Origin of the sequence: Geoalkalibacter subterraneus (assembly GCF_000827125.1) — a bacterium.
GTDB classification, from domain to species: domain Bacteria; phylum Desulfobacterota; class Desulfuromonadia; order Desulfuromonadales; family Geoalkalibacteraceae; genus Geoalkalibacter_A; species Geoalkalibacter_A subterraneus.
Window position 1 is genome coordinate 115344 of the sequence record NZ_CP010312.1, and the last position, 54078, is coordinate 169421.

Sequence of the window (54078 nt, forward strand, 5' to 3'; positions counted from 1 at the left end):
CGATCCTGAAGCTTCCCCGCTACACACTTTTAGATTGCTGTAGCCAATATCGATTCCTACGACAAACATTTTTCTTCCTCCTTGTAAGACGCTAAAAGTGGGAGGGCCCAAATGGGCCCGCTAGAGGGCCCAAATGGGCCCTCGCTTTAGAGACGGAAAGGGTGCTTCTGTACCCGAGGGCCCAAATGGGCCCTCTAGAGGGCCCAAATGGGCCCTCGGGCCTTCGAACCCTATTATCCAGAAACGCGAGCACAATCTACCCTCGAAAAAGGTCATTTTGAGCCCTTTTTCGAAGGTAAAAAATGAAATAAGGACGGGTATGCTGTTTTCCGGAAGAATGAAGAGGCAAAATATTTTGAGAAAAATTAAAAAAATGGCAGGAATCAAGAAACTCTCGAATGTTTTGGGAATAATCTGTAAGAAAAACAAACAAAAAATCTTTGCAAAATATTTTGGGAGAATAAATACAGAAGAAACAAGAAACAAAATATCCTTAATATTATGGGAAGACAAATTTTAACAGAAAGGAGTTAGTCTATATTATGCAAAATATTTTGGGGAAATTGAATAAATTGGTTTTTGGTAGATATTGTCCTTAATATTATGGGAAAAAATCAAAAAATGTAAAATGGTGACTTATATTCGGACAAAATATTTTGGGAAAGAATTTACGTCAAAAACAAAATTCATTACTAGTTTAACTATTATGGGAATAAAAAAAATTTACCCAAAAATAAACTAACTGAATGCTGGGCCTAATTTTGGGAAAATTTACTTCGTTCCCAACAGATAGTCATTTGGGGAAAGGAAACAGCATGGACAGCAAAAGAGCAAGGATCAAAAAAGATATCGAAGACTGTATCGAGGACCTCTATGAAAATGCCAGGGTCAAGGTGGATAGATTCTGGAAAGAAAATATGGCTGAAGAAAACAAACAGGACAAAAATAATCGCAGCAGAATCGGTGTGAGGACCAGGTATAGAAACGGAACTCTGACGATAGACTGGTTTTTTAACTCCTTCGTTAAAGGGCTAAACGAGCAGGGAAAGGATGAATGGAAGGTTTTTAGCACGCAAATCAAAAAGCCTGCGGGAAAGACTATGTATAGCGAAGGACCTTTGAAAAAGCACTGCAGGGATTGGGAAATGGAGAGGGTTCTTGAATACGAAAAAGAGTTCGCTGTGATCAGGACAGACTTTGCAGGTTTAAGCAAGGCCAGATCAGCGTTAAAAACATCGGAGCGGCAGATGGCCAAACTACAGGCTGATAAACAAGAAACGACGGAGGGTTGAAAATGGCAGGGGAAATGGCAGGGGAAATGGCAGAGGTTTTGGTGAATGAAGTTGAAACAATTGAGACACCAGACGGGATTTTCACGGGAATCAACGGGCGTAAAATCCATGCGGCAAAAGGCTCGGAAAAGCCCTTCGTCGTCTGGCTGCCCCGAGAAATAAAGAGGTGCAAGCTGAAGAGGGAGGAGGACTTCGTTATCTATGAATCCCGCTCATCGCGTCGTCGTAGGACAATGGAATGCCTGTTTTTCACCAAGGCTGCAGCAAAGATACTGGAAAAGGAACCGCCACATGGAATGACGGAAGAGGACGAGGACGAGGATATTCCGTCACGCGAAGAGATGGGTAGGCTCTTGCCCGCCCCGGTCTCTGGAGGTGAGCAAGTCTTTGACCTTCACGACACTCCTTGTATAGATGCCAGGACTCTTTATGAAACCTTGAAAATAAAAAAGTCCTTTTCGATTTGGATTAGATCTAACTTTAAGAAAATAAATCTAGAAAAGGGTCGTGATTATAGAGAGATCGAAGTTTTGGACCTTAAGGTCCAAAACTTCGTAGGACGCCCTCGCACAGACTACCTTCTCTCACTGGATGCCGCCAAACATATCGCCATGATGTCCAAGGGACGGGTCGCCCACACCGTTCGGCAATATTTCATCGACATAGAAAAACGCTACCGAATAGAATCGGCTCTACCGGCCCCCGGCTCCCCAAACGACCCTCGGCGCCTGGGCCAAGACCTGATCAACGACATCAGAACCCGACTGAAGTCCTTGGGCAAATACTGTTGCCCCGACTATGCCGAGTCCTTGTCTGACTTTGTGGAACGAAGCTTGTTGTACCACTTCGACATCCGCAGCATCTACCAACTGCGCCAAGGTGATGTGCCCATGTTCAAGTATCAGATCAGCGAATGCCAACGCTGCTTTGAGGTCAACCAGTACGACCCGTCATGGCGCAACGATGGTCTTCTCAAGTTCGTCAATAGTCGCCACTATCATTGTGGTGTTATCCGCCACCCGAGAATGGAAGACTTTCTTCGACATCAGCGAGACATAAAACCCCGACGCCACGCTCTGCCCCAACAAAGACTCCACCTGCTTCCCCAGGAGCATGAGGTCGGCAAGACTGTGAACTTGGATACCTCCTTAGACTCCTTACTATCCAGGCTGTCCGAGTGCGACTCGATAAGCGTGGAACTCTCAAGCCAGGGTAAGCAGGGACAACTTCAGATCTCGATCCCCTTGGAAAGTATCCCTGAATTCATCAAAACCTTGAGAAGTGACTGATGAAACCTTGAAAATGTTAAGGCAAGAAGGGTGGTGTCATTGTTTGAGAAAGAAAAAAAATATAAAACGGGTGGAAATATTGACAATCAACGGGAAAAGATGTAGTCTTGACTGAGATTAATCTTTCAAAAGGACGCAAACAATGTCTCCACAGGAATCGGAAAAAAAAGCTTTAGGGCGTCTTAGCGCCTTCGGTCTTAAGAAGACATGGCAAACAGCTTTCCTGCTGCCTTCTTCCTGGGATGACATGACCTGCGTGCTGAGTGATTTTTCTCAGCCTCTGCTGGATGGAGATCCTTACCTGGTTTGCGGCAGGCTTGAATCCAAGCCGAAGGTAAAATTTGACTCGGGCCGCAATTCAAAAGTTCCGCGCCTTAATGGTTCTCTGCTTGACGGGCAGGGCAACCGCATTGGATTCTCTCAGTTTGGCGACACACGCAAGCTTGAGGAGCAGCTTAAAAAAGCAGGCAACCAGACGGTCTACCTTTACGGGACGATCAGTCTTTCAGGGTCTCGCATTTTTCTGCGCAACGCTGAACTGGTACATCCAGCCTGGGCCGGCCGGCTTCGCCCGAAGTATCCCGGCAAGGTTCGAGTCATTGGGCCGGAAACGGCAAGAAGTCGAATCCTGGCGTTGTTGAAAGAAGCACTCCCCAACGCCGCTTTCTGGTTAGAAGAAGTCCTGAAAGAGGTCGGGCCTCCTGAAGAACTTATCAGAATCGCCGGTTTTCACGACGGCACAAGCCTTGAGGACATTCTTTACAAAGCACATCTCCCAAGGAACTTCCAAGAAGGGGTTAAGGCTCAAAGAGGATTGGAGCGTCTGGCCGCACTTGGCGTCATCCTTCAGGCTAAGGCGGTAAAACCTGCAGCCAAGGCTTTCAGCCAAATTGATGCCGGCTGCTGGAGACCTCGGGCAAGCTCTATCCCCTTTCCTTTGACCGATGAACAGCAGGTTGCAGTAGAAGGCATGCTCGATGGCCTGCGATCGCATACCGCCTTGCACGGCATCCTGACCGGAGATGTCGGTACGGGGAAGACTGCCACCTACGCGCTGGCCTGTGCAGCCGTTGCCGACAGGGCAGGGCGAGCGGCGGTTCTTCTTCCCAATCAAGTCCTGGCCGAGCAGATCGCAAACGATCTTCGCAGCTGGTGGCCTGACATCTCCATCCACACCATCACCGGAGCTGATAAAGGCGAAATACCTGACGCCTCGATTCTTGTCGGCACAACCGCCTTGCTGCACAGACTGTCTGGGTCGGACTGGGTGCCGGATCTTGTTGTCGTTGATGAGCAGCAAAAGCTCAGCCGCGAGCAACGAGAGGTTATGTTGGTGGAAGGACAGACCAATCTGATTGAAGTGACCGCCACGCCCATCCCTCGCACCCAGGCACTTTTGCGTTATGGGATTATCAAGGTCTGGAAACTCACCCGACCTCACACGCCCAAACAAATTGATACGCGAATCTGGTATAGCTTCGAGAAACCCGACCTGTTTGCGCGCATCCGGCAAACCCTTACTGCCGGAGATCAGGTGCTGGTCGTCTACCCTCTGCGCGAGCAGGACGAAAAAAACAGCAGCGGGCGGCAAGACAGTGGAGCCCAAAGCGTGGAAGAGGCTTTCGTCCAGTGGAATCGTATTTTCCCGGACAAGGTAAGACACTGCCACGGACAGATGCCTCCCGATCAGAAAAATGCAGCGATAGCAGATCTTAAAGAAGACCGAGCACAGATATTGATTGCAACCAGCGTCGTGGAGGTGGGCATCAACCTGCCTCGCCTGCGTCGGATCGTCATCGTAAGGCCTGATCGATACGGGCTGACTCAGCTTCATCAGCTGCGCGGGCGCGTGGCCAGAACAGGAGGGCAGGGGTGGTGCGACCTCTACCTGCCGATCGAGGTAAAGCCTGCAACCCTTGAGAGACTAGAGGTTCTGGAGAGAACCCAGGATGGATTTGAAGTTGCCGAATGGGATCTTAAATTGCGAGGCGCGGGCGATATGGGGCGAGACTCCACAAAGCAAAGTGGCGCCGACGAAACATTTCTGTTTGGCCGCGGCGTTAAAATAGAAATCCTTGACGAGATGATCAACCTGGTGATGAAAAAAGCATCTCCTGGAGCCGAACAAAAGCCTGAACTTTTAGGTGAGGCCAAGCTGAAAAGAAACCATGAGCCCGGATACCAGACCCACACCAGCGTCGCACCGCGACAGGTGAAAAAACCAGCGGTCAATTTCTGAAGAAGACAGATGTTTCGTCTCACAACAGATCTTCCAACCACACCTGAAACCGATAACAATGTCCAGCAGGACAGAATTGAGCGAAGAGTTAGGGATGAAAACTGATAAACAATACGCAACGAGAAATACAGGCGAACAGGGTGTCTATTTTGATAGGCACAATGACGCAATGACAAGAGAAGCACTACATGGAAAACATCGCATTGCGGCTGAACTGGCCCATAGAGATATAATCATTGAGCGACTCCGCGCCGAACTCGCAGCTGAGCGCATGACTGAAGAGAAAAGGGAACTTAAAGAGGCCAGGGATCTGATTAAGTGGGTGACTCACTGTGCCAGTATTAAAGGGCCAGCAGGGACTACTGCCTATATCGTCAGCGATAGCCACATGCAGAAAATGCGCAAATTCGTGGAAAAGGAGTGAGGCGATGTTTGTATGACTGCTGGGTTGAGTGCTGAGAACGAACGACTCAAAAATCAATCGTGGCAACGCTAAAGATAACCGCGCTGGCGTAGCCGTTCCGGTTAATTGACTTGATTATGTGACGGAGATGAAAAGTGGAAGTGAAACTGAAATTATCTGACGAAAAAGACGCAACTGCTGGGTGGATCTTTGACCCGTCTTGCCTTGAAAAAATCAGGGACGAATACCGGGAAAGAAACGGCGACCTGCAAACGGCGGATATCGAGTTTATCGACGACATTCTGTCGATTGTCTGGGAAGCCGGATTACTGGATGTGGACGAATGAGCATGGAATATATCAGGAATTTTTACGGAGTCCCCGCCAAGCGTGGCGGAAAGGTGAAAATAATTTTGCAAAAAATAAAGGGTCTCTGGAATCTACTGTTGAAAGTCCCTTCCTGAAAAAACTATCATTCCATCAAAAAATGGAATTGACTGTTGAATCACCCGTGTTATCATCGGCTACGACATTGGAATCTGGCGTTGAATTTCCCGCGCCGGAAGAAGCCAATATTGGCTGAATGTCCTGTTAATACGCGGCGTCCGAGTAGGACAAGGACGCCCGTAACCTTGTGAGGGGTCCATGAATCAACAAGCCTTATCTTCTTTCATTTGGTCGGTCGCCGATCTGCTCCGGGGCGACTACAAGCAGTCCGAATACGGCAAGGTGGTTCTGCCGTTCACCGTGCTTCGCCGCTTGGACTGCGTTCTGGAAAAGACCAAGGACGACGTTCTCAGGGAATATGAGGACAAGAAAAAGGCCGGGATCAATCCCGAGCCGTTCATCCTGCGTAAGACCGGCCAGGCTTTCTACAACGTCTCCCCCTTCGACATGAAGAAGCTCATGGGGGATCAGGATCACATCAAGGAAAACCTCTTCGCCTACATCCAGGCATTCTCTCCGGCGGTTCGGGACATTTTCGAGCGGTTCGATTTCTATACCCAGATCGAACGGTTATCCAAAGCCGGTCTGCTTTATCTCATCACCGAAAAATTCCTTACCATCAACCTGCACCCGGATAGCGTCAGCAACGCCCAAATGGGGCTGGTTTTCGAGGAGCTGATCCGGCGTTTTTCGGAGATCTCCAACGAGACGGCCGGGGAGCATTTCACGCCCCGCGAAGTTATCCGGCTCATGGTCAACCTGATCTTCGTCGAGGACGACGACGTGTTGTCCAAACCGGGGGTCGTGCGGACCATCTATGATCCGACGGCGGGAACGGCCGGGATGCTCTCGGAGGCCGGGGAGTACCTGGCGGAATTGAACCCGAAAGCCCGTCTGACCATGCACGGCCAGGAACTCAACGACGAATCCTACGCCATCGCCAAGGCCGACCTGCTGATTAAGGGGCAGGACATCAGCAACATGGTGGCCGGCAACACCCTCTCCGACGACGGTTTCCCTCATACCCGCTTCGACTATATGCTCTCCAATCCGCCTTTCGGGGTGGAGTGGAAGAAGGTGCAGAAGGTTGTTACCGACGAACATGAGAAGAAGGGCTTCAACGGGCGCTTCGGCCCCGGCCTGCCCCGGGTCTCCGACGGCTCGATGCTCTTTTTGCTGCATCTGGTCAGTAAGATGCGCCCGGCCAAGGACGGCGGCAGCCGGTTCGGCATCGTTCTCAACGGTTCGCCCCTGTTTACCGGCGGGGCCGGTTCCGGCGAGAGCGAAATACGCCGCTACATGCTGGAAAACGATCTGGTCGAGGCTATCGTCGCCCTGCCCACGGATATGTTCTACAACACCGGCATTTCCACCTACGTCTGGATTTGTTCCAACCGCAAGCCCGACCACCGCAAGGGGCTGGTGCAACTGATCGACGCTTCGAGTTTTTGGCAGAAGATGCGAAAAAGCCTGGGCAGTAAGCGCAAGGAGATGAACCAGGAGCAGATCGACGAGGTCACCCGGATTTTTGGCGAGTTCACCGAGGCCCGACTGGCGACTGTTTTGGATGCCGACGGCAAGGAAGCGGCCCGTCAGGTGCTTTATCCCGGCGAGAAGGAACCGCAGGCCCCCGAAGGCGGCAAGGTCAAGGTCGTGCCGATTTCCAGGATTTTCAAGAGCCGGGATTTCGGCTACCACACCATTACCGTCGAGCGACCCTTGCGCGACGAGAAAGGCCATGTCGTCCTCGGACAACGGGGTAAGACCAAAGGACAGCGGCAGCCTGATTCGAGTCTGCGCGATACCGAGAACGTGCCTCTGGCCGAAGACGTGGAGGCATACTTCAAGCGCGAAGTCCTGCCGCACGCGCCGGACGCCTGGATTGACCACGACAAGACCAAGGTCGGCTACGAGATCCCCTTCAACCGGCACTTCTATGTGTTCGAGCCGCCGCGCTCCCTGTCCGAAATCGACACAGAGCTGAAGGTTGTCACGGACAATATCGTCCGCATGATCGGGGAGTTGTCGGCATGAGCTTCCCGCGTTACGAGAAATACAAGGATTCCGGGGTGGAGTGGCTGGGCGAGGTGCCGGCGCATTGGACTGAACACGCGATCAAGAGGTGTGTCAATGGTTGCGTAAACGGCATTTGGGGAGACGAACCCGATGGCGAAAATGACATTATTGTTCTGCGTGTAGCCGACTTCGATAGGACAAAGCTCTGTATTAGCGACGAAAAGCTCACCTATAGAGCTATTTCTGAAAAAGATAGCCAACCTCGATTGTTAAAAGTTGGCGACCTTCTGATGGAAAAATCAGGTGGCGGTGAAAAAACACTTGTGGGTTGTGTTGTCCTTTTCGACAAGGACTACAGCGCCGTAACATCTAATTTCCTGGCCAAGATGACTCCCAAGGAAAATTGGGACAGTAAATTCTTACTTTACGTGTTCAGCCACCTCTATGCCGGTCGTGTAAACTTTCCATCAATAAAGCAAACAACGGGGATACAGAACATTGATTCCCAGTCATACCTTATGGAGCAGTTCACATTCCCTACTCTCCCCGAACAACGCACCATCGCCGCCTTCCTCGACCACGAAACCGGCAAGATCGACGCTTTGGTGGCCGAGCAGGAAAAGCTCATAGGGCTGCTCAAGGAAAAGCGCCAGGCGGTAATCTCCCATGCCGTCACCAAGGGGCTTGATCCCAATGCGAGGATGAAGGATTCCGGGGTGGAGTGGCTGGGCGAGGTGCCGGAAGGGTGGAAAGTTGTTTCCATCAAGTTCTTGTCTCCTGTCCAGCGAGGCGCATCACCCCGTCCGATAGATGACCCTAAATACTTTGATGATGATGGAGAATACGCCTGGGTTCGCATAGCAGATGTTACAGCTTCAAATGGATTGCTTACTGATACCACTCAACGGTTATCTGAATTGGGCAGTTCTCTGAGTGTCAAACTTGACAAGGGAAGTCTTTTTCTCAGTATTGCTGGGTCGGTCGGAAAACCTTGTATAACAGGAATGAAGGCTTGTATCCATGACGGATTCGTTTATTTTCCTCGTCTGGAGATTGACCAACAGTGGCTTTATAGAATATTTGAGGCGAGTATTTGTTACGGTGGCCTCGGGAAAATGGGGACTCAACTCAACCTCAATACAGACACTGTTGGATCGATCCGGATTGCCGTACCACCACCTCAAGAACTTGACGCAATACTCGTCTTCCTCGATTGCGAAACCACCAAAATCGACGCTCTGATCGAGGAAGCCCAACACGCCATCGAGTTGATGAAAGAGCGCCGCACGGCCATGATCTCGGCGGCGGTGACGGGGAAGATTGATGTGAGAGGGTATTGCCCGGCATGAGAAGAACTTTGAGCGAAAGGATAGTATCTTTCCTGGCGAACTTGGCCCATTTTCAGCACAAGAAAATTGACGGTACGTTCGCTGCGGAAAGAATTACAGACGGGACCTTGTTTCTCCCTTACATAGATCCAGATGGAGATGATGATCTCAGTCTCATCCGGGTTCGTTGGCAGGGAAACCCATCAAACGAGTCCGAGGTTTCGGGCCTCCAGATCGCCGAACATGAAATTATCGTCGCGGTACAACATTGGGTCGCTGTTGGCGACATGGACGATGAACAATCTTCTATTGAACACTTGTTCCGCCATTTTGGTTTCAAAACCGGGGCCAGATTGCGGTTCGAGAAGGAAAACAGGGAATTTTCCAATACCCTTGAGAAGCTGATGAAAGACCTCGGCTGGTCTGCCTTCAAAAAGTTTCTCGGGTTATAAGCGAGGGGATAATGACAACTGTTTTGCCTGTCAATACTCTTCATAAAGAATTCAAATTCGTTGACGAAATCTGCGAGCACTTAGGCAGCCACGGCTGGCTGTATGCGCCCGGGGATGCCCAAGACTATGACCGCGCCCGCGCTCTGTTCCCGGCGGATGTGGTGGCCTGGGTGCAGGCGACCCAGCCGAAAGCCTGGGATGCCTTGAGCAAAAACCACGGGCCTTCGGCTGAAACCGTCCTTCTGGATCGCCTGCGGAAGTCGCTGGATGATCGCGGTACGCTCGATGTCCTGAGAAACGGTGTCGAGATGATCGGCTTGCGCCAGCCGTTGCTGTTCGCGCAATTCAAGCCGGCCCTGGCGATCAACCCGGAGACGATGGAGAAATATGAGGCCAATCGGCTGCGGGTTGTTCGTGAGGTTTATCTTTCTCACGGCCCGGAACGCCTCGATCTGGTCTTCTTCCTCAATGGCATCCCAGTCAGCACCGCCGAACTCAAGACCGACTTCACCCAGTCCGTTCACGACGCCATCGACCAGTACCGCTTCGACCGCAACCCGAAGGTCAAGGGCAAAGGGATAGAGCCGCTCCTTTCCTTCCCCTGCGGGGCGCTGGTTCACTTCGCCGTCAGCAATATGGAAGTCCACATGACGACCAAGCTGGCTGGCCCGAAAACATCCTTTCTACCTTTCAACAAAGGGGACAACGGAGCCGCCGGCAACCCGGTCAACCCCCAGGGCGGACACCGCAGCGCCTACCTCTGGGAAGAGGTGCTGGAGCGGGAAAGCTGGCTGGAGATCATCGGCCGCTACCTCATCACCAAGCGGGACAACAAGAAGAAGGTCGTGGGGATCATCTTTCCCCGCTACCACCAACTCGCCGCCACGCGCAAGCTGGTCCAGGCGATTCTCGCGGAAGGGCCGGGAGGCAAATACCTCTTCCAGCACTCCGCCGGTTCCGGCAAGACCAACTCCATCGCCTGGTCGGCCCACTTTCTCGCCGACCTTCACGATGAAAACCACCAGAAGCTCTTCGATACGGTCCTGGTCGTCTCCGACCGCACGGTACTCGATGCCCAGCTTCGGGATGCCATCTTCGACTTCGAGCGCACCGCCGGCGTCGTCGCCACCATCAGCGGCGAGCAGGGTTCCAAAAGCGGAGAACTGGCCAAGGCCCTGGCCGACGGCAAAAAGATTGTGGTTTGCACAATCCAAACCTTCCCCTTTGCCTTGCGCGCCGTGCAGGAATTGGCGGCAACCGAAGGCAAACGCTTCGCGGTCATCGCCGACGAGGCCCATTCCTCCCAGACCGGCGAAGCCGCCGCCAAGCTCAAGGCGGTCTTGAGCGCCGAGGAGTTGATGGAACTGGAAGACGGCGGCGAGATCAGCACCGAGGATCTGCTGGTGGCGCAAATGACCGCCCGGGCCGCCGACTCGGGTATTACCTATCTGGCCTTCACCGCCACGCCGAAAGCCAAAACCCTCGAACTCTTCGGCACCCGTCCCGATCCGACCCGGAAGGCCGCCCATGACAACCTGCCCGCGCCCTTCCATGTCTACACCATGCGCCAGGCTATCGAAGAGGGTTTCATCCTCGATGTCCTGAAGAACTACACCCCGTACAGCCTGGCTTTCAAGCTGGCCCAGGACGGCAAGGAGCTCGACAGCACCCAGGTCGAGAAAAGCGCCGCCCTCAAGGGGATCATGCGCTGGGTACGGCTCCATGCCTACAATATCTCTCAGCGCGTTCAGATCGTCGTCGAGCATTTCCGAGAGAACGTCGCCGGCCTCCTTGACGGTCAGGCCAAGGCGATGGTGGTGGTCGCCAGTCGCAAGGAAGCCGTTCGCTGGCAAGTGGCCATCGACAAATACATCAAGGCCCAGAAGTATCCCATCGGCACCCTGGTCGCCTTCTCCGGCGAGGTCAAAGACCCGGAGACCGGCGCCGACCCCTTCACCGAGAAAAGCACGATCCTCAACCCCAACCTGCGCGGGCGCGACATCCGCGATGCCTTCGACACCGGGGAATACCAGATCCTCCTGGTCGCCAACAAATTCCAGACCGGCTTCGATCAGCCTCTGCTCTGCGGCATGTACGTCGACAAGCGCCTTTCCGGCATCCAGGCGGTGCAGACCCTCTCCCGCCTCAACCGATCCCATCCGGGCAAGGAGAACGTCTTCATCGTCGATTTCGTCAACTCCCCTCAAGACATTCTCGATGCCTTCAAGCCTTACTACGGGAACGCCGAACTGGAGAATGTGACCGACCCGGACATGATCTTCAACCTGCGAAGCAAGCTGGACGCCGCCGGGTTCTACGACGACTTTGAAATCGACCGGGTTATCGAGGTCTACCTGAATCCCGCCTCGAAGCAAAAGGATCTGACCGCCGCCATCGAGCCGGTCACCTCGCGGCTGCTGCAACAGTACAAGGAAGCCCGGGCCGCCCGAATCGCGGCCGAGAAGAAAAAGGACAAGGCGGCCGCCGAACAGGCCAAGAACGCCCTGGATGCGCTGGTGCTGTTCAAGTCCGACATGCAGAGCTTTGTCCGGGCCTATACCTTCCTTTCCCAGATTTTCGACTACGGCAACACCGCCATCGAGAAACGGGCCATCTTTTTCCGGCTGCTGATTCCCCTGCTGGAGTACGGGCGAGAGCGTAACGAGATCGATCTGTCCAAGGTGATCCTGACCCATCACAACCTCAAAAAGCACGAACAGCAATCCCTGACCCTGGAAGGCGGGGAAAAGCTCAAGCCGATGACGGAGGTGGGGGCAGGGTCGGTGCAGGACAAGGAAAAGGCGCTGCTGCGGGAAATCATCGCCCAGGTAAACGAACTGTTCGAGGGGAATCTGACCGAGGACGACAAGCTGGTTTATGTCAACAACGTCCTCAAGGGCAAGCTGATGGAGTCGGAAGTCCTGGCCCAGCAAGCGGCCAGCAACACCAAGGAGCAATTCGCCAACTCGCCGGATCTCGCCCACGAAATCCTCGCCGCCATCATGGATGCCCTGACCGCCCACACCAGCATGAGCACCCAGGCCCTGAACAGCGAAAAGGTGCGGCAGGGGTTGCAGGATGTCCTGCTGGGACCGGGGAATCTCTATGAGGCGTTGCGGGAGAAGGCGACGGCGGAGCCTACACTTTAACCATAAAGGTCCGATCTCATCATGACCGACCTCTTAAATCTGCCCTGTTTGCGCGTGACGGACTATGAAGACTGTGGGGACCATTATTTTGTTGCCGCCCACGGACATCTTGAGCCGAGGCCTTGCAGCGGTTGCGGCCATGATGATTACTATCGTCACGGGGCGCAGAAGCAGATCATCATGGACACGCCGATCCACGGTAAGCGGACCATGATCGAGGTTCACCGTCGGCGGTTTCGCTGTAAAATTTGCGGCAAGACCGCCTTTGAGCCTCTGCCCGACATCGACCCGAAGCGCCAGGCGACAAAGCGGCTGGTCGATTACATCGAGCATCGATGTCTTACCGAGACTTTCATGTCCCTGGCCCGGGAAGTGGGCGTTGACAACAAGACGGTTCGCAACATCTTCGACGATATGTTGGCCCGGAAGGAGAGTCAGCATAAATATCAGACGCCGGAAGTTCTTGGCATCGACGAACTGAAGATCATCGGTGATTACCGGGCCATGCTCACCAACATCAAGGAATTGGCCCTGTTCGACATGCTCCCGTCACGCAAGAAGGCCAATCTCCTCGATTACTTCAGAAACCTGCCGGACAAGGGAAGGGTCACGACCTTGGTCATGGATATGTGGAATCCGTACCGGCAGCTCGGCGTTCAGGAGCTCCCCGGACGGCTTATCGTCGTGGATAAGTTTCATGTCTTACGGATGGCCAACGAGGGGCTGGAGAGGGTTCGCAAGAGGATCAGGAAGGGGCTCGATCAAAAGACCAGGCTGAAATTGAAGAACGAAAGGTTCGTGCTGCTGAAGAGAAAACACGCCCTGTCGGATGAGGAAAAGAAGGACGCCCGCAAATGGTTCTCGCTTTTCCCTGAACTGGGCTGCGCTTACGACGCCAAGGAACGCTTTTTCGAGATTTACGATCAGCCTACCCGATCCGCCGCCGAAATCGTCGCCAGCCGTTGGACAAACACTCTTCCCACGGATGTTGCAAAGGATTTTCGTGATCTCCAAGTCGCCCTGGGGAACTGGAACAAGGAAATCTTCAACTACTACGAAAATCCCGTTACCAACGCTTACACGGAGTCGCTGAACGCCATCGCCCGGCAAATCAACCGAATGGGTCGTGGTTACAGCTTCGAGGTTCTGCGGGCAAGGCTCCTCTTCGAGAAGCAGGCTATCAAGAAATCGCCCTCTCTGCGGAAGAAGCCTCGGCAACGCCCCGTGTCGGGGTACGAATTTATCCAGGAATTTAAGCGCGGGCTGGAAGGCCCTGCCGAGGAGCCGGTAGTGGAGTACGGGGTGGATCTTCTCAAGCTGATTCAACTTTTCGAGGACGGGTATTTCTCCTGATTTTCAACAAGAGGGAATCCCTGGTGAAACCCTGAAGCTAGATGTTTTCAACAGTAGATTCCAAATACCCAAAATAAAAAGGTATTTGGGATTCAGTGTTGATCGGCAAATCGTCTTGATGAAGTACCAATGTGGAATTTTAAGAGAAGTACCCCTCTTCCAGCAACCGAGCCAGTGTGTCAAGGTCTCCTACGGGATTGTTTTGCACAAAACACATTAGCGCTTAGGTTGACCTTTAAATTGATCTCCCCGGAGTTTTTACTTGTCCGAACAAGACATTACCTCGAACATAATGGCGAATACAGGATGGTATAGGCTTAATAAAATAATATAAAAAAGATTGACAAAAAACAAAAAAAAAGATACAAAAAACAAAAAGGCTATCGTGATCCCCGGATGAATAAAACCCGTCCCCGCTGATGCGATTGGATCTGCAGGGACCGGCAAATAACAAAGCGAGAACGGAGACGTTTATGAGCGACTGGAAAAAATTTACCGGGAAAGAACCCCTCTCTGGCGTGTTCTGGGTGCGCGGTTTGCGCCAGGAGGTCGACTGTGATGTTGACGACTACGGACGGCCGGTGTGGCACTTCACCGACGAACAATCTTCTTTTCTTGCTCTCGTAGAGATCTCCTTCGACCCCGCGGAAGATTTGGACGTCTGTCCAGTAAACCAATACCTGACCGGAGACTTCGATGAGCAAACCGACAGCATCACGCATTACAAAGAGTTTGCGATGCCAGAGGGGCCGGCGGTTTAGCGGACCAGAGACAGCGGTTACGAAGCGATCCATCTGTACGCCATAGACAAAAACTTTCAGGAGTCACAGTCAACGACCCGCCACCAAACCTAACGGTTATGGTGGGGGCTTGTGAAAGCAAGTCCGCAAGTTGACCAGGCACAGCCACTAGCGAGAGACCGCTGATGGGGCTACGTTAGCGGCGAATACATAGGCACCTTGGAATGCCCACCCAGTTCCAAGCTCTGCGATCTGCGATTAAACAGGTGTACCGGGTTAAGCCAGTGTCGCAGATATAGAAAACCGCCGATTAACATTGCCGAGGGTAACATGACCGCCGCAAGGCGAGAACCACCGGGGTAGCCCGGTAACTTAACAAGGGACAACGATGCAGCGTGTGTTCGTGCTGGACAACAACAAACAACCCCTTTCCCCATGCTCACCGGCACGGGCCAGAATGCTGTTGCGTGGTGGCAAGGCAGCGGTGATTCGCCGCTACCCGTTCACCATTATTCTCAAAGACCGCACTGGCGGAAGCACGCAGCCAGTGGAGCTGAAACTCGACCCGGGCAGCAAAACTACCGGCGTTGCCCTGGTTCAGCAGAAGGACAACGGCGCAGCGGTTATCTTCGCAGCTGAGCTGCAACATCGAGGCGCATCCATCAAGAAAGCACTCAGCACCCGCCGTGCCCTGCGTAGATCCAGAAGAAGCCGCAAGACCCGCTACCGTGCGCCGCGCTTCAACAACCGCACAAGAAGCAAGGGGTGGCTGCCGCCATCTTTGCAATCCAGAGTGGATAACGTACACAGTTGGGCAAAGCGCCTGCAACGCCTCTGCCCCATTGCCAACATTGCCGTGGAGACTGTGCGCTTCGACACGCAGAAGGTCGACAACCCGGAGATCCGTGGCGTCGAATACCAGCAGGGAACGCTCGCCGGGTACGAACTGCGGGAATATCTGTTGGAGAAGTGGCAGCGCCGTTGTGCGTACTGTGGAGCCGAAAACGTCCCGCTCGAAGTCGAGCATGTGGTTCCGAGAAGTCGGGGCGGCTCCGACCGGGCCAGTAACCTGACGCTTTCGTGCCGACCCTGCAACGAGAAGAAAGGCAGCCGCGCGGTGCAGGAGTTTCTGGCGGATCGGCCGGAGGTGTTGCGAAAGATCCTTGTCGGTTTGAAGCGACCGCTCAAGGATGCGGCGGCGGTCAATGCCACCCGCTACGCCATTGGCAAGGCCCTCAAGACGCTGGAGCTGCCCATATCCTTCTGGTCGGGCGGGCGCACCAAGTTTAATCGCACCGGTCAGCGCTACCCGAAAGCCCACTGGATTGACGCGGCCTGTGTGGGTGAGTCTGGTGCGTCGGTACGGCTCCAGCCCGGTCAGGTAGCGCTGTCCATCAAGGCCACCGGGCGGGGCAGTCGCCAGATGTGCCGGATGGACAAGTACGGCTTTCCCCGAACGGGTGCCAAGAAGGTGTCTTCTGAGAGCGGGTTTTGCACAGGGGATATCGTTGCGGCGCGTGTCCCAAAAGGTAAATTCGCCGGGCGGCACACAGGAAGGATTGCTGTCAGAGGCAGACCGTCCTATCGGCTCACGACACAGGATCAGATATTTGATGTCCATCCGAAATATTTAACAGCGATCCATCGAGCAGACGGCTATGCGTATTAAAGCTGTCCGTCTGGCAACGGATCGCAATTCCCCTCCACCCAAGCGGCTACGCCCCCTCTGGAGGGAGTACCCTTGCGAGGTTCTGATGGAGACCCGGTGGTGCATGAAAGCGGGTGCGATCGCGCACTGGTATTTGCAAAAGCGTATGCCGCTCTCGCCAAATACCTCAGTGAAAAACGCGGCGGATATTAATTGCCTAACGCGATATTAACCGGCTTATCCGGTTGAACGCTTTGTTGTGCGATTTTTGAGGGCAATATGATACGCGCACGATTTAAGGCAAACCCAGCAGACGACTATCGTCCGGCAAATCCTCCCCTGGATGAAACCAGAGGCTTCCTTGCGAGGTATTTACGAAATGAACCCCTCCAAAAACCGAAACGATTTCAGAATTGACCGCAACCACCCGGACTATCCGCAAAGTGCGGTCCTGATAGACCATGATGGAAACACACTGTACCGGTTCGACAAGGATTGGACGGACGACCATATTTTCGAGGCGCTGGACTTCGCCATCAAATCCTACTTCATCGGAGTGAGGCTTGGTCGGGAAAAGATGGCGAAAGAAATTCGTCAGATCCTTGATGCCAGACAATAAAAACTCATTTGTAAGCAAATCGAGTCAAACGCAGTGCCTTGTTCGGCGGCACGATCTGACCGGAGAAAGACATGGCAGAAGAAACCGAAATTGCATGGACCGATAGCACATTCAACCCGTGGTGGGGCTGTTCCAAGGTTGGCGCCGGCTGCGATCACTGCTACGCCGAGAGCCTGGACAAGCGCACTGGGGGAGACCATTGGGGGCCGGACAAAACGCCGCGCACCATGAGCGGCGATAACTGGCGCAAGCCGCGCCGCTGGCAGAAGCAAGCCGAAGCCAACGGCGAGCGCCGCCGCGTGTTCTGCGGCTCCATGTGCGACTGGGCAGACACAAACGCACCTGACGGAGAACGTGACAGGCTGTGGAACTTGATTCGGGAGACGCCTAGCCTTGACTGGCAGCTTCTGACGAAGCGCGCGTCGAGGATTTCCGACTGCCTGCCGGAAGACTGGGGGGCCGGATACCCAAACGTGTGGATTGGCGTGACAGTTGAGAACCGCAAGCACGGCCTGCCGCGTATTGAGCGCTTGCGAGGTGTTCAGGCGCGAGTACGCTTCCTGAGTGTCGAGCCGCTACTGGAAGATCTGGGGCCGCTGAACCTTGGCGGAATCCATTGGGTGATCGTAGGTGGTGAATCCGGGCCGCTTGCGAGACCGATGCGACCTGAATGGGTGGCGAACATCAGGGCGCAGTGCGAAGCTCAGGGCGTTCCGTTCTTCTTCAAGCAGTGGGGAGGCCGCCGCGACAAAGGTGGATGCGTCGTATTCGGTGACGAAATTAAACAGTGGCCGCGAATCACGTAGCGCCTCCGAAGCGCAGGTTGGGGCAAGATTGGCCCAACTAAAAACCTCCCGTTTCACCTTGTTCTGGAAAACAGGTCGACTTAGAAACTAAAATAGTATCGCCTTTAGCCTATAAGGATAAAAACCACTCTCGAACCTGCAAACTCTCACATCCAAGCCGAAAGGTTTTCTATGTCCGAGCGCGACACCGAAAAATACTGTCTCGAATTCATCGTTTCCCAGGATGGGTCGGAAGGGCAGTTCGTAGAACCTCACACTGATCAAAGGATAAAACTGGAAGAAGAGTTCGATGACCTCTGGGGCTCGTTTGGGCGTTCAGGGGATAAAGAGAATACCTCTCGCGCATTGCGAAAAATGATCAAAGAACACCCGGATTTTGTCGATGCCTACGCTCACCTGGCTCTTCTTTCCATGCCGCCATATTCACATGATGAGTTTTCGAAAGCTGCCCGTTGGTATCGCCAAGGATACAAGGTTGCCGCAAGCTTGATTCCTGAAAACTTCAATGGACAAATTGATGGTAGGTCCTTCTCCAATCGTCCATTCTTTAGGATTCATCAAGGGTTGATTCTTTGCGCCCTCTGGCAGAAAAGATTTAAATCAGCTCTGCCCATGATGGAGAGACACCTCGCCTGGGATCCTGACGACCGACAGGGTATCCGTTTTCTTCTCGGTGACATCTACCTTCTGCACTTTAAGTGTCAGGAAGCGAGAGAACTTCTGGAAGAAACATCGCAGGTGGATCCTTACTGTTGGTATTCTCTGGGCTTACTGGAATTTTTCGAAGGCAATTTTGTGAAAGCCCTGACATGCCTTCGAAAAGGATTTGCCAGAAACCCTTATATTGCAGAAGGGCTGACCGGGAGAAATATTACGCCACATAGTTTCTGGCACCCTACGACATTCGGCAACGTAGATCAGGCTCAAGGATATCTCGATCTACTTGGCTACCATCTATGGGAGACTATGCCCTGGGGGAAAGATTTTATTGACTGGGCTTTTTATTGCTCCAGATCTCTTCAGGAAAGAGCCAGCTTTACACAAATCAACGAAGCACTCGGCAGCGCCCATGATTTCGAAACAAGACGGCAGGTTCTTGAAGATGAGAAAGCGTTGCTGAGCCAAATCGATGATGAGTCTTCAGCAACATGGATTGAGAAAATCCGCACCGAAAACGGCAATCTCGTTTGGCCCTGGGATAAAAAACAGCAGGAGCGGGTACGTCGGGCCGAAAAGATCATGAAAAGGATAAATAACCTGTAAAGGGAGTCAATAGGCCTAAAATAAAGGTTTATTTAAGGGATTCAAAAGAGGATGTCTGACATAGACTCGGTAAAAACATCTACCGGAAAAGAAAGGATACTCTATGTCCCACTCAGCTTTGCGCTACGCCGGTTTCTGGGCCCGGGTCCAGGCCACCATGATCGATTCACTTCTCTTCGCCCTGATTTTAATGTCAACAGCCTTCCTTGTTTACGGCAAACAAGGCTTTCTCCACCTGGTTATGCAGGGACATGCTGGGTGGTCGGGCTTTTTTCTCAACTGGGTAATCCCCGCAGCCCTGACCCTTGTTTTCTGGAGCACGCTACAGGCCACCCCTGGTAAAATGATGTTCAAAATGAAGATTGTTGACGCTCAAACCGGCTGCGTCCCAAGCTTTTCGCAGCTGCTGATTCGCTACCTGGGATACATTGTGGCCACAATCCCGCTAGGACTTGGACTTCTATGGGTCGGCTTTGATTCCCGCAAGCAGGGGTGGCACGACAAGCTGGCAAAAACCGTTGTCGTACAACCCCAACACCCTTCAGCTATCTTTGAGGAAAACATCTTCGATCCTCCCTTGAATCAACCACCCTCCCTGTCTGAGTTTGACAACAAAAATACACAAAGGAAACGTATGCCTAATATTTAAAGCCTTAAAGAATGGAAGTTAAATAAAAAGGGTTGCAAAATAAAATAAAATAGGCGATAGTTTGGACACAAAAAAAGAAACCGCCCATTTTTTAGGCAAAGAGCTAGATAGCTTGAGATTAAAAGAAAAGCGGCCGTGTTTGGGCTGCCGATAAACCGGGTTTTACACAAAAGCTGTGGATAATTTTTGCGAGGAGGGGGCTTACCGTGGAAGAGTGGATCGAAAAAATAAACCAAGAGAATTCGAGGTGATAATGAAAGGGATTATTTGCAAAGCCTGCGGGAGTCACCCGTACAGCCTTACTTGCATCGCCAGCAGCAATCCCAATTCTACGGATTATTCACAAGCAGCTGAACGGATTGCCGCCCGACTTCAAAACGAAATGGCCGAGATAGACCATACATCGTGGAAGGCAGGGGCCTGCGCTCAAGACGAAAGAACTGCCGAGGCGCAGTGGAGACAGTGCGTGGCAGACATTGTGCGCCATGAACTCAGCCGGTGAACAAAAGAAGTGCCAACGTGCAGTTCTCTACTATATTTTGAAAAGGCATATAGGTTAAATAAAAAACCTTGTTTATTTATTTAGAATGTGATACGATGACTTCACTTTCGTTAAGGAGGTCGTCGTGAACAATTCCATCTCTGCCGCCCCTATTGGTTTTCAGATTTCAAAAGTTTCCCGTGATAAGCGCGGCACCGCCCGGTTGTGGTTCGAGGGCAGACGCCTGCTGCGTGCAGCCTTTGCCGTTGGCGCCAAAGTGAAAAAGAGCTTCGATGCCGACAAGCACACCCTCACCCTTGAAATCGCCGAAAACGGCGACACCACGATTTCGCGCAAATCGCGCAACGGGGAAGATCTGCCCGTCCTTGACATCGCCAACAAGAGCGTGGATGAAATCTTCGGTCGCGTTGAGCGCATCAAGGCAACCTTCTACCCGGGAAAGATCATTATCGAGATCCACCCGGACGAAGCCGCCAAGGCCCGTCGCGAATCACGCCTTCTGGGGAAACTCAAGCGCAATCTCTGCCTCTCTACTGCCTCCCTGTCTCACGGTGGCGGCATAATGGATGCCGCAGCGCATAAAGGCCTCAAAATCTCAGGCGTCGAAACAAGACTCGGTTTTGCCTGCGAGATCGAACCTGAGTATCTGGAGACATCGTTGCGCAACAACCGTGTCTGGGCCGACAAGGACTCCAAGTTTTACTGCGGGCCCATGCAGGATATTCGCCCGGCAGATATTGGCAAGGAAGCAGACATCCTGATCGCAGGGCTGCCCTGCGTGGATGCCTCCAGCGCCGGACGTTCCAAGAAAAAGCTAAAGAACGCCGAGGCCGGCAAGGTCGGACACCTCTTCCACTCGTTTCTCAATGTCGTCAAGTGGGCCAACCCCTCTATTGTCCAGCTTGAAAACGTGCCGGAATACCAAAACACAACCTCGATGGCCGTCATCCGCGCCTGCCTGCAGGAGTGGGGTTATACCCTCCACGAGCAGGTTCTGAACGGCAACGACTACGGTGCACTGGAAAACCGGGACCGCTTCTTTCTTGTGGCTGTCTCATCCGGACTGCCAAATCTGCTGGAAGGGCTTTCCCCCATCAGCCCCAAACCCGCAACACTGGGCGAGATCCTCGAGACTGTCCCTGAAGATGCCCCCAACTGGCGCACCTTTGATTACCTGCACAAAAAGGAGCAGCGCGACAAGGCGGCCGGCAAAGGATTCATGATGCAGATTTTTGCCGCAGACAGCCCCCGCATCGCCACCCTTCGCGCAGGCTACCATAAAGGTGGCTCAACAGATCCTCTGCTGGCACACCCCAACAACCCACGCCTCAAAAGGCTTCTGACTCCGCGTGAGCATGCTGCGGTCAAGGGAATCAACCCCAAGCTGGTCGAAGGATGTTCAAACACACTGGCTCACCAAATTCTCGGGCAGTCGGTCATTTCAAAGGTCGTTGAGGCTCTTTACGCAACCATAGGGCTCAATCTCAAAAAGCTTGTCGGGCACGAAACCAAAAAGTTCAACTATCCTCTTCAGAAAGAATGTGAGAAAAAAGATTCAGCAGCCAGCGTCCATCGCCAGAAAAAGAGCCCACAGACGACACTGCATTCGCAGATGGATCTGTTTGCAACACAATAAAGTGACGACAAAAAGGATGAAAAGCCAATGACAAAAACGCAGAACAGTGAAGATAAATCCTCCCGTGTGTCAGCGCCGGGCGTCGAAGGAATCGTCTCTTACGATGTGCAAGTCATGTGTCCTCACTGCAAAAAGCGCCTGCACCTGAATCAATATCCGTACAATGACAATCAAACGCAATATTGCTTGGCCGAAGACGACCTTGGTCTGGCTCTATTCGGAACCCCCAACGAGCCTGCAAAATGGACGGGGATTTCAGTTGAATACACTTGCTGCGAATGTCAGGGAAAATTCAGACTCGAATCCCTTGAGGTGTAGTCCGTCTGTCGTAGACGGACTCTCTTATCAATCAACCCGAAAAGAAAAGAGGCAAAGATGGGATATCAGGAAAGTTATGTCACAACCGTTGATCCGCAAAAATTCGATTCACTCGTTGAGGACATTCTTGCTCGCGGTCAGGATTTTTGGCGAGATGAGCGGTTTCTCAACGCTGTGGAAATTATCGAAATCCAAAAAACCGTGACTGCTGGTGGCCACACGTTTCCGCCCGGCAGCCGCTTTGTCTATGTCGTAGGCGAACGCCAGTACCAGCGCAGCACGGACACCTTTGAAAGCGAGCGCTCAGGCGATGTTGTAATCTACTGGACTGAGATGTTCCCCTCGGAAGAGATCTTCGAGGAAAACAGTGAATTTGCCCGCCATGAACCTTTTCCTTGGGACACTCCTGAAGAAGACCTTCCGGAAGGATAACAGGAGACGCCAATGCCCGAACTAAATGCCCCTTGTGAGCGCACCCATAATGCCCAATGGCAAGTCGGCACTCCTCGGTATTTCAGGGAAAGATTCCCCTTGCCTGCCGCGCCATCTCCGGATGCTTCACCTCTTTATTTCGTAGAGGTCTGGGAAAACAACGCAGGAGCCTGTCTGACCCTGACTTTCACCCCGGCTTTCTGGTTCCTCAGTGATGACGGGCTGTGTACGCTAAATCCCCCACGGCTGGAATTAGAGCGTTCGGAAACTTTTCACCCGGCTGCACGCAAACCTTCAGGTTATTTCCATTTTGTAGCGGAAAAAACTTTTGAGGTGAGCAGCCATCTTCTTGTCAGGGACAGTTTTACCCGCACTCTCGATGAGTATTTTGTCGCGCGTTTTTGGGACGGAGAAAGAAACTGCGTCGAGGGAATCAACGATCTTCCGGGAATCGGCGCAACAATCCAGCGGCGCCATTTTTCCAAAGCACCGCATGAGATTCTTGGCAAGACCGTCTTTTACGCCTGAGAAAGAAAGGACGCCCAGTATGCTGACCATTGTCGCCGACATGCGCGAGCAGCGCTGCGGAATCTGCCGCGATCTCGCCTCTCGAGAAGATGTTTCTCTGTCCTACCGAGACCTTGAAGCAGCCGACTTCATCGTCGGCGAAGGCGTTGGCGTCGAGCGCAAGGAAGCGGTTGATTTCGTCAACAGTCTCATTCGCGACAAGCGCCTGTTTGAACAAGTGCGCTACCTCAAGTCTTCCTTCGACCGGGCGATCATCATGATTGAGGGTGACATCTTTGCTACCCGCTCCAAAATTCACCCCAATGCCCTGGTAGGGGCTTTAAGCTACCTGGTTGCGCTTGAGAATATCCAGATTATCCCCGTGCCCTCAGTTCGCCACAGCGCGCAAATGATCTACACCCTGGCCAAGCATCTTCAGACAGGCCTTGGTTATGAAATCCCTTTGCGTGGCGCAAAACCCAAGGCCCCAGATACTGCCTGCCAGTTCCTGCTTGAAGGCCTTCCCGGGGTCGGGCCATTGGCCGCGGCACGTCTGCTTGAGCACTTCGGGTCTCCCCGAGAGGTTTTCGCCGCAACACAGAAGGATCTGACAGAAGTCTCAGGCCTTGGCAAAAAAACAGCCGAGCGCATCTCTCTTGTTTTGGATCATAAAAAAGAGAGCTAAAGAAAGGAACTAATCTATGCCAAAAACCCAGACCTGGCACATCGCCTGGATGTTTCCCACCGACGTTGGAGGCGTGGGATATGCGGACAAAACCCTCACTGTCCAGGGCGGACTAACTGCTCTGGCAATTACCGACCTTCGCGAAAAACTGGCCGAAGAAAGCGGACGATCATCCGATCAAATCAACATCATCAACCTGACCAGAATTGAAAATGTCCCCTGCGGGCTCGTACCTGCCGATGACTGCAGATCCGATCAGTGTCTGCGATGCGACCTGGCTTATAAGCAGTAGTACAAGGCAAGCTCTGCACAGCCTATCAAGATTTAAGGCGCAGCCGGCCATTCTTTGCAAGACGGGCCGGCTGCGCCACCCCCAAGCTCCACAGCTCAGACCACCACAGAGCCCCATCCTTTAAAGTCCGGCGGGGTTTACAGTCTGTATCTGACTCAGAACCATCCAACCACCAAACCCAACAGATATCCGCCGCCACACGCCCCAGACAACAGCCCCGGGAGATAAAGAACCTCCCAGCAGTCAGGGAACCGTCTCATCAAGACATCCTGATAAACATCCAGTCCTTTACATACAACCTGAAATAAATTCTGCATCTTTTCTCTCCTTTGTTATTGAAAGGGACCCATTCCCCGCTTCTAAATAAACATTCTCCGGGGTGTGAACATTTTCAGAAAATATTTTTGAAAAAATGAAAAGGGTAGAAGGTTAAATAAAAAAGGTTGACTTTTTATATTATTTATTGCATAGTGACCCTTGTAAACAAAGGAGGCAGTTATGATCTATCCAGTACCGAATACCGTTATCGAGGGAGATGGGTTCTACATCAGCTACAACAACCATGACCACGCCATTTACGGCTGTGACACGACTGCGTTGGTTTTCGGGCAGATGCAGGCCTTCTACATCCTCAACGGCGACCATCGCGCCGGTTATGCCGCTGTGATGAGTGATGGATACGACGCCTGCCTGTCGTATTTTTTGGCCCGGCCCGAGAAAATAAACAAGTTTAGCGACAAGGTTCCTGAAGCCGCGCTGCCTAAGTAAAGGAAAAAGAGTCCCTATGCCGAGCATATCTCGCAAACTCGCACCCCCAATCGCCGCGCGCTTTCGCGTCATCGACCCCAACGGGCAAGAGCGCTCCTGCCGGGTCACCGGCTACTACAAGCAAACCCGGAGGCCGACCGATATGGACTGGGTGACGCCAGCTTTTATGGGGGCCGAAGATCACGGCCAGGATCATGTGTTGCTGATCCACTGCTGCCGCAAGGAGGCTGAGTTCGTCTCGGGTTCAGACACAGCCTCGGTCGTAAAAGTATAGAAATCTCAACAACCCTTAACCCCCGAAAGAAAGGAGCGCGCGCATGAGTCGACCCATAATCGTTTGCAGCAAAACCCTCAAACAAAGTCTGTTGTCGCACCTCGACACTCTTGATGGCGAAACGATCGCAAAAATCTACAACGAAATCTCCCCGCACCAGGCGACCTACCGGGGCGATGATCTGTGGGAGGTAACTCCCGCAACTTCGTGTTGAAATGGCTGTTGGAGTTTTCAATTCGACTTTGCTGGGAGGCTACACACCTGTTTGCTCAGAATGTGGAGTCCATCTTTGCTGGGATATCAGCTGGGATGAATATCGCGAAGCTCAAAAGTTTTGGGATAACTGGCGCTGCCGAGACTGCAATCCTGATTACGAAGGAGCGCTCAAGCTTTTTATGAAAGAAAAAGGAGAAAAAGATTGATTCATAGCATAGGTAAGGCGATTGGTATGGTGGTGATGATTGGTTGCGCTCTGGCCTTGATTTTCGTCATGTTTGGAGTGTTCTTTCCCGGCGACCAAGAACCCTTCTTCTCCAGGGAGTACGATGCTTCGGAAGTATGGTCTACAGATTCATCCGGCCTAAACAAATACCGCGAGGAAACGGTTTGTCTGGATAGAACTCAATATCTTTTCATCGGAAGTGGTTACCAGATGGGGATAACCCCGGATTACCTGACCAATAAAAAGGTAAGAAGCTGCGAAGAAAAAAAGTGGCCCCAAGGTGTTAAAGCTATGAATTTTTCCCGGATTTGCAGGGACGCAATTCTTTACTACCAGTTTTCAAAAAGCCGGGGCCTGGCCCTGACAGTCGCTGTCGATCAAAATGGGGTTCCTCGTAGCTGTAATGAAAACTGATGTTCCCTTATCGCAAAAAGACGGTTATAGATCACATTTATTTGCCTTTTAAGTTGCTTCTTGACCATTTAAAAATGTTACTTAACGCGAATTGGTAGAATTCGCGTTGGATCATGTACGCTGTTTTGGTGCAAACCCTTTAGAATTTGGGTGTCCAAAATCCATGATTGATTCCCTTTATGTGTCCCCGAACTTAAAAACGGAACAAGTGATTGAAATAGGCTATTCTTCGAGCTAAAACAGGAGCACAATATGAATATAACCTTCGGTTTGAACACCGCCCCGCCGACCCAAGCCGCCATTGACCAGGAACGCGAACACCTCACCGATACCACCTCCAAGATGAAGCTGTGGGCGCGGCTGTTCTCCGTGATCGTCATCGTTCTCAGCGCCCTGATTCTCTTGTGGCTCTACAGCAGCAGCTTGCTGACGGGAGAACAGGTCGCAGTCGCAATCGCAGTCGCAATCGTAGGCGTAGTCGCAATCGCAGTCGCAATCGCAGTCGTAGGCGCAGTCACAGGCACAGCCGCAGTCGCAATCGTAGGCGTAGTCGCAGCCGCAGTCGCAGCCGTAGCCGCAGTCGCAGTCGCAGCCGTAGGCGCAGCCGCAGTCGCAGGCGCAGTCGCAGCCGCAGTCGCAGTCGCAGTCGCAGTCGCAGTTGCCGCCGCCTGGTTTGGTGATCGCCTGACGAAAATTCAGAGGGACCTCCGGCAACTCATCCCCCTCGATGCCCCGGAAAACAAGCACCGCTGCGTGGCCGCCTTCGCCGCCTGCGAGCAGGACAGTCTGTGCCGAGATTACGCTGCGGCCGTTGCGCGGCAAGGCCGGCCCCTGGTCCTGGCCGAAGCTGACCTGATCGAGACCTGGATAGCGAACACTAGCGTTCGGGCCAGCGAGGAAGAGAAGGCCCGATTGCAGGAGGTCGCCTGCGTCAAGCTTCGGAAAATGCACGAACTGGAGGGCGAAGGGTGAGTTGCGCCGGTCATCAAGGCTGGACCAACACTCATTGAAAAAATCGAAGCAGGAGATTTTTAGCCTATTTCAATCACAGAATCCGGATAGCCTAGAATTTAAGAATTCATCTGACAAAGAGATATCGCTCGGACAGTGCTGACTTCTTGAGCAAAGGTTTGACATCCAGGCAGAACATCTAGGCAGAAGGATCATGAGTCTTTGTTTGAAACCTCTTGTCTGATCAGGAGTTTATGTCTTGAGCTTTTTTATTCTTCTCTATCTTTTTTCTGGATTCACAACGGCAATGCTTGTGATGGGAAAAATTTGGCAACACGGCCGAATCGGGGATCTTCTCGCCCAGCATTCAAGGGAACTGGCTTCGCTTAAAGAGGAATATCCTGAGAAATTTAACGCTGTTGTTGAGTTTTTTGTAGCTCTGATCTTGATTTTTCTTTGGCCGTTTATGGTGGCAGAACTTTTATCCCGAAAATAACACTTTGGCCCAAAAAGGACCTCGATACGACGCCCCAGATGCGCACGGTTCCGGTATGTAGACAATATCCCTTCTCGTCTTTGAAAAATTGTAATCTCTGACTTCAAATCTATAAAAATCCCTCCCGGGAACCTCCTTTAAATAAAGCAGAAAAACCGCCCTTTTTAAACGGTAGCCCCGGACCAATACACGATATCCTTGCCTCAAAATATCCACTCTCACAGCGACCAGAAAGGAAGTAGTGCCTATGTTCAAGTATGAAGCGGTTCTTCTCGACCGTGCCGGCCAGCAGATCTCCACGATGCCCGCACCCACTTTACGCAAAGCAACCACGGTGGCCCAATACCTGATCAGTCCCCGCTATGCAGAAGAGCACCAAACCTGCCACACCGAATTAGGCACTCATAAGGTCGAAGTAAGACAGACAAAGAACCAGAAGTGCGTATGGGAAAAGACTCTGCACTGATGTCTAAGTGGGACTCAGTATTTACGGTGGTTTTGTATAGAATTGTTATTTAGAAAAATTGCCTTTTTATATAGCGTGATGTAAAATAGCCCTGCATCTCAAACAAAGGAGTGGGGCATGAAAAAAACAAGGCAGGACGTGATTGATTTTCTGCGAACATTTTGGCTGGGGCACAGATCCAGCTCGTTTCGGCGGGGCAACTATCTCTTTGCTCTTTGCGAAAACGGGCAGGGCCATTTTCTGGTCTGGGGCGACAGGCCGGGGGCTTCGGTGCTGACCCGTGAGGTTTTCGGGGAGATCGTCCGAGAAGCGAGAGCGCTGGGCGTTGCACGCCCATACCATATCTACGCCTCACGCCGCCTGTATTTTGGCCCGGGAATCAAGTTTCATCACATTCCTCACGCTGTTTTGCGCAAGGTCGCATAAGGGAAGGAAAAGGCATGGTCAAGCTCGATTGTCCGTATTGCGGCAAACAGTCACACCTGACCTCATCCAGAGAGGTTTACGGCGGCAGGGACTATGGTCCGATCTACCTTTGCCGACCCTGCGATGCGTATGTGGGGTGTCACCCGGGAACCACCGACCCGCTTGGGCGCCTGGCAGACAAAGATCTGCGCAAGTGGAAGAAAAAGGCCCACGACGCCTTCGACCCCCTCTGGAAAGAGAAAGCCCGGCGAGAAGAGTGCGGCAATGGCCGCGCCAGGCGCGCTGGATACAGATGGCTTGCAGACCAACTGGGCATTGCTTTCGATGAATGCCATATCGGCATGTTCGATATTGAGACCTGTCAGCGTGTGACGAAGATCTGCTCGGAATCCACCTCCATTTAAGCGTGAAGAAACACGGAACCAATCACCTGAGAAAGGATTTAGACATGAAACACACCGAATGTATCTGCCACAACTGCTGCAACGTCAAGCTCGCTTCGGCCGGGATGATGTATGGCTGCGGCTGTGAGACGGCCGGCCCGGTCTACGATGCCGAGGCCTGTGGCGAATGTCCCCAGAAGTCGGGGTGTGACGTGCCGAAAAACCCTGAACTCTACCAATTCACACCGTAAAGCCCCGTCACTTCAGGGCCGGGAGGATGTCAACAGAAATGACCCACGCAGAACTTATCCAGATAGCCGAGCGGTGGCTTTTGGGCTCAAAAGGCTGCTCATTCGCCTTCACGGAACTTAAAGCCATCACCCATAGTGGCGAAATTCCCGATGCCATCGGGTGGAAGAGCGACTACACGATCCTGGTCGAATGCAAGGCCACGCGGGCGGATTTTTTGTCGGACAAAAACAAGAAATTCCGAAAGAATCCACATCTCGGAATGGGAACTTTTCGCTTCTACCTTTGCCCGCAAGGCGTGATTGAGCCGCAAGATCTGCCGGAAAAATGGGGGCTGGTTATTGTCGGCAAAAAAGGCAAGCCGCGTCAGGTCGTTGGGCCGAATGGAAATTGCTGGTCAAGAAATTCCGCCTTCTGCCATCAACAAAAAAACCTCCGAAGCGAAACCCAGATGATGGCCTCCGCATTGCGCAGGCTTCATCTTCGTGGCGTGCTGCCCCTGATCTATGACAACCCTTTTGACTCAACCGAAGAGAGAAGCGCTGCATCCAGATAATTTCCCGGTCGAAACAAGACAAAGAAAATACGCCGCAATCACAAAAAAGGAGGAAACCACCATGAAGGCCAACAAAAACGCCGCAGACGATGCTGCCAACCCAAATCCTTCTCCCAGGCGCACCCAAGGCCCCAGTATAGCAATTCCGGACTGGCAGGTCGTAGAAAAGATCTCTGAAGACTGCTTCTACGAGGTCGACCAACATACCGGCAGAAAACGCAAGATCGAAAAAAGCCGCTGCTGCTGCGGACAGCCGGTCCTAATTGAAAGGGAGGGCAACCTCGGGCGAGGCGACGGAAAACGTGTGTTCTACCCAGATGAACCCGATCTCGGCTGGGATGCTTTTCGTTGCAAATCATGCCATGCCCCCGTATCGGAGTCAGTGCCGGGAGCCGAATACGAAAAATAAATTCCTAAATCGTTTTAAAAAAGATTGACTTTTTATTTAAAAAAGAGTATTGTATTCTTATGAGCATTAAGGAAGATATCGGCTTCTGCTGGCAAACCAAAACCAGAGACACGCTTGAGCAGGAGTATCAAATCTACCGCGAGCAGGCAGACAACGGACAGGGGCTCGACATTGCCACCGGAGAGCCGCTGCTAAGTTTTGATGAGTGGCTTGCTCGATAACGTTCAAAGAAAAGCTAAAGGTTTATTCGCAGCGTTTTCAAAAAAACAGGAGGCCAAACATCTTGACACAAACAATCACTCCAGCAAATCTCCGCAGGGCATACGATCTGAGCACCGGCAATATTACGGAAAAAGATGATAGCTGCCTTCGTTTTGCTTCAACCTGTCTTAACGGGCTTCCTTTTCGCGTTGAAGCCTATGAATACGGCTATTATCTGACGCACCGTAAAACCCGGTCAGTTCACGGCCGGGATATAAGGTGCCGGGCCGTCAGGCCCGTTGGTTCTCGATGTATTGACGGATAACACCCAGGGGCGCGCCGCCGCAGGACGCCGCGAAATAGGACGGCGACCAGAGCCCGCCCTTCCAGTAGTGCTGTTCGATCTCCGGGTGCCGCTTCCGCAGCAACCGCGAGGAGACCCCCTTCAGGCTGTTCACCAGTTTCGAGACGGGGACCGTGGGCGGATAGTTCACCAGCAGATGAACGTGATCCTTCTCCCCGTCCGTTTCGATCAGCTCCGCGCCGAAGTCGGCGCAGACGTTGGAGAAGACCTCCCGCATGGTGTCGTAATGAGACGGCGAGAAGATGCCGCGCCGGTATCTCGTGACAAAGACCAAATGCACATGAAGCTGAAAAACACAGCTTCTTCCATGTCGTAACTCGGTTGATGTATTCATAGACCAATGATATAATGATGTCCATGGCACGTCAAGCGTTCAAATATAAGCTCTATCACGCCGACCGGAACCGGCGTCTGGATCGGCAGCGGCGTATCGCCGGGCAGATATGGAACCACTGTATCGCCCTGCACAAACGGTATTACCGCCGCTACCGGAAGCATTTGAACCAGAAACGGCTCAAGTCCAGGATCGCCTATCTCCGCAATCACCTCCGCCCGGAATGGAAGAATCTGGGTTCCCAGGCGGTTCAGGACGTGATCGAACGGATCGAGCGGGGCTACGAACTGTTCTTCAAGGCGTACCGGCTGCGGAAAGAAAAGAAGTCGAAACGGGTGGTGCGGCCGCCGTCTTTCCGCAAAAGCGTCAAGTACCGCTCCTTCACGTTGAAGCAGGCCGGGTGGAAGCTGATCTCTCCCGGCAAGGTGAAAGTTGGTGGATGCGTCTATCGCTTTCACCAATCCCGCGCTATCGAGGGTAAGGTCAAGACCGTGACCATTGGCCGAGACAGCGTGGGTGATTTCTGGATCACCTTTTCCGTCGAGACGGAAGATGCCGCTCCGATCAAAGCCGCGACAGGTCGAACTGCGGGCTTCGATTTCGGGCTGAAGAGGTTTCTTACCGGCTCCGACGAAACGACGGTCGAGATGCCCGAGCCGCTGAAATCGGAACTCAAGCGGGTTAAAAAAGCAAACCAGCGGCTATCCCGGAAACTGAAAAAGAGCGGCGGACGCAAAAAAGCCCGACTGTCCCTGGCGCGACTGCATCGGCAAATCGCCGACCGGCGGCGGGAATTTCACCATCAAACCGCCCGCGCCCTGTCCCGGAAATACGATGTGATCTGCATCGAGGATCTGAACCTGACCGGCATGAAATCCCTTTGGGGCCGGAAGGCCTCAGATCTGGGTTTTGCCCAGTTCGTCGACATTCTCGCCCATCATTGCCGGAAAAACGGCAGTCGGTTGGTCAAGATCGACCGTTTCTTCCCGAGCAGCAAGACCTGTTCAGTCTGCGGGCATGTCCACCGGGAGCTGTCGCTTCGGGACCGGACCTGGGAATGCCCGTCGTGCGGATCGCATCACGACCGGGACAAAAACGCTGCTATCAACATCGAGCGGGAAGGCCTGCGCCTGATCGCTCACCAGGCGGGGCATCGCCTGGAAGGGGAGGCCGCGTAAGACCAGCCTCGCAAGAGGCCGGCGGCAGCCGTTGATCCTTGGAATCCCGGTCTGTTCACGGCCGGGAGGATGTCAAGTGACCCTGATTCAGGATTTCGATGAGTTTCTGGCCTCAGACAAAAAGCAAATCAAACAGGAAGGATTCTCGCAGGAATTTATCGCAATTCTTGAAAAAGCCGCCTACAACAAGATCAGCCTGATTATCCTGGATCGCGACGGCAACCTCGACCCGGACCTTCCGAGCTTTTGCTGGTAGGAGTTTCCCAAGATGCCTGAAGCAGACAAAAAACCCCGGGAATGCACAGACGGCGATTGGCCGTGCGAAATGTCAGGCCACCTCTGTCACCTTGAGGCCGAAAACTACCGGTTGAAAAGCCTGCTGGCCGACTTGCGAGAGTGGGACGAGAAGCAGTGGACCGAACACAGGCGCCGCGGCATCCCGCCAGAAATAAGAAAAAGAATCCACCAGCTCTTGTAAAGACAGGGAGAACCTTTTGGAGACCCCCAAAAAAATCAAAACAAACGATCATGTCCCACTTTCGGTTATCAAGGCGTTCGCCGCGCAAAAAGGACTGACCCTGATTGTCTCTCCCGAAGACTCGGGCTTTCCTGACCCTTACGCCTTTCTGACTTCCCGGGACGGCAAAACAGAAATCAAATTGGTCCGAGAAACCGATGACGCAGATCCTGTGTATCGGCGTTCTCCTTTTTTCCATAAGAATGATAAATACGCTCGGCTTGCCGCAGAATTTAACCGCTGCGGCTGCGAGAATCCACACGCCAACACGCTCGAGGCTAAAGTCATTGACGTTGATTTTCAAAGGGCTGAGTATGAATGGCACACATCGAGAATGATCTATTACCTCTCGCCCTGCTCGAAGTGCAATAAAGACGTGCTTCACGCAACCACTTTTTGCGACTATCGCACCAAAGGGGTCACTCTCGCACAAAAAGCCGCCGCCTCGCTTCGAGTGTTCCGAAAAGATCCTTCGGGCCGTGTTGATGGTTTTGAAAAAATTCTCGATCTCTATTGTCGCTACACTGGAGTCCAACTTGGACTCGATATCTTTGAAAACACCACGAGTAAGCCAAAACCTTCGACTCCAAGAACCACTTTTACCGTCAACAACCCCTTTGGGGTCTGGTTCTGACCAGCGACTTTCTGCGGAGGTAAGATGGGACTTGATGAACGAATGAAGGCAGCCGGGATGATGCCGGTCTCCGAAATGCTGGAGAAAGACCCCCTGGGCAAATTCGCCGCCCATGCAGGTGTGACAGACCTCGAATCGTTCGAGCAATGGATCCAGCAGCGCCGAGCTGAGTTTTTGCGAATGCAGGCACAGATGACGCTCGATGGAGAAGAAAAAGACGAAATGTTTGAATGGGTGGTGGCTCACAACGCCGTACTGGCAGAGGTGATCGCGAACTTCCGGCAAGCAACGGGTCGAACCCCTTAGCTCTTAATTCTACAGGAAAGATTATGAAAGTTACTCAAAAAAATGGACAAGTCGTGTTGACCACTCCGGAGCGCGATGAGTTCGGAAAATCCTATTTTTGTGACCGGACCCTGGAGCTTAACACCGCGCGCCGGATCAGGGATGAACTTAACGCAGCAATCAAGGTTTGTGAATCAATGGCTGGGTTTGAAAATGGGGTGCATGTCGGAACTGATTAAGCCGGCCAAGGTGAAAATGAATAACTGCGCTATGCGGCCACAACCTGTTGTTATGCACGGAGGTTTCCAATGAACGGAGTTGTTGTCTTTCTAGCTTTCTTCCTTCTATTCAGTATTGCAGATGGCTATTGGTACAGGCAGGCGGTAAAGAAATTTGGATCACAATGGAAACTATGGCCGGGAAGTGGGTACTTTCTCCGGTGGAAATATCGCCGCTACTGGAAAAGTGCACAACGATGGAAATAACCGGCTGGCGCAGTTTGCCAGTCCGCGTTGATTGATGGGTTAGACTCTAAATCGGAGATGGGCCGTTAGGCCCATAGGGGGCAAATGTATACAGAAGAGGTAGCTGAGATTTTCGCAAGAGGATATATGGCCGGTTGCAAAGATAGTAACGCCAAAGAAAAAGCGATTGAACTGGCAATCGTGTATGCGAAACCGCGCAATGATGGTGAGGAAGTTGTTATTCGTATGCAGCTGGAGAAGATCCTATAAGACATTACCACGGCACGCCAATAGGCCGGAACTAAAAGGAAGATTGGCTTAGAAAATATGACAGAGACCTGGAAACCGCTTCGCGGCAAATGGGGACAGCGCTACGAGATTTCGGAGAGTGGACAAATCCGTAACATCGATACCGGACGCCGCTTGAAACTCTATCGGCAACGCCTAAAGGGTGCAGAGAAGGACGCTGTACGGGTCATTGTCACGCTCGCGCTTAACAACGAGCGAAAGACGTTCCATGTCTCGCGCCTGGTGTACGAAACTTTCAAGGATGTGGACCTGAAGCCTTTACAGACGGTTGGCTTTCTCGATGGAGACAGCACCAATCTGCATTGGTCGAATCTGTTTATCGAAAAACAAAGAGAGCCCGAGCCGGAACAAGCTGTGGCGGTCGGAAAGATTTCTGCCGAGTACGAGCAAGCGGCCCGCAAAGGCGTGAGCATCACGGACTTCGCTCGGCAGCATGGATTGTCGGATCAAGCCATGCTGCGGCTGATCGGAGCTTTGGCCTGGAATGCGCTGCGGGAAGAAAAAGGGTTGGAGCCAGAAAGCATTCCTGCCCCTCGTGTGCGGCCTAACCGACGAAAATAAAAAGGACAGTGTTTTGCACAAAACAATTCATGCCCTGACATTCACCCTGTTTCTTTTCCTCTTTTTGACCTCAAGCCTTTATGCCTTCACCGCACAGGTGGTCAAGGTCTCAGACGGTGACACCATCACCGTTTTGACCGAAGACAAAAAAGAGGCTCGGATCCGCTTTTACGGAGTTGATACACCTGAGAGGGGACAGGCATTTGGGCGTGTTGCCACAGAGCACTTAAAAACCCTTCTGACTCCCACGGTCGAAATAGAGGTCCTTGACCAGGATCGCTATGGGCGCCTCGTCGGGCTGGTTTATAATTCTGCCGGCACAAATCTCAATCAGCAGATGGTCGCCGACGGCTACGCCTGGGTCTACACCCGCTATTGCTCAAAAAGCTTTTGTTCCGATTGGAAACAATTGCAAAATGAAGCAAGATCCGCGGCAAGCGGTCTCTGGAGGGACCGAGACCCGGTGCCGCCGTGGCAATGGCGTCAAGGCAAAAGATCTTCGTCGCATCCAGACAAGGAATTGTCGGCCCCCTTTAGCGGCAATACAGAAAGCCAGGTTGCTCATCGCGAAAGTTGCCGCCACTACGACTGCAAGCACTGCTCTGTGGAATTTCAAACCGCGGCGGAAGCAAAAAACGCGGGATTTCGGTTGTGTCGGATGTGCAATTAACGTCAGTTATCAAAGCGCACCGTAAAACCCCGTCACTTCAGGACGGGGATATAAGGTGCTGACCGGGGACCGGGCATGAACGTCTCTTGCTTTTTAGGCGAACCGTGAGAACATCGAGCCATGCTGATACGAAAAGCCTACAAATTTGCACTGAACGTCTCTGCCGGACAGCAACACCAGATGTTGCGTTTTGCCGGGACGTGCCGCTACGTCTGGAATCGGATGCTGGCGTTGCAAAAACAGAGGCTTGATAGCGGAGAACCATACTGCGCTACAGCAAGGCGGCCTCTCTATTGCCTCAGTGGAAAAAGGAGCATCCTTGGCTTAAGACGCAAGCCCACTCCCAGGCATTGCAGCAAACCCTCAAATCGCTGGATCGTGCTTTGATGGACGCTTTCGACCGAAGCAATCCAAAGCAGTTCCCGCGCTTCAAGAAGAAAGGTGTTCATAACGCCTTCCGCTTTCCGCAGGGGATCAAGCTCGACCAGGGTAACAGCCGGATATTCCTGCCCAAGCTCGGCTGGCTGCGCTATCGCAACAGCCGGGAGATTCTGGGAGATGTAAAGAACGTCACCGTCTTACAGAGAGCCGGAAAGTGGTTCGTCAGTATTCAGACAGAACGAGAGGTTGCCGCTCCTATTCATCCGTCCGGCTCCACGGTCGGAATCGACATGGGAGTGGCCCGGTTCGCAACCCTGTCCGACGGCACAGCGATATCTGCGCAGAACAGCTTTCAAAAACACCAACGAGCGCTGCGTCTTGCGCAGCAGTCGCTTTCACGCAAAGTTAAACGCTCGAACAACTGGAAAAAGCAGAAACACAAAATTGCAAAAATCCACGCCCGGATCGCCGATGCGCGTAACGACTTTCTTCACAAAACCAGTACCGCAATCAGCAAAAACCACGCAGTTGTTGTACTGGAGGATCTGGCCGTGAAGAATATGTCCGCAGCAGCGAAAGGCACCGTGGAAAACCCCGGTCGGAACGTCCGGCAAAAAACCGGACTTAACCGATCAATTCTCGACCAGGGGTGGTACGAGCTTCGCCGGCAGCTCGAATACAAGCTGGCATGGGCAGGTGGAATGGTCATCGCCATACCGCCCCGCAACACAAGTCGCACATGTCCGCAATGCGGTCACGTTTGCGCCGACAACCGTAAGTCGCAAGCCGTTTTTCTCTGCGTCCGATGTGGACACGCAGGACATGCCGACTTGGTTGCGGCAATCAACATCAAAAGGGCAGGACATGCCCGGCTCGCCTGTGAAGTGAGTGGTGCAACAATGCCGCCAGCAGCAGGAACCCTCCGAAGCGACTCAGTGGCAGCTCAATGCTGTGCCTGAGCGCCGTAGGAATCCCGGTCTCTTTAGGGCCGGGAGGATGTCAACTGGAGGACGATATGACCCTGGATCATATCGCTGAAAAAGCGATTTCCATCAGACAACCCTGGGCGTGGCTGATCTTGAATGGCGGCAAGGACATTGAGAACCGCACATGGCCAACAAGATTTCGCGGGAAGGTGCTAATACATGCCGCAAAGGGAGTAACAAGGGATGAGTGGCGGGACGCCTGGAGCTGGGTGCGGCACGTTTGCCCAGAAGCATGGGAAAAAGGATGCCGAGAGATTAATGCGGGGACCATTGAGCGCGGAGGGATTATCGGAGTTGCCGAGGTCGTGGACAGCGTGACCCACTCGGATTCCAGATGGTTCGTCGGCCCGCACGGTTTCGTGCTACGCAATGTCGAACCTCTACCATTTTACCCGTGCAAGGGGGCGCTCGGCTTTTTCAAGCCAAAGCCTTAACATCCTCCCGGCCCTGAAGTGAGCGGAATTCCAAGGATCGACGGCGGCGGCCTGCCGATGGAGAGATGAACAGGGCCGAGCCCTTTACGGCGAAAGCTGGGATCCTGCCACGGATCGCTTTCTCCCCAAAAAACCGAAATCTTGCCTCCAATACCGGGTACACAGGCATCTCCATCGTCCAAACGCGACGCGGGCCCTGCGCCATCACTCAGTGGCGCACAGGCAAGCCGGGGCAGCGCCGCACCCGAAAGGCCTCTGCCTCCATCGCCAAACACGCGGAGAAAGAGGCTATCGAGAGAGTCTTGCGAGCCAGAGACGAAGCGATCATGCAGGACCAGCAGCCGCCCTGTCGCAAAGATGTCGCGCAGGCGGGTAAAAATTTGCCGGCCCTCGAAAAAACCGAGCAGGTCTGGTCATTCTGGGCTGGGTCCAAGCGCTACGATTTTTGCGAAGAAGACTACCAAAGTCTCGATGGGCAGCCGGCGCTTTTCTGGGCCTGGCTCGATACTGCAGGCAGCTTGGCTGAACTTGACATAGAAAATGGCGCGATTGCCACGTTCAACACCCTCATTTTTAAAAACCTCACCCTTGCACGGCAAATTTTTAAACTTGCCCTCAAATCACCGAGTCTCACCTAGACAGGGTGCAACCGCAAAATATCCTCCCGACTCACACCGCCCAATTTCCCCTGAATATTCTCCCGCGAAAACTTCATTAGGCTGTTAAATTAACTTCTTTTTCTGTAAAAAAAATTGACTTTTTATATAATTTATAGTAGATTGAATCAAACAAAGGGGGAGCCAGTGCAGATTGAAAACACAGAAAAGATCGACCTTTCACGTTACGTTAAACCGGGGTGCAGCTATCAACTCCCCGGCGATCCTCGAAAAGATCTCTATGTGGTGCCGGTTTCGGGCGGATTCAGCCAGCATGTCAATTTTGCTGAAAACCCTGTTCCCCCAAGTCGATTTCACCTATGTCTTTACAGACACCGAGGCCGAAGATCCGGAACTTTATGAATCACTAGAGCGTCTTGAAGATTTTTTAGGACAAAAAATCCACCGGGTCGTCTCAGAAAAGGGCGGCTTTTACGATCTGCTGGACCATTTCGGCAACTTTCTGCCATCAGGTCGTGCGCGCTGGTGTACCAAGGAACTTAAGCTCATTCCTTTTAAAAAATGGCTTAAAAAAATCCGTCCGCAGTCAAGCACTCAAAGTATTTACAGCTTCGTTGGCATCCGCGCTGACGAGCCGGCCCGCGAAGGCTTTGCCGCAAGCCAGGACTTTATTCACACCGAATTTCCTTTCCGGGCGCTGGGCATGGAGCGAGAGCAGGTCTTTGCCCTTTTGTCCGACACGATCGGCGTGCCACGCCTTTATCGCCACCGCACCCGCTCCGGTTGCTCCTTTTGTCCGTTTATGCGCCGCTCGGAACTTCTGGGCCTCTACCGCTGGAACCCCAAATCGTTTGCCAAGGGAGCTTCTTATGAGAAGCTCTGTGACGCCGACCGCAAGCGCTACCAGGACAGCTCCACGCCTGTCTGGAAAGAAATAGGTTGGGGTTTGAACTGGACCACTCTCCCGGTGCCAGAGCGAGTCGACGCCCGTTTTGCCGACAGCAGCCCCTCGATGCGTTGGGCAAGAAGAATCAATCAAACCGCGCTTAATGGCGAGATGAAGCGCCACATGCCGCCCCAGCCCGAAGAGGAAATGGTTGAAGTCTGGTTTGGCGCGGAGTTTTTTGTTGATGAGATGATGAGTGCAATGGATCCAAGCTCTCCCGGGATCTGGTGGCAGGAACCTATTACATTTTCCTCCTCACGCTCAGGACTGACCCGCCAGCTCAAGCTTCACTACGAGCACCGCCTGCGCACGCCAGAGGCCCACATGATGAGCCTGGAAGAAATGCGGCGCAATTTGCGCCTTGCCGTCTACCGCGTCGAGATTCCAGCCCGCCTGGTCGACCTGGACACGCCGAGCAGGGCAGGGGAGAAGGACCAGGATTCAAGCTACACATGGAACAGCAACTTTGCCTTCTCCCAAATCAAGCAGGTTTACAACTGGGTACTTCGCACACTGCATGTCGCAGGGCTTTGCCAGCAGCTGCGCGAATTCTGGAACGCCCCTGAAGAAGGGTGGGAGGCTCAGAGGCGACAGAATCTGATTGAAGCGCTGGAGAAAATCACTGATCCGGTAGGAACGCTCACGGGGATGGATCTCTTTGACCCGCCTGTGGCTTGCGAGTCGCAACCGGACACGATTGATGCTTCCGTTTATCCGGAACAACAGCAGATGTCTTTGACTATCTGAAAGGATCGCTTTTTATGTCCGAGCTCAATGCAAATATCTTCTACACCGATTTTGAAGCTGCTCCAGAAGTGGGGGCACTGGTCAACACAAAGGCGCTTGCCGTCTATGCCCATAAAAACGGTCTGGAGCAAGTCTGTTTTGAGGCAAATTCAGAACAGATGCAAATGCCCCATATCCTGCTTGAAGCTGCGGGAGTCAAGCAATACTACCGATTTGCCCCCAAAGCTTCGACTGAGAAGCAGTCAGTCTATGTTCGGCTCGATGAAATCGAGGGGCTTAAGCTTAAAACAGCTCGCATGATGTGGAAACACAATCAATGCAAGTGCAAGGATGCGCCCATAAGCCTTGAGGAAGAAATTCTGCTCGATGCCGATTTTGAACACCCGGAGATAGACACCCATCGCTATCTCTGGCTGGGCTACCCTTGCGAGGCCTGCGGCAAGAAAAAGGTGCATGCCGCCTTGTTTTGCCCCGCCGGCGCCTGCCTCGGACTCGAAGACCTGATAGAAAGAGCCCTTTTTCATCAAAAGGCCAGTCGGCAAGAAGTCAAAATGAAGCTTCGTGACCTTTTGGCCTGGCACACCTCCTGGCAGCCTCCGGAGAAGATTTTGTCTTCGATCGTTTTGCCCCAAAGCCCCTTTGTGTGGTTTTAATTTTTACACGAAAGCGAGAAATTCGATGGGTAAAAAAGAACGCCAGCGCTGGCAACAAAACGACCAGGCGGTTGAGTTGTTGAAAAAAGACGGTCCGCTAAGCGAGGCGGAAAAAGAACTGATTCGCCGCTGCTACAGCGGCTACGGAGGACTTTATGAAACCTTCGGGCAGTTTTTCACACCTCCTGAAGTCGTCTCCTTCGTCCATCAACTTCTTGGTCTCGATACGACAACAACACCTCTTGACGTTCTCGAACCCTCGGCCGGCGCAGGGGCTTTTCTCGAAGGCCTTTCGTCTTCATGCAGGGTAACCGCTTATGAGATGATGGCCGAAGCAGCCCGCGTGGCTCAAATTCTGCATCCGCAAGCGACCGTGCATCGAACCGATACGCTGGAGCACCTGGCCGATATCGAGGGAAATTTCGATGTTGTGATTGGCAACCCGCCATTTTGCAAACTTCACGACCCCTTGCGGTATGAAGGATTTACAATTTCAAAGGATAAAGCCAGAAAGGCTGCAGAACACTACTTTGTTGAGTTGGCCGTGCGCGCACTGCGCCCCGGCGGGATGCTGGCTATGGTTTTGCCGGAAGGAATTTTATCCAACAGCGCCACTTCTGCACTGCGTGCCTGGGTTCTCGATCACTGTTGGCTGCGCGCTGTCGTGAGCCTTCCTCCAGAGACCTTTGTTAAAAGCGGCACAACCGTAAAGACCTCGGTTGTCGTTTTTCAAAAGAAAGTCGAAGGAGTTGACCCCGGCGACTATCAGATTTTTATGGCAATAGCAGAGAGCCTTGGATGGGACTCCAGGGGACGCGAGAATAAAGCCAACGACCTCGAGGAGATTCTTCAAACCTACCGGCTTCACCATGCCGACCAAAGTCCTTTGAACCTGTTGGGCGCAGGCACGCCGCCCTGCACGTCTCAGCAAGACCATCAAGCTATCCCTGGAGAGCAACTGCTTTTAGCAATCTAGTAAAATAACGACTCAAAGCGGAGGTTAAAAATGCGTTGGCAAACCCTATCTATCAAAACGCCGGAAGATACCTTGCGGCCCGATCAGGCCCGAAAGATTCTTGCGGCCCAGACCGGCACCGATCTGCCCCCGCAGATTCTTCACTACAAAAAAGACCTGCACCCTGCCTCTGGCCTCTCCCCCTTTCGCTTCGGCGCGCGGCGCGGCACAGTCTTGCTGCATGCCGTGGGCAATCAGGCGTGCGCGCAGCTAAGACCAAGCAGCGAGATGATCATCGCCGCTTTTGAATCCCACTACGGCCGCGCCATCGACAGCCAGATCACAAACGGGGTCTTCAACAAAAACCGGGGGCATCTGAAAAAATTCTGCATCCCCTACCTGATCCTGCAGCAGCACCCCAATGTCTACAAGCGCATCAAAGATGACCTGCAAACCCCTGAGTGTCCCAAGGCGACAGCGTTGGCCGAGCAGAAAATCCGCGAGGGCATTGTGCGCCAGTACGAGGACATGGGGATGTATCTTGAAGATCACGAATATGCACTCTACGAGGTCAAAATCCGCGGCAACGATCACGGCCGATTTGTTCCTATCGCTATCAAACCGGGCGTATTCGGGCTTGCGGCGCGCAACGTGGAGTTTTTCTCGGATCTCAGCTTTACCGGCCCCTGGCATGTGGGTCACCTGGTAAGTCGCGGCTATGGTCTGATCCTGCCAGCCAAAGGAGGCAAGCGTGCTGTTTAATCCAACTGAGTTTGCCTGCAAGGCCCTGGGCCTGGAACCGCAGGGCGAGCCCTGGGGTAAAAATCACCCGGTCAGCTGCACCTACTGTGGCAGAACCATTGAATTTGGAGATTTAAGCCTTAAAAAGGTGATCGGAAGCAATTTTCTTGACGCCCATGAATTAACGGCCCCCGGGACCAATGTCTGCTGCGGCTGGTGTGCCCCCTGTAAATCCAAATCGTTTCTGGCCCGCTTGGGTGCAGCAGTCATTACCGAAGAGGGCGCCTATAGCATTCTTTCTGATGCCAACCGCACCTGGTTTCTGCTCACACCGCCCAAGCCGCCTTTCATGGTCTTTGCCCGCTCCATCGAGAATGCTCAACATCTGGTGTGGCGCACTCCCATGACCTATGATATCGAAGCCATTCAGCTTCGCTTCGGGCCGCACCTCTTTGTCATCCGGCATAGTGTTTTGCTCAAAAGCATCAAGGTCTGTGAGCGCATGGGCAAAAAAATCACTGCGTATAAACAGGACAAGGCTGGAGCCAAGAAAAATTCCGGATTTCGGCACCGTCACCCCTTCGCTTCCCTGGACCGCATGGGCAAGGGCGCCAAAAGCGGCGTTTTCCTCCCCCACGTCCAGGATCTCTGCCATAGCGACCCGCAGTTTGCCGAAGACGCAGCCTTTATTCGCAAATTAAGCGACGGAGAACTGTGGGGGCTGGCCACACTGATGAAACAAAAACCTGAAGAACCGATAAAGCCGCAACCAGTTTCGCTCAAATAACCAAAAAACACATCGAAAGGAAATCAAGGCATGGCAAAGGCACTAAAAAACATTGTAATCCACGGAGAGATCACCCTTCTGACCGGTATGACGGTCGCAAGTACCGAAGACACCTGGACCGATGGCAAGCGAATCTTCTCGGTCAAACCGCCAAGTCAGGTCGCACCCTGCACCTCAACGCAGAAATACGGCATCGTAGAAACGCTGCCCGACGATCAGGGCGAGATGCGCACACAGATTACGCGCGTACCTATTTTCCCGGCAAACGGCCTGCGAGGGCAGCTGCGGCGTGCAGCGGCCGACATGATCGCCAGCCATCTGGTCCGAAAAGGAGAAAAACTTGATCTGAGAGCCTTCCACATCCTGAACTGCGGCGCATCAACCGGCAGCCCCGAAGGCGTCGTCCCTCCGGTCTCCATGGTGCAGGAGTGGGCCGCGCATCCCTACTTCGGTCTTTATGGCGGCGGGCCCTTTCTGATGTCCTCCGGCTTTCGGATCGATACCATGTGGATGAAATGTCGCCCAACCGTTGAAATAGGGATGGTCGCTCCGGACAGCGACGCATTGACCCTTGAGCCCTGGCAGGCGACCCAGGTGGTTATGTTCAAGCGCGTCGATGACGTTATTCAGTTTCGCAATCCCTTTGCCGAAAATCTGATTCTTGACTATGAAGAATCTGTCAACGCCTGGCTTAAACACCGCGAAGGCGCCGGCGAGGCGCGCAAGAAAGCCAAAGAAGAAAACAGCGGCGAGAAAATCCAGGCCAAAATCGATAGCTGGAGCTTTTTTGAGATGGTTCTTCCCGGCGCGCGCTTTGATTTCAATACCACAATCCACTCACCCTTGGCCAATCAAGGACATGTGGGCCTGCTTGTAAAATCCCTTGAATCCCTGATCAACAAACAGGCTCTGGGCGGCTGGTCACGCAACGGATTTGGGCGCTTTGCCGCAAACCTGGATTTTGTCGGCGAGGACGTAGACGGCAAGCGGGTCCAGGGTAGACTGATTCATTTTGACCCCACCACGCGCCAGCACATTCTGGGGGACCACGACGCCCTCAATGAAAGCATTGCAGCATGGCAAGACAGGCTGGAAGATATACAGGCCAAGGAGATCGAGCGTTTGTGCTTTTTGAGCAAAAAAGGAACGTCCTGATGGATGCGCTCAAGATTAGCTGGGAGCTAAAAACCCCCATCGTCCTGAAAGGGGACATGCCTTTGATGCTTGACTCTCTGCTGGCCTGGTGCGCTGTGCAAAAAGACCATAGAGAAAACGGTATAGGCGAATCCCCCTGGGCAGCCCAGGAGCGCCTGCCTCTGGGGCAGGTTTCCGGAATCTGGCAGGCCAGCCAGTTGCACTTTGAGTTTATAAGCGAAAGGCTGCCCTTTACAATGACTCGGCGCCACGAACTGGATCCTTTTGCCAAAGTGCTTCAACCTGGCGCTAAGGGGTTTGAAAAAGGCATTCCTGAAGACCTTCTCCGGAAATCCTGGCTCTGCCAACAGAAAAAGGACACCTTTGAGGCCTCCAGTGGCCCTTATCGTGCTTTTTTGTTGCACCAGAAGTATCGCTGGGTTGAAAAAGCCCAAGCCTGGTGTGTCGGCGACAAAGACTCGGTGGAGGAGCTTCTGCAGGAATTGACCCACCTCGGGAGTCTGACTCGCAACGGATTTGGTGCCGTAAAAAGCACAACCGTTGAACTGGCCAGCGAAGATCAAAAGGAGAACTGGCGTATTCGCCCTTTGCCCGTCGAAGCAGGACTGGAAAAGCCGGGAATAACTTACGCCATGGCCATGCAGTCAGTCAGACCTCCCTACTGGGACCGCACCCAGTATCAAAAGGTGCTGGTTCCAATCCTGCCCTTCTAGCGCGAGCGGTGTGGTGAAGAAAAAAGAACGGGCAGCTCTCGAACAAGATAATTGGTGAAACTTAAAGGCGTTTTGTATTTCTTGCATTTTTCAGAAAAAAGCCGGAGATCTTTCTGGACAAAGCTTCCAACCCTCTCGAAAAACAAAGGCTTAATGCCTATTAGGTGGGGGTAAACAAGAGGACAGTTGTAATAAGCTGTAAAGTGTTGCGGCTTTGGAAACCTGGCCGCAGGCATCAAGCCCGAAAAACAGTGGGTCGTTGTAATAAGCTGTAAAGTGTTGCGGCTTTGGAAACGAGCCCCTCACAGGACAAGGGCGCCAGATCATGCATAGATGTTGTAATAAGCTGTAAAGTGTTGCGGCTTTGGAAACAGCAAGAATTCTTGGTTAATGTGAGGCGCGTAGATTCAGGTTGTAATAAGCTGTAAAGTGTTGCGGCTTTGGAAACCATACTTGGCGTCGCCGAAATAGTCATGTATCGCATGTTGTAATAAGCTGTAAAGTATTGTGGCTTTGGAAACAGATGTTTACCTTTAAATAAGGGCGAAAAACGACCTTTGTTGTAATAAGCTGTAAAGTGTTGCGGCTTTGGAAACACCCTTCTTCAAATTAACGCAGTACCGGTTTTGACCGGTTGTAATAAGCTGTAAAGTGTTGCGGCTTTGGAAACAGTCAATCCTTTAGTGAGATAGAGCTTCTGCGCGGCAGTTGTAATAAGCTGTAAAGTATTGCGGCTTTGGAAACCTCGACGAGCAGTAGGCCCTGATTACCCATCGACCTGTTGTAATAAGCTGTAAAATATTGCGGCTTTGGAAACAAGTATTTCCCTCGCTTCGATGGAAAGAGAAATTCACGTTGTAATAAGCTGTAAAGTATTGCGGCTTTGGAAATACGTGTTTTTGGCGGATGGGACCGGGCGCAAGGCAAATGTTGTAATAAGTTGTAAAGTGTTGCGGCTTTGTAAACTAGCGCAAGCTAGTGCCATCGATCATACGATGCTTAGGGGTTGTAATAAGCTATAAAGTGTTGCGGCTTTGGAAAATGATTGGTTTTGGTGATTCTTGCATACAATTGCCCCGTTGCAATAAGCTGTATTTTGTTACGGCTGTGAAAATGGCCTTCTCACAAGTTGCGAAATCTCGATATCACACGTTGCAATAAGCTGTATTTATTACGGCTTTGGAAACATGTGTGAAATATCATACTCGCCCTGATTGTTGCAATAAGCTGTTAAAGTATTGCGGCTTTGGAAACTTCTGGACACTCTGGCGTATCCGCCGATTCGTCTGCAGTTTGCAATAAGTTGTAATAACTTATGGCTTTGAAAAATAGACAAAAATAAGGAAAAACAATGACTCATGCCTTAGCCCCGGCTTTTCGTACCCATCAACAAAAGTTCTATAACAACCTTATATCTTCTTTTGACAAGGAGCGAATATCTCTAAACGAGGGTGCGACAGGAATGGGCAAAAGCCGTGCGATGGTCCAGGCCGCGCTCGACCTTCTCGATCAGCACGACCAGCCTGTAGTTATCTCCTGTCCAAGCATCAGCGGCCTGCAACAGATGTTAGGCGAGCTTTATGCGCTAGAATCAAAGTCTCGACACCGGGTTGCGGTTGCGCTGGGACGAGCCAACTTCTTTGAGCCGAGTCGCGTGATTGATTATTTGGAAAAAGAGATGTCCGAGCAGGAATCTGCACCGATCCTGCAGTGGATTAAAGACGGTGCGCGCTCAACAAACCAGCAGGACGGAGGCCCCCTGTCGCGACTTTACCCACAGATCGGGTTTTTGCTTGAGGACCTGGTGCACAGGCTCCCGGAAGGATTTAGCATCCCCGATGCTGCCCTGTCACAGTATGACGAGGAATCTGAAGCGGAAGAGATGTATCAGCAGATGCGCGCAAGCTTACTTGATGCAAAACTTATTTTCTGCTCCCACATTATGCTTGCCTGTGATCAGCGACTGAGAAAAAACAGGGAGGCCTCGGCAGAAATTTTGCCTGAATATGCCTACCTGATGCTCGATGAAGCTCATCTTTTCGAGAGTGCAATTGCCAGCATGGAATCACGATGCTTCTCTCCCTTTTCTCTTAAATCTCTACTTCTTCGTGAGCAAGTCGGCAGCAAGGCCAATCGCTGCCGAGCTGTTGGTCTGTGCGACGAAATTATAGCCCGAGCCAAAAGAGTAAAAAAAACCAATTTTTTTATCTATTTCAACGAATGGAATAAAAAAGATTTTGTCGTCCCCTCTGAAGTCGACCTGTTTCTAAAGGATCTCTCAAAAATGGCCCAGGCTTTGGACGCGATTCTTAAAGGCAGAAAAAATAAGGGGGCTTCCAAGGAACTTCTTGACTACAAATACGTTCTTTCAGCGCTGATCTCGAAAAAAAACAACTTAAGCATCAATATCTCGCCCGTGCGGCGCTATCCAACTTTCTGCTGCGGACCTTTCACGCTCAACCACGTCCTTTCCCCCATCTGGCAGCAACCGTCTCTACGCGGTGCGGCAATTGTTTCGGCAACGCTTTTTTTGCCCGGCGCCGGTGCAGACCATATTATCAAAACGCTTGCGCTACCCAAAGATCGCTTAGATATTCATCCACCCATCATCCCTTCCTGGGTGACGGATCCGGTTGTGCTGCACCGCCCTCGCAACCCTATGCCATGGCTTCCGCCCCAGGAAAATGAGTTTGATGAGAACCGCGCCGATGACTTCGAAACAGCTCACCACCTGTGGTGCGCAAGACTCGCGGCCCAGACACTTCTTATCGCCCAGGACGCCAGATCAGCCACCCTGGTTCTCACCACCTCTTACGAGACGGCAGAGGAGATCGGAAGCAAGCTTTCTTCGCTGGGAGATCGTCTGATTGTCCAAAAACAAAACGAACCCTTCGCCAATACCAGGCGCACATTCGAGAAGCTGACCGCTGCAGGAAAAAAGCCCGTCTGGGTCGCAACAGGACAGGCATGGACAGGGCTTGATTTAGGAGACGCCTTAAGCGATCTGGTTATTACCCGCATCCCCTTTGCCGGCCGCGGCAGTCGCGTAGGGGCCGGTCGCGGCGCCAGCAAATTCGACGCAGCCTTTACTCTGCGCCAGGGCATTGGGCGCCTGGTTAGAAAAGAAGGATGTCAGACAAAAAATTTGTGGGTCTTTGATGGACGAATCTGGCTGCCGCAAAAACAAAAATTCTACAAAATGTTCAAAGATATTTTTGAGGTCTACGACAAAAGGGAAAAAAGCTAGCCGTTTTCCTTCAAGCCAGGGCGGCTCAGGCAAAATTTCCTTTTAAATACTCATCAAAAGCAAATGTCTTTGCAGAGTATTTAAAATTAAATCTCTTGATTTTTTATTTAAAAATGTGATACATTTTATACATGAACAGGGATGAGAGAATATGTAATAGATATCGTCCGGGTGATATTATCTCACCCGACGAATTTGACCGCTTGCTGGAAACAGCTCACTCTTCCTGCAGTGTTGTTCTGGGCGGCACAGAGTTCTGGGCCCTTCGCAATGATCTTGGCGCTGTTACGCTGGCCGCTACAAAACAGCTAAAGTCTTCCGGTAAAATCAAACTCTGCGCATCGCAGACCACACGTCAGAAGCTGCTGCTTTTTCCTGAAGACCGCTGTACCTGCTCTGCTCAAAAAGAGTTAGCAAATATCAAGCCTTTCGCCCGGCATATTGCCGACATCGATTTTCAACAACTCCACACCCCTCTGCCTCGTTATCTCTGGGTCAAAGGCCCCTGTATCCATTGCTCAAAGACAATTGTGACAGGCATTGAAATTACGCGCCGTGCAACCGGCTCCAGCCTGATCGACATTGTAAGGCGCAAGTTTTCACAAAAAGACCCCTCACCGCAAGCAGACCCGCAGCGGGTTGAAAGACTTTTTGCCTTCTATCAAAACTCTCTTTTCTGGCAGTACGGAGACGCACTTGCTTCCGGACATCTGAATGTCGACAATCCTCTCGGAGTCTGGTTCTAAGAGAATTTGATGAAAGAACATCCCATCAAACCTGGTCAACGCTATACCTATCGCGAAATTATCAATTTCGCCGATGAGAATGTCTTGGATACGCACCGCTTCGGAGAAACGCCTGACGCCAAAGAGCGCACCTTTCTGGCCGTAGTCAACCATGAAGCGCCCGTGGCTTACTACATGCGCATCACTTTCGAGCGCTCGGATCAGGACACCTACCTCTGTCTTGAAAAGCTGCCAAAGATTCAGGCCATGCTCGCTGCCGCAAGAACCTTCAACCCCAAAGGCTATTGCAGTTGTGGGACGGATTTAAAAGATACAATTTTGCAAAAGCCTATCTTGGTCGGGGCCGATTTTCACAGTCCCAACCAATCAATGGACCGGCGATGTCTTTATTTCAGCACTTTTTGCCCCAGTTGCGCAAAAGGCCGGATTGAAGCAGTCGATCTCGATACGCCAGACTTTACGCCAAAGATTTTGGGCAAAGAGATCTTCGCCTGCGCCAAGGTCTGGCTGGGCAATCACTCATGGGCAGACGACGAAACTCACCAGAACTCCGGCCTGCTGGAGTTAGCGTGGAAACGGCACCGTGCGGTCGACCACCTGTTTGAGCCAAGTCGTAACCTGCCCATCAGCTTTAACCTGCCCAGCGCTCCCTTTGTATGGTTCTAAAAGTCCAACTACGACAAAGAAAGAGATTGTCCTTATGCGAAAAATAGGTGAAAGATTGAAACGACAGACAAATAGGGGGATAATACGGACGGGTCTTTCGATATCCCAATGTCACACAGAATTTTATCCCCCACCGTGAATAGGGGGATAACACGGACACTGGAGTTAAACAACCGCTTGACCTTCCCTGTTTTTAAGAGCCAGGAGGAGGTCAAGCGGACCTTGCAGAGAAATCCAATGGATCTTAGAGGCCCGATTCGAGACTGATGAAGACGGATACTGGAACTGCCAGAGCCATAGAAGCTTGCGCTGGTGGGAAGCGGCTGTGCTCATGATTCGAGGTTCAGACCGATCAAAAAGCGCGGCAAGTCCAGTCACTTCAAACCAAAAAGATTTATAGGGGGATAATACGGACAGGGGAGGGGATAACACGGACACAATAGAGGGATAATACGGACAGGTTCGGGGGATGAAGCGGACGGGTAGGGGGATAACACGGTCACTCTTAGAGGGATAGCGCGGACCAGGGTAGGGGGATAATACGGACGGAGGTTTTTTGAAAAAGAATTTTGTTTCAACTATTTAGACCTTCATAACACTGTCTAAAACCGATCTTAAAACCTTTGTAAAACCTACCTCCTGTGAATAACTTTGCCTCAAGTTGACATCCTCCCGGCCGTGAACAGACCGGGATTCCAAGGATCAACGGCTGCCGCCGGCCTCTTGCGAGGCTGGTCTTACGCGGCCTCCCCTTCCAGGCGATGCCCCGCCTGGTGAGCGATCAGGCGCAGGCCTTCCCGCTCGATGTTGATAGCAGCGTTTTTGTCCCGGTCGTGATGCGATCCGCACGACGGGCATTCCCAGGTCCGGTCCCGAAGCGACAGCTCCCGGTGGACATGCCCGCAGACTGAACAGGTCTTGCTGCTCGGGAAGAAACGGTCGATCTTGACCAACCGACTGCCGTTTTTCCGGCAATGATGGGCGAGAATGTCGACGAACTGGGCAAAACCCAGATCTGAGGCCTTCCGGCCCCAAAGGGATTTCATGCCGGTCAGGTTCAGATCCTCGATGCAGATCACATCGTATTTCCGGGACAGGGCGCGGGCGGTTTGATGGTGAAATTCCCGCCGCCGGTCGGCGATTTGCCGATGCAGTCGCGCCAGGGACAGTCGGGCTTTTTTGCGTCCGCCGCTCTTTTTCAGTTTCCGGGATAGCCGCTGGTTTGCTTTTTTAACCCGCTTGAGTTCCGATTTCAGCGGCTCGGGCATCTCGACCGTCGTTTCGTCGGAGCCGGTAAGAAACCTCTTCAGCCCGAAATCGAAGCCCGCAGTTCGACCTGTCGCGGCTCGGTTCGGAGAGGGTTCGTCCGTTTCGACGGAAAAGATGATCCAGAAGTCGCCGACGGCATCGCGAGAGATCGTCACGGTCTTGATCGTCCCGTCGATGTCGCGGCCGGCGTGGTAGCGATAGGCCGCCCCGCCGATTCGTACCTTGCCGGGAGAAAGGAGTTTCCACCCGGCCTGCTTCAACGTGAAGGAGCGGTACTTGACGCTTTTGCGGAAAGACGGCGGCCGCACCACCCGTTTCGACTTCTTTTCTTTCCGCAGCCGGCACGCCTTGAAGAACAGTTCGTAGCCCCGCTCGATCCGTTCGATCACGTCCTGAACCGCCTGGGAACCCAGATTCTTCCATTCCGGGCGGAGGTGATTGCGGAGATAGGCGATCCTGGACTTGAGCCGTTTCTGGTTCAAATGCTTCCGGTAGCGGCGGTAATACCGTTTGTGCAGGGCGATACAGTGGTTCCATATCTGCCCGGCGATACGCCGCTGCCGATCCAGACGCCGGTTCCGGTCGGCGTGATAGAGCTTATATTTGAACGCTTGACGTGCCATGGACATCATTATATCATTGGTCTATGAATACATCAACCGAGTTACGACATGGAAGAAGCTGTGTTTTTCAGCTTCATGTGCATTTGGTCTTTGTCACGAGATACCGGCGCGGCATCTTCTCGCCGTCTCATTACGACACCATGCGGGAGGTCTTCTCCAACGTCTGCGCCGACTTCGGCGCGGAGCTGATCGAAACGGACGGGGAGAAGGATCACGTTCATCTGCTGGTGAACTATCCGCCCACGGTCCCCGTCTCGAAACTGGTGAACAGCCTGAAGGGGGTCTCCTCGCGGTTGCTGCGGAAGCGGCACCCGGAGATCGAACAGCACTACTGGAAGGGCGGGCTCTGGTCGCCGTCCTATTTCGCGGCGTCCTGCGGCGGCGCGCCCCTGGGTGTTATCCGTCAATACATCGAGAACCAACGGGCCTGACGGCCCGGCACCTTATATCCCGGCCGTGAACTGACCGGGTTTTACGGTGCGTCAGATAAATTTGCATAATCTAGTAAGACTGATTTTTTACGGACAAAATACAAAACATTGGACTCAGTGAACCAGTATTCCTCAAGGATGTTCATTTTTTTCATTTCTTCCAACGCTTGTTTCAGATCCGCTTTGAATTTTCGTGTCTCTCTCTGTGATCCGCTCAAGTTCTTTAAATTTTCGACTTTTATATAATGCGGATGTGAAGCTGTCGCCTTATGACTCAAGATATAGGCATGGAGCCATTTCAAAAAATTGGAACCCAGTTGCTGCCTGACCGCAAGGGGAATCTGCGTATAATCATCAGTGAAAAGTTTGGCCAAGCGGGGATTGACCGAAAATATAAAACACTCCTGATGCTTGTCGTAGAAAAACTCTCTGATCAAATTTCCTGAATAAACAGCCCCTTCCGTCTCTATCTCAACAGAGCACGCAACCATTCTATTCACCGAAGACTTCAACCATTCCCGGTCGCTTTTTCCACGGCCTTTGCGCCCCATATCCCTCAAAAGGCTATAAAGAGAACAGGGCACCTTGTTACCCAGACCGTCCTTTTTGGAACGCTTTATTGCTTGCATCCAGACATCAAGATCTCCCTGGTCAAGCATCGACCCTGTATACCTGATTGTCACCCCTCCCCAGGACGCAATTTTTTCACGATTAACAAATCTTCTAGCCCCCTTTTTGACCAGGCCGAAAAGAGCTGATCGCACAACCGTTGACGGAACCCCTATAACCTTGGCCGGCCAGTCAGGCAAGGGAAGAACCATCTGCTCCTCCTCCTTTTGGCGACTTCGCTGAATTTCCTGAATCCTGCGCGTGGATTGTTCCAAAAAATCATCCAAATCATCGCCTCGTTTTGTCATGTCCGTATTATCCCCCTATCAACCGTTACACAAATTCCGCTCATCTCTCGGCTGGAAGATACAAAAACTAGATATTAACATTAAGGACACAGATCGAACAAACTATATTAAAAAACTTGACTTTATATTTAAAAATGTTATTATTTATTTGTTTCAAAGGAGACGTTATGCCAAAAAAACCTGAAATTTCCGAAACCATGACTCCCGCCAAATTACGGAATCTGGCAAACCGCAAAAAGTGGCGTACTGTGCCAATAAGCGAGCAGGGTGAGCCGTTGGTGGTCGCCATTTTTACGCAAAACGGACTCCCCGCGTACTTCTTTCGGCTTGAATTCGCTGTTTTTCATCTCCTCCCTCCCGCTTCACGGCTTAAACAAAAGGCTTTGCGAGAGGTCTGGCATCAATGTCGTTGCGCGATATCTTTTGTCCAAATAAATCAAAAGATTCTTCTTGATGTTGACCTGGAATATCCACGCCAGCGCCGCTCTCGCTACCTCTGGTATCGCTACCAATGTCCTGAATGCGGCAAAAATGCGCTCACGAAGGCTCTTTTTGACGACAAGATCGCAGTCGGAGAATCCGCGATTTTAAAAAAAGCCGAAAAAGCACTGTCCATTTCCGACCCCCAGCATAAGCTGGTCGACCTTCAAGACTTTTACAACAAATTCTGGCCGCAGGATCAGGATATGCTCTCTTCCAAATTGGAAAGCGATAATCCGCTTGCGTCATTGCGCCTTCCCCCGACTCAGATTGGCGCATGGTTCTAACAAAGGAGCAAAATATTGAAGCGTGAAGAAATAGAAACCTTACTGCAAAGCCAGCGCATCGACTCTCAGCTGCCTTTACATTTTGATTCAACCGATTTTACGTTAACGGCACTTGAAGGTGACTGCGCCAAGTGCCAAAAAAGCATAGAGCCTCAAAATTTTCGCGGCCACATCAATACCCACTTCAAGGACATCGCCATCTTCCGGGCCATAGGCATCTGCCACCAATGTCGTACCTTGACTCCTTTTATCATCCGCATTCGCGCCGATGGGCGCTTTGAAACCATGATCAATAACAGTTGGCGCCAAGGACAGATGTTTTCTCGCAGAACCTGGCGGCAGCGCATAGCATCGGTGTTTTGCTGGCGACCACGAAAACAAAAAGGTTGACCACAAAAGTTTTTGGTCCGAATAGGCATTAATTTTGGGGTTCATTCAATGTGAAAAATTGTCTTGATCAAGGGTATTGTTAAGAAAATACCCGAAGGAGGCTCGATGAAGATCATGAAAGAAGATATTTTCCACGGTGATACGAGAACCGGGCAGGTTTGGGTTCGAGGTCATCTTATTTCACCCGGACCCTCTCTGGCTCTTCGCAGACACTCTCCGGCTGGGTTTGCCTGGGGCTATCACGGAAGCGGCCCGGCTCAACTTGCCTTGGCGATTTTGCTTCTTTTTTCCACACCCGAAGAAGCTCTCGATCTTTACCAACAATTTAAGATCGACGTGATTTCAACCTTTGATTCCTGTCAGGACCTGATTCTACCGGCTAAGGATGTCTCTGCCTGGCTCCGTGAGCAACGAAGCCAGCAGCACCTTTTGGCGGTTTGACTTGGACAAATGCAGAAATATGCGCAGATCTGAACAGGCCGCAAAGACCCT

General features: G+C 52.3%; 68 protein-coding genes, 1 pseudogene and 1 CRISPR repeat array (2 of these 70 running past the window's edge). Of the genes and pseudogenes, 63 read left to right on the plus strand and 6 right to left on the minus strand.

Going from position 1 to position 54078, the window contains the following annotated elements:
• Positions 1-69, minus strand: partial view of a ParM/StbA family protein gene (locus tag GSUB_RS16965; RefSeq protein WP_040202812.1) — the beginning only. 906 nt of this gene lie to the left of the window's left edge; 69 of the gene's 975 nt are visible here — the first part of the coding sequence; its start codon is at positions 67-69; the stop codon falls past the left edge of the window.
• A 64-nt stretch (positions 70-133) separates the two neighbouring features.
• Between GSUB_RS16965 and GSUB_RS19255 the strand changes: the two genes are divergently transcribed.
• The 14 genes from GSUB_RS19255 to iscB all read left to right on the plus strand — a co-directional run bounded on the left by GSUB_RS19255 (position 134) and on the right by iscB (position 16376).
• On the plus strand, positions 134-520 hold the full coding sequence (locus GSUB_RS19255; RefSeq protein ID WP_144402107.1) for a hypothetical protein: 387 nt from the start codon (positions 134-136) through the stop codon (positions 518-520).
• Positions 521-815: 295 nt separating this feature from the next.
• Positions 816-1292: a conjugative transfer protein MobI(A/C) gene (gene mobI / locus GSUB_RS16975; RefSeq protein ID WP_040202816.1), complete on the plus strand. Its 477-nt coding sequence runs from the start codon at positions 816-818 to the stop codon at positions 1290-1292.
• Between the two features lie 2 nt (positions 1293-1294).
• Complete coding sequence (locus tag GSUB_RS18350) at positions 1295-2581, plus strand: antA/AntB antirepressor family protein (RefSeq protein ID WP_052465118.1); 1287 nt, start codon at positions 1295-1297, stop codon at positions 2579-2581.
• 142 nt (positions 2582-2723) lie between these two features.
• Positions 2724-4820: a helicase-related protein gene (locus GSUB_RS16985; RefSeq protein ID WP_052465119.1), complete on the plus strand. Its 2097-nt coding sequence runs from the start codon at positions 2724-2726 to the stop codon at positions 4818-4820.
• Between the two features lie 94 nt (positions 4821-4914).
• Positions 4915-5244 (plus strand): hypothetical protein, encoded by a 330-nt coding sequence (locus GSUB_RS16990; RefSeq protein ID WP_040202817.1) that lies wholly within the window; start codon positions 4915-4917, stop codon positions 5242-5244.
• A 134-nt stretch (positions 5245-5378) separates the two neighbouring features.
• The gene (locus GSUB_RS16995) at positions 5379-5570 is read left to right on the plus strand and encodes a hypothetical protein (RefSeq protein WP_040202819.1); all 192 of its coding nucleotides are present in this window, start codon (positions 5379-5381) and stop codon (positions 5568-5570) included.
• On the plus strand, positions 5557-5805 hold the full coding sequence (locus GSUB_RS19260; protein WP_144402109.1) for a hypothetical protein: 249 nt from the start codon (positions 5557-5559) through the stop codon (positions 5803-5805). Before GSUB_RS16995 ends, GSUB_RS19260 begins: the two co-directional genes overlap by 14 nt.
• Positions 5806-5867: 62 nt before the next feature.
• Complete coding sequence (locus GSUB_RS17000) at positions 5868-7703, plus strand: type I restriction-modification system subunit M (protein WP_040202820.1); 1836 nt, start codon at positions 5868-5870, stop codon at positions 7701-7703.
• Positions 7700-9034 (plus strand): restriction endonuclease subunit S, encoded by a 1335-nt coding sequence (locus tag GSUB_RS17005; RefSeq protein ID WP_040202821.1) that lies wholly within the window; start codon positions 7700-7702, stop codon positions 9032-9034. The genes GSUB_RS17000 and GSUB_RS17005 overlap by 4 nt, the downstream gene beginning before the upstream one ends.
• Complete coding sequence (locus tag GSUB_RS17010; protein WP_040202823.1) at positions 9031-9465, plus strand: hypothetical protein; 435 nt, start codon at positions 9031-9033, stop codon at positions 9463-9465. Before GSUB_RS17005 ends, GSUB_RS17010 begins: the two co-directional genes overlap by 4 nt.
• A gap of 11 nt (positions 9466-9476) precedes the next feature.
• On the plus strand, positions 9477-12614 hold the full coding sequence (locus tag GSUB_RS17015; RefSeq protein WP_040202824.1) for a type I restriction endonuclease subunit R: 3138 nt from the start codon (positions 9477-9479) through the stop codon (positions 12612-12614).
• A 21-nt stretch (positions 12615-12635) separates the two neighbouring features.
• Positions 12636-13967, plus strand: coding sequence for an ISL3 family transposase (locus GSUB_RS17020; RefSeq protein ID WP_040202825.1), 1332 nt, complete (start codon positions 12636-12638; stop codon positions 13965-13967).
• Positions 13968-14440: 473 nt separating this feature from the next.
• Positions 14441-14728 (plus strand): hypothetical protein, encoded by a 288-nt coding sequence (locus tag GSUB_RS17025; protein ID WP_040202826.1) that lies wholly within the window; start codon positions 14441-14443, stop codon positions 14726-14728.
• A 367-nt stretch (positions 14729-15095) separates the two neighbouring features.
• Complete coding sequence (gene iscB, locus GSUB_RS17030; RefSeq protein WP_040202827.1) at positions 15096-16376, plus strand: RNA-guided endonuclease IscB; 1281 nt, start codon at positions 15096-15098, stop codon at positions 16374-16376.
• 274 nt (positions 16377-16650) lie between these two features.
• Here the strand turns inward: iscB and GSUB_RS19265 are convergent, their stop codons facing one another.
• Positions 16651-16971, minus strand: coding sequence for a hypothetical protein (locus GSUB_RS19265; RefSeq protein WP_144402110.1), 321 nt, complete (start codon positions 16969-16971; stop codon positions 16651-16653).
• A 74-nt stretch (positions 16972-17045) separates the two neighbouring features.
• Here GSUB_RS19265 and GSUB_RS17040 point away from each other — a divergent pair, with 74 nt between their 5' ends.
• The 14 genes from GSUB_RS17040 (at position 17046) to GSUB_RS17100 (ending at position 25962) form a co-directional block, all read left to right on the plus strand.
• Positions 17046-17780 (plus strand): DUF5131 family protein, encoded by a 735-nt coding sequence (locus GSUB_RS17040; protein WP_052465120.1) that lies wholly within the window; start codon positions 17046-17048, stop codon positions 17778-17780.
• A 171-nt stretch (positions 17781-17951) separates the two neighbouring features.
• Complete coding sequence (locus GSUB_RS17045) at positions 17952-19043, plus strand: tetratricopeptide repeat protein (RefSeq protein WP_040202829.1); 1092 nt, start codon at positions 17952-17954, stop codon at positions 19041-19043.
• 103 nt (positions 19044-19146) lie between these two features.
• The gene (locus GSUB_RS17050; RefSeq protein WP_084212243.1) at positions 19147-19692 is read left to right on the plus strand and encodes an RDD family protein; all 546 of its coding nucleotides are present in this window, start codon (positions 19147-19149) and stop codon (positions 19690-19692) included.
• A 626-nt stretch (positions 19693-20318) separates the two neighbouring features.
• The gene (locus tag GSUB_RS17055; RefSeq protein WP_052465121.1) at positions 20319-21830 is read left to right on the plus strand and encodes a DNA cytosine methyltransferase; all 1512 of its coding nucleotides are present in this window, start codon (positions 20319-20321) and stop codon (positions 21828-21830) included.
• Positions 21831-21857: 27 nt separating this feature from the next.
• Positions 21858-22148, plus strand: a complete 291-nt coding sequence (locus tag GSUB_RS17060) for a hypothetical protein (RefSeq protein ID WP_040202831.1) — start codon at positions 21858-21860, stop codon at positions 22146-22148.
• Positions 22149-22205: 57 nt separating this feature from the next.
• The gene (locus tag GSUB_RS17065; RefSeq protein ID WP_040202832.1) at positions 22206-22580 is read left to right on the plus strand and encodes a hypothetical protein; all 375 of its coding nucleotides are present in this window, start codon (positions 22206-22208) and stop codon (positions 22578-22580) included.
• Between the two features lie 12 nt (positions 22581-22592).
• Positions 22593-23108, plus strand: coding sequence for a hypothetical protein (locus tag GSUB_RS19500; protein WP_040202833.1), 516 nt, complete (start codon positions 22593-22595; stop codon positions 23106-23108).
• 19 nt (positions 23109-23127) lie between these two features.
• The gene (locus GSUB_RS17075; RefSeq protein WP_052465122.1) at positions 23128-23772 is read left to right on the plus strand and encodes an ERCC4 domain-containing protein; all 645 of its coding nucleotides are present in this window, start codon (positions 23128-23130) and stop codon (positions 23770-23772) included.
• Between the two features lie 16 nt (positions 23773-23788).
• A complete protein-coding gene (locus GSUB_RS17080; protein ID WP_040202835.1) occupies positions 23789-24064 on the plus strand; it encodes a hypothetical protein in 276 nt (91 codons plus the stop codon).
• Between the two features lie 498 nt (positions 24065-24562).
• On the plus strand, positions 24563-24832 hold the full coding sequence (locus GSUB_RS17085; RefSeq protein WP_040202837.1) for a hypothetical protein: 270 nt from the start codon (positions 24563-24565) through the stop codon (positions 24830-24832).
• Between the two features lie 16 nt (positions 24833-24848).
• Positions 24849-25106, plus strand: a complete 258-nt coding sequence (locus GSUB_RS17090) for a hypothetical protein (RefSeq protein WP_040202838.1) — start codon at positions 24849-24851, stop codon at positions 25104-25106.
• A 43-nt stretch (positions 25107-25149) separates the two neighbouring features.
• Positions 25150-25320 carry a hypothetical protein gene (locus tag GSUB_RS19505; RefSeq protein ID WP_158414133.1) on the plus strand — a complete coding sequence of 57 codons (171 nt, stop codon included), beginning with the start codon at positions 25150-25152 and terminating at the stop codon, positions 25318-25320.
• A 1-nt stretch (position 25321) separates the two neighbouring features.
• Positions 25322-25528: a hypothetical protein gene (locus GSUB_RS17095; protein WP_040202839.1), complete on the plus strand. Its 207-nt coding sequence runs from the start codon at positions 25322-25324 to the stop codon at positions 25526-25528.
• A complete protein-coding gene (locus GSUB_RS17100) occupies positions 25525-25962 on the plus strand; it encodes a hypothetical protein (protein WP_040202840.1) in 438 nt (145 codons plus the stop codon). The genes GSUB_RS17095 and GSUB_RS17100 overlap by 4 nt, the downstream gene beginning before the upstream one ends.
• Before the next feature lie 234 nt (positions 25963-26196).
• Here GSUB_RS17100 and GSUB_RS19680 read toward each other — a convergent pair whose 3' ends face one another.
• A complete protein-coding gene (locus GSUB_RS19680; protein WP_200890203.1) occupies positions 26197-26784 on the minus strand; it encodes a hypothetical protein in 588 nt (195 codons plus the stop codon).
• A 388-nt stretch (positions 26785-27172) separates the two neighbouring features.
• On the opposite strand from GSUB_RS19680, the gene GSUB_RS17110 reads away from it, so the two are divergent.
• The 8 genes from GSUB_RS17110 to GSUB_RS19510 all read left to right on the plus strand — a co-directional run bounded on the left by GSUB_RS17110 (position 27173) and on the right by GSUB_RS19510 (position 30119).
• Positions 27173-27409 carry a hypothetical protein gene (locus GSUB_RS17110; protein WP_040202842.1) on the plus strand — a complete coding sequence of 79 codons (237 nt, stop codon included), beginning with the start codon at positions 27173-27175 and terminating at the stop codon, positions 27407-27409.
• 247 nt (positions 27410-27656) lie between these two features.
• The gene (locus GSUB_RS17115; RefSeq protein ID WP_040202843.1) at positions 27657-27875 is read left to right on the plus strand and encodes a hypothetical protein; all 219 of its coding nucleotides are present in this window, start codon (positions 27657-27659) and stop codon (positions 27873-27875) included.
• Between the two features lie 117 nt (positions 27876-27992).
• Positions 27993-28301 (plus strand): hypothetical protein, encoded by a 309-nt coding sequence (locus GSUB_RS17120; RefSeq protein WP_040202845.1) that lies wholly within the window; start codon positions 27993-27995, stop codon positions 28299-28301.
• Between the two features lie 14 nt (positions 28302-28315).
• Positions 28316-28705 carry a zinc-finger-containing protein gene (locus GSUB_RS17125; RefSeq protein ID WP_040202847.1) on the plus strand — a complete coding sequence of 130 codons (390 nt, stop codon included), beginning with the start codon at positions 28316-28318 and terminating at the stop codon, positions 28703-28705.
• A 44-nt stretch (positions 28706-28749) separates the two neighbouring features.
• Positions 28750-28935, plus strand: coding sequence for a hypothetical protein (locus tag GSUB_RS17130; RefSeq protein WP_040202848.1), 186 nt, complete (start codon positions 28750-28752; stop codon positions 28933-28935).
• Positions 28936-28973: 38 nt separating this feature from the next.
• Positions 28974-29489, plus strand: coding sequence for a hypothetical protein (locus GSUB_RS17135; protein WP_052465123.1), 516 nt, complete (start codon positions 28974-28976; stop codon positions 29487-29489).
• 61 nt (positions 29490-29550) lie between these two features.
• Positions 29551-29898, plus strand: coding sequence for a hypothetical protein (locus GSUB_RS17140; RefSeq protein ID WP_040202851.1), 348 nt, complete (start codon positions 29551-29553; stop codon positions 29896-29898).
• A gap of 59 nt (positions 29899-29957) precedes the next feature.
• Complete coding sequence (locus GSUB_RS19510; protein WP_158414134.1) at positions 29958-30119, plus strand: hypothetical protein; 162 nt, start codon at positions 29958-29960, stop codon at positions 30117-30119.
• Positions 30120-30389: 270 nt separating this feature from the next.
• Here GSUB_RS19510 and tnpA (GSUB_RS17145) read toward each other — a convergent pair whose 3' ends face one another.
• Entirely contained in the window at positions 30390-30797 is a 408-nt protein-coding gene (tnpA, locus tag GSUB_RS17145) for an IS200/IS605 family transposase (RefSeq protein WP_040202852.1), read from the minus strand.
• Between the two features lie 23 nt (positions 30798-30820).
• On the opposite strand from tnpA (GSUB_RS17145), the gene GSUB_RS17150 reads away from it, so the two are divergent.
• The 22 genes and pseudogenes from GSUB_RS17150 (at position 30821) to GSUB_RS17250 (ending at position 49189) form a co-directional block, all read left to right on the plus strand.
• Entirely contained in the window at positions 30821-31975 is a 1155-nt protein-coding gene (locus GSUB_RS17150; RefSeq protein WP_040203019.1) for an RNA-guided endonuclease InsQ/TnpB family protein, read from the plus strand.
• A 76-nt stretch (positions 31976-32051) separates the two neighbouring features.
• Complete coding sequence (locus tag GSUB_RS17155; RefSeq protein ID WP_040202853.1) at positions 32052-32231, plus strand: DUF5983 family protein; 180 nt, start codon at positions 32052-32054, stop codon at positions 32229-32231.
• A 12-nt stretch (positions 32232-32243) separates the two neighbouring features.
• Positions 32244-32453 (plus strand): hypothetical protein, encoded by a 210-nt coding sequence (locus tag GSUB_RS17160; RefSeq protein ID WP_040202854.1) that lies wholly within the window; start codon positions 32244-32246, stop codon positions 32451-32453.
• 16 nt (positions 32454-32469) lie between these two features.
• Complete coding sequence (locus GSUB_RS17165; RefSeq protein ID WP_040202856.1) at positions 32470-33126, plus strand: hypothetical protein; 657 nt, start codon at positions 32470-32472, stop codon at positions 33124-33126.
• Between the two features lie 24 nt (positions 33127-33150).
• Positions 33151-33432, plus strand: a complete 282-nt coding sequence (locus GSUB_RS17170) for a hypothetical protein (RefSeq protein ID WP_040202858.1) — start codon at positions 33151-33153, stop codon at positions 33430-33432.
• 23 nt (positions 33433-33455) lie between these two features.
• Positions 33456-33650 carry a hypothetical protein gene (locus GSUB_RS17175; RefSeq protein ID WP_040202859.1) on the plus strand — a complete coding sequence of 65 codons (195 nt, stop codon included), beginning with the start codon at positions 33456-33458 and terminating at the stop codon, positions 33648-33650.
• 330 nt (positions 33651-33980) lie between these two features.
• Positions 33981-34145: a hypothetical protein gene (locus GSUB_RS19515; RefSeq protein ID WP_158414135.1), complete on the plus strand. Its 165-nt coding sequence runs from the start codon at positions 33981-33983 to the stop codon at positions 34143-34145.
• Between the two features lie 57 nt (positions 34146-34202).
• A complete protein-coding gene (locus GSUB_RS19270) occupies positions 34203-34745 on the plus strand; it encodes an NUMOD4 domain-containing protein (RefSeq protein ID WP_040202860.1) in 543 nt (180 codons plus the stop codon).
• 13 nt (positions 34746-34758) lie between these two features.
• Complete coding sequence (locus tag GSUB_RS17185) at positions 34759-35415, plus strand: thermonuclease family protein (RefSeq protein ID WP_052465124.1); 657 nt, start codon at positions 34759-34761, stop codon at positions 35413-35415.
• A 120-nt stretch (positions 35416-35535) separates the two neighbouring features.
• A pseudogene (locus GSUB_RS17190) lies at positions 35536-36755 on the plus strand (RNA-guided endonuclease InsQ/TnpB family protein).
• Between the two features lie 56 nt (positions 36756-36811).
• On the plus strand, positions 36812-37216 hold the full coding sequence (locus GSUB_RS17195; protein ID WP_040202862.1) for an ASCH domain-containing protein: 405 nt from the start codon (positions 36812-36814) through the stop codon (positions 37214-37216).
• A gap of 326 nt (positions 37217-37542) precedes the next feature.
• Entirely contained in the window at positions 37543-37854 is a 312-nt protein-coding gene (locus tag GSUB_RS19275) for a hypothetical protein (RefSeq protein WP_144402111.1), read from the plus strand.
• Between the two features lie 259 nt (positions 37855-38113).
• Positions 38114-39526 (plus strand): adenine nucleotide alpha hydrolase family protein, encoded by a 1413-nt coding sequence (locus GSUB_RS18355; protein WP_144402112.1) that lies wholly within the window; start codon positions 38114-38116, stop codon positions 39524-39526.
• Between the two features lie 14 nt (positions 39527-39540).
• A complete protein-coding gene (locus GSUB_RS17210) occupies positions 39541-40179 on the plus strand; it encodes a hypothetical protein (protein ID WP_040202865.1) in 639 nt (212 codons plus the stop codon).
• Positions 40180-40204: 25 nt separating this feature from the next.
• The gene (locus tag GSUB_RS17215; protein ID WP_040202866.1) at positions 40205-41155 is read left to right on the plus strand and encodes an HsdM family class I SAM-dependent methyltransferase; all 951 of its coding nucleotides are present in this window, start codon (positions 40205-40207) and stop codon (positions 41153-41155) included.
• Positions 41156-41185: 30 nt separating this feature from the next.
• Positions 41186-41896 (plus strand): type IV CRISPR-associated endonuclease Csf5, encoded by a 711-nt coding sequence (gene csf5 / locus GSUB_RS17220; RefSeq protein ID WP_040202867.1) that lies wholly within the window; start codon positions 41186-41188, stop codon positions 41894-41896.
• On the plus strand, positions 41886-42662 hold the full coding sequence (gene csf1 / locus GSUB_RS17225; RefSeq protein WP_040202868.1) for a type IV CRISPR-associated protein Csf1: 777 nt from the start codon (positions 41886-41888) through the stop codon (positions 42660-42662). The genes csf5 and csf1 overlap by 11 nt, the downstream gene beginning before the upstream one ends.
• A gap of 30 nt (positions 42663-42692) precedes the next feature.
• A complete protein-coding gene (gene csf2, locus GSUB_RS17230; RefSeq protein ID WP_040202870.1) occupies positions 42693-43817 on the plus strand; it encodes a type IV CRISPR-associated protein Csf2 in 1125 nt (374 codons plus the stop codon).
• The gene (gene csf3, locus GSUB_RS17235) at positions 43817-44530 is read left to right on the plus strand and encodes a type IV CRISPR-associated protein Csf3 (protein WP_040202872.1); all 714 of its coding nucleotides are present in this window, start codon (positions 43817-43819) and stop codon (positions 44528-44530) included. The genes csf2 and csf3 overlap by 1 nt, the downstream gene beginning before the upstream one ends.
• A 185-nt stretch (positions 44531-44715) precedes the next feature.
• Positions 44716-45572: direct repeats of the CRISPR family, unit length 37 nt; unit sequence GTTGTAATAAGCTGTAAAGTGTTGCGGCTTTGGAAAC.
• A 309-nt stretch (positions 45573-45881) separates the two neighbouring features.
• On the plus strand, positions 45882-47777 hold the full coding sequence (gene csf4, locus GSUB_RS17240) for a type IV CRISPR-associated DEAD/DEAH-box helicase Csf4 (RefSeq protein WP_084212247.1): 1896 nt from the start codon (positions 45882-45884) through the stop codon (positions 47775-47777).
• Between the two features lie 131 nt (positions 47778-47908).
• Entirely contained in the window at positions 47909-48523 is a 615-nt protein-coding gene (locus tag GSUB_RS17245) for a hypothetical protein (RefSeq protein WP_144402113.1), read from the plus strand.
• 9 nt (positions 48524-48532) lie between these two features.
• Positions 48533-49189, plus strand: coding sequence for a hypothetical protein (locus GSUB_RS17250; RefSeq protein WP_040202877.1), 657 nt, complete (start codon positions 48533-48535; stop codon positions 49187-49189).
• Between the two features lie 737 nt (positions 49190-49926).
• On the opposite strand, the gene GSUB_RS17255 is transcribed toward GSUB_RS17250, so the two are convergent.
• The gene (locus GSUB_RS17255; RefSeq protein WP_040203022.1) at positions 49927-51081 is read right to left on the minus strand and encodes an RNA-guided endonuclease InsQ/TnpB family protein; all 1155 of its coding nucleotides are present in this window, start codon (positions 51079-51081) and stop codon (positions 49927-49929) included.
• 23 nt (positions 51082-51104) lie between these two features.
• Between GSUB_RS17255 and tnpA (GSUB_RS17260) the strand changes: the two genes are divergently transcribed.
• Positions 51105-51512, plus strand: a complete 408-nt coding sequence (gene tnpA / locus GSUB_RS17260) for an IS200/IS605 family transposase (RefSeq protein ID WP_040202852.1) — start codon at positions 51105-51107, stop codon at positions 51510-51512.
• Positions 51513-51553: 41 nt separating this feature from the next.
• On the opposite strand, the gene trfA is transcribed toward tnpA (GSUB_RS17260), so the two are convergent.
• Complete coding sequence (trfA, locus tag GSUB_RS17265) at positions 51554-52429, minus strand: plasmid replication initiator TrfA (protein ID WP_040202879.1); 876 nt, start codon at positions 52427-52429, stop codon at positions 51554-51556.
• Positions 52430-52596: 167 nt separating this feature from the next.
• On the opposite strand from trfA, the gene GSUB_RS17270 reads away from it, so the two are divergent.
• From GSUB_RS17270 to GSUB_RS17285, 4 genes are all read left to right on the plus strand, one after another.
• Positions 52597-53196, plus strand: coding sequence for a hypothetical protein (locus tag GSUB_RS17270; protein ID WP_040202881.1), 600 nt, complete (start codon positions 52597-52599; stop codon positions 53194-53196).
• A gap of 15 nt (positions 53197-53211) precedes the next feature.
• Positions 53212-53586: a hypothetical protein gene (locus GSUB_RS17275; protein ID WP_040202882.1), complete on the plus strand. Its 375-nt coding sequence runs from the start codon at positions 53212-53214 to the stop codon at positions 53584-53586.
• Positions 53587-53691: 105 nt separating this feature from the next.
• Positions 53692-54027, plus strand: a complete 336-nt coding sequence (locus tag GSUB_RS17280; RefSeq protein WP_040202883.1) for a DUF6166 domain-containing protein — start codon at positions 53692-53694, stop codon at positions 54025-54027.
• 19 nt (positions 54028-54046) lie between these two features.
• Positions 54047-54078, plus strand: the beginning of a protein-coding gene (locus GSUB_RS17285) for an ATP-grasp domain-containing protein (protein WP_144402114.1). The gene runs 670 nt beyond the window's last position; only the first 32 of its 702 coding nucleotides appear in the window; it begins with the start codon at positions 54047-54049; its stop codon lies beyond the right edge, outside the window.

Excerpts from the sequence above, each read along its gene's own strand:
- GSUB_RS18350 (WP_052465118.1), top strand. The coding sequence starts at position 1,295 with ATGGCAGGGGAAATGGCAGGGGAAATGGCAGAGGTTTTGGTGAATGAA.
- GSUB_RS17150 (WP_040203019.1), top strand. The coding sequence starts at position 30,821 with ATGGCACGTCAAGCGTTCAAATATAAGCTCTATCACGCCGACCGGAAC.
- GSUB_RS17215 (WP_040202866.1), top strand. The coding sequence starts at position 40,205 with ATGGGTAAAAAAGAACGCCAGCGCTGGCAACAAAACGACCAGGCGGTT.
- tnpA (WP_040202852.1), bottom strand. The coding sequence starts at position 30,797 with ATGAATACATCAACCGAGTTACGACATGGAAGAAGCTGTGTTTTTCAG.
- GSUB_RS17020 (WP_040202825.1), top strand. The coding sequence starts at position 12,636 with ATGACCGACCTCTTAAATCTGCCCTGTTTGCGCGTGACGGACTATGAA.
- GSUB_RS17040 (WP_052465120.1), top strand. The coding sequence starts at position 17,046 with ATGGCAGAAGAAACCGAAATTGCATGGACCGATAGCACATTCAACCCG.
- GSUB_RS17280 (WP_040202883.1), top strand. The coding sequence starts at position 53,692 with ATGAAGATCATGAAAGAAGATATTTTCCACGGTGATACGAGAACCGGG.
- tnpA (WP_040202852.1), top strand. The coding sequence starts at position 51,105 with ATGAATACATCAACCGAGTTACGACATGGAAGAAGCTGTGTTTTTCAG.
- GSUB_RS17255 (WP_040203022.1), bottom strand. The coding sequence starts at position 51,081 with ATGGCACGTCAAGCGTTCAAATATAAGCTCTATCACGCCGACCGGAAC.
- GSUB_RS17025 (WP_040202826.1), top strand. The coding sequence starts at position 14,441 with ATGAGCGACTGGAAAAAATTTACCGGGAAAGAACCCCTCTCTGGCGTG.
- GSUB_RS19510 (WP_158414134.1), top strand. The coding sequence starts at position 29,958 with ATGAGCATTAAGGAAGATATCGGCTTCTGCTGGCAAACCAAAACCAGA.
- mobI (WP_040202816.1), top strand. The coding sequence starts at position 816 with ATGGACAGCAAAAGAGCAAGGATCAAAAAAGATATCGAAGACTGTATC.
- GSUB_RS17120 (WP_040202845.1), top strand. The coding sequence starts at position 27,993 with ATGAAAAAAACAAGGCAGGACGTGATTGATTTTCTGCGAACATTTTGG.
- csf4 (WP_084212247.1), top strand. The coding sequence starts at position 45,882 with ATGACTCATGCCTTAGCCCCGGCTTTTCGTACCCATCAACAAAAGTTC.
- GSUB_RS17250 (WP_040202877.1), top strand. The coding sequence starts at position 48,533 with ATGAAAGAACATCCCATCAAACCTGGTCAACGCTATACCTATCGCGAA.
- GSUB_RS17270 (WP_040202881.1), top strand. The coding sequence starts at position 52,597 with ATGCCAAAAAAACCTGAAATTTCCGAAACCATGACTCCCGCCAAATTA.
- GSUB_RS19500 (WP_040202833.1), top strand. The coding sequence starts at position 22,593 with ATGCCCGAACTAAATGCCCCTTGTGAGCGCACCCATAATGCCCAATGG.
- GSUB_RS17010 (WP_040202823.1), top strand. The coding sequence starts at position 9,031 with ATGAGAAGAACTTTGAGCGAAAGGATAGTATCTTTCCTGGCGAACTTG.
- GSUB_RS17175 (WP_040202859.1), top strand. The coding sequence starts at position 33,456 with ATGAAAGTTACTCAAAAAAATGGACAAGTCGTGTTGACCACTCCGGAG.
- GSUB_RS17050 (WP_084212243.1), top strand. The coding sequence starts at position 19,147 with ATGTCCCACTCAGCTTTGCGCTACGCCGGTTTCTGGGCCCGGGTCCAG.
- GSUB_RS17130 (WP_040202848.1), top strand. The coding sequence starts at position 28,750 with ATGAAACACACCGAATGTATCTGCCACAACTGCTGCAACGTCAAGCTC.
- GSUB_RS17115 (WP_040202843.1), top strand. The coding sequence starts at position 27,657 with ATGTTCAAGTATGAAGCGGTTCTTCTCGACCGTGCCGGCCAGCAGATC.
- GSUB_RS17085 (WP_040202837.1), top strand. The coding sequence starts at position 24,563 with ATGATCTATCCAGTACCGAATACCGTTATCGAGGGAGATGGGTTCTAC.
- trfA (WP_040202879.1), bottom strand. The coding sequence starts at position 52,429 with ATGACAAAACGAGGCGATGATTTGGATGATTTTTTGGAACAATCCACG.
- GSUB_RS19270 (WP_040202860.1), top strand. The coding sequence starts at position 34,203 with ATGACAGAGACCTGGAAACCGCTTCGCGGCAAATGGGGACAGCGCTAC.
- GSUB_RS17095 (WP_040202839.1), top strand. The coding sequence starts at position 25,322 with ATGGCTGTTGGAGTTTTCAATTCGACTTTGCTGGGAGGCTACACACCT.
- GSUB_RS17210 (WP_040202865.1), top strand. The coding sequence starts at position 39,541 with ATGTCCGAGCTCAATGCAAATATCTTCTACACCGATTTTGAAGCTGCT.
- GSUB_RS17170 (WP_040202858.1), top strand. The coding sequence starts at position 33,151 with ATGGGACTTGATGAACGAATGAAGGCAGCCGGGATGATGCCGGTCTCC.
- GSUB_RS17135 (WP_052465123.1), top strand. The coding sequence starts at position 28,974 with ATGACCCACGCAGAACTTATCCAGATAGCCGAGCGGTGGCTTTTGGGC.
- GSUB_RS19275 (WP_144402111.1), top strand. The coding sequence starts at position 37,543 with ATGCAGGACCAGCAGCCGCCCTGTCGCAAAGATGTCGCGCAGGCGGGT.
- GSUB_RS17075 (WP_052465122.1), top strand. The coding sequence starts at position 23,128 with ATGCTGACCATTGTCGCCGACATGCGCGAGCAGCGCTGCGGAATCTGC.
- iscB (WP_040202827.1), top strand. The coding sequence starts at position 15,096 with ATGCAGCGTGTGTTCGTGCTGGACAACAACAAACAACCCCTTTCCCCA.
- GSUB_RS19505 (WP_158414133.1), top strand. The coding sequence starts at position 25,150 with ATGAGTCGACCCATAATCGTTTGCAGCAAAACCCTCAAACAAAGTCTG.
- GSUB_RS17045 (WP_040202829.1), top strand. The coding sequence starts at position 17,952 with ATGTCCGAGCGCGACACCGAAAAATACTGTCTCGAATTCATCGTTTCC.
- csf2 (WP_040202870.1), top strand. The coding sequence starts at position 42,693 with ATGGCAAAGGCACTAAAAAACATTGTAATCCACGGAGAGATCACCCTT.
- GSUB_RS17245 (WP_144402113.1), top strand. The coding sequence starts at position 47,909 with ATGAACAGGGATGAGAGAATATGTAATAGATATCGTCCGGGTGATATT.
- GSUB_RS16990 (WP_040202817.1), top strand. The coding sequence starts at position 4,915 with ATGAAAACTGATAAACAATACGCAACGAGAAATACAGGCGAACAGGGT.
- GSUB_RS17080 (WP_040202835.1), top strand. The coding sequence starts at position 23,789 with ATGCCAAAAACCCAGACCTGGCACATCGCCTGGATGTTTCCCACCGAC.
- GSUB_RS17160 (WP_040202854.1), top strand. The coding sequence starts at position 32,244 with ATGCCTGAAGCAGACAAAAAACCCCGGGAATGCACAGACGGCGATTGG.
- csf5 (WP_040202867.1), top strand. The coding sequence starts at position 41,186 with ATGCGTTGGCAAACCCTATCTATCAAAACGCCGGAAGATACCTTGCGG.
- GSUB_RS17090 (WP_040202838.1), top strand. The coding sequence starts at position 24,849 with ATGCCGAGCATATCTCGCAAACTCGCACCCCCAATCGCCGCGCGCTTT.
- GSUB_RS19255 (WP_144402107.1), top strand. The coding sequence starts at position 134 with ATGGGCCCTCGCTTTAGAGACGGAAAGGGTGCTTCTGTACCCGAGGGC.
- csf3 (WP_040202872.1), top strand. The coding sequence starts at position 43,817 with ATGGATGCGCTCAAGATTAGCTGGGAGCTAAAAACCCCCATCGTCCTG.
- GSUB_RS17000 (WP_040202820.1), top strand. The coding sequence starts at position 5,868 with ATGAATCAACAAGCCTTATCTTCTTTCATTTGGTCGGTCGCCGATCTG.
- GSUB_RS19515 (WP_158414135.1), top strand. The coding sequence starts at position 33,981 with ATGTATACAGAAGAGGTAGCTGAGATTTTCGCAAGAGGATATATGGCC.
- GSUB_RS18355 (WP_144402112.1), top strand. The coding sequence starts at position 38,114 with ATGTGGTGCCGGTTTCGGGCGGATTCAGCCAGCATGTCAATTTTGCTG.
- GSUB_RS17140 (WP_040202851.1), top strand. The coding sequence starts at position 29,551 with ATGAAGGCCAACAAAAACGCCGCAGACGATGCTGCCAACCCAAATCCT.
- GSUB_RS17125 (WP_040202847.1), top strand. The coding sequence starts at position 28,316 with ATGGTCAAGCTCGATTGTCCGTATTGCGGCAAACAGTCACACCTGACC.
- GSUB_RS17060 (WP_040202831.1), top strand. The coding sequence starts at position 21,858 with ATGACAAAAACGCAGAACAGTGAAGATAAATCCTCCCGTGTGTCAGCG.
- GSUB_RS17015 (WP_040202824.1), top strand. The coding sequence starts at position 9,477 with ATGACAACTGTTTTGCCTGTCAATACTCTTCATAAAGAATTCAAATTC.
- GSUB_RS16985 (WP_052465119.1), top strand. The coding sequence starts at position 2,724 with ATGTCTCCACAGGAATCGGAAAAAAAAGCTTTAGGGCGTCTTAGCGCC.
- GSUB_RS17195 (WP_040202862.1), top strand. The coding sequence starts at position 36,812 with ATGACCCTGGATCATATCGCTGAAAAAGCGATTTCCATCAGACAACCC.
- GSUB_RS17005 (WP_040202821.1), top strand. The coding sequence starts at position 7,700 with ATGAGCTTCCCGCGTTACGAGAAATACAAGGATTCCGGGGTGGAGTGG.
- GSUB_RS17065 (WP_040202832.1), top strand. The coding sequence starts at position 22,206 with ATGGGATATCAGGAAAGTTATGTCACAACCGTTGATCCGCAAAAATTC.
- GSUB_RS19260 (WP_144402109.1), top strand. The coding sequence starts at position 5,557 with ATGTGGACGAATGAGCATGGAATATATCAGGAATTTTTACGGAGTCCC.